At 50.9% G+C, this 57,671-nt stretch carries 54 protein-coding genes and 6 tRNA genes (1 of these 60 running past the window's edge); 54 read left to right on the top strand and 6 right to left on the bottom strand.

All coding sequences use genetic code 11. The features are described 5' to 3' along the window. The 11 genes from metG to spoVG form a co-directional block, all read left to right on the top strand. Positions 1-554, top strand: the 3' end of a protein-coding gene (gene metG / locus M2298_RS24950) for a methionine--tRNA ligase (protein ID WP_122966033.1). Its footprint begins 1,471 nt before the window's first position; the window shows 554 of its 2,025 coding nt (coding positions 1,472-2,025); its start codon lies beyond the left edge, outside the window; it ends in the stop codon at positions 552-554. 27 nt (positions 555-581) lie between these two features. Then, entirely contained in the window at positions 582-1,352 is a 771-nt protein-coding gene (locus M2298_RS24945; protein WP_063230315.1) for a TatD family hydrolase, read from the top strand. A gap of 367 nt (positions 1,353-1,719) precedes the next feature. Further along, the gene (locus M2298_RS24940; RefSeq protein ID WP_122966032.1) at positions 1,720-2,814 is read left to right on the top strand and encodes a 3D domain-containing protein; all 1,095 of its coding nucleotides are present in this window, start codon (positions 1,720-1,722) and stop codon (positions 2,812-2,814) included. 176 nt (positions 2,815-2,990) lie between these two features. Further along, entirely contained in the window at positions 2,991-3,539 is a 549-nt protein-coding gene (gene rnmV / locus M2298_RS24935) for a ribonuclease M5 (protein ID WP_063230317.1), read from the top strand. A gap of 3 nt (positions 3,540-3,542) precedes the next feature. Beyond that, a complete protein-coding gene (gene rsmA / locus M2298_RS24930; RefSeq protein WP_063230318.1) occupies positions 3,543-4,439 on the top strand; it encodes a 16S rRNA (adenine(1518)-N(6)/adenine(1519)-N(6))-dimethyltransferase RsmA in 897 nt (298 codons plus the stop codon). Between the two features lie 290 nt (positions 4,440-4,729). Continuing rightward, a complete protein-coding gene (gene veg / locus M2298_RS24925) occupies positions 4,730-5,002 on the top strand; it encodes a biofilm formation stimulator Veg (protein WP_122966031.1) in 273 nt (90 codons plus the stop codon). 119 nt (positions 5,003-5,121) lie between these two features. Beyond that, positions 5,122-5,301 (top strand): small, acid-soluble spore protein, alpha/beta type, encoded by a 180-nt coding sequence (locus tag M2298_RS24920; RefSeq protein WP_063230319.1) that lies wholly within the window; start codon positions 5,122-5,124, stop codon positions 5,299-5,301. A 233-nt stretch (positions 5,302-5,534) separates the two neighbouring features. Continuing rightward, positions 5,535-6,413, top strand: a complete 879-nt coding sequence (gene ispE / locus M2298_RS24915; RefSeq protein ID WP_063230320.1) for a 4-(cytidine 5'-diphospho)-2-C-methyl-D-erythritol kinase — start codon at positions 5,535-5,537, stop codon at positions 6,411-6,413. Between the two features lie 55 nt (positions 6,414-6,468). Further along, the gene (gene purR / locus M2298_RS24910) at positions 6,469-7,302 is read left to right on the top strand and encodes a pur operon repressor (protein ID WP_063230321.1); all 834 of its coding nucleotides are present in this window, start codon (positions 6,469-6,471) and stop codon (positions 7,300-7,302) included. 6 nt (positions 7,303-7,308) lie between these two features. Continuing rightward, complete coding sequence (locus M2298_RS24905) at positions 7,309-7,692, top strand: RidA family protein (RefSeq protein WP_122966030.1); 384 nt, start codon at positions 7,309-7,311, stop codon at positions 7,690-7,692. A gap of 219 nt (positions 7,693-7,911) precedes the next feature. Beyond that, entirely contained in the window at positions 7,912-8,199 is a 288-nt protein-coding gene (gene spoVG / locus M2298_RS24900) for a septation regulator SpoVG (protein ID WP_005828662.1), read from the top strand. Positions 8,200-8,256: 57 nt separating this feature from the next. Here the strand turns inward: spoVG and M2298_RS24895 are convergent, their stop codons facing one another. Continuing rightward, complete coding sequence (locus M2298_RS24895; protein WP_280649214.1) at positions 8,257-9,267, bottom strand: CobW family GTP-binding protein; 1,011 nt, start codon at positions 9,265-9,267, stop codon at positions 8,257-8,259. Positions 9,268-9,462: 195 nt separating this feature from the next. Between M2298_RS24895 and glmU the strand changes: the two genes are divergently transcribed. The 12 genes from glmU (at position 9,463) to M2298_RS24835 (ending at position 25,009) form a co-directional block, all read left to right on the top strand. Beyond that, complete coding sequence (gene glmU / locus M2298_RS24890) at positions 9,463-10,848, top strand: bifunctional UDP-N-acetylglucosamine diphosphorylase/glucosamine-1-phosphate N-acetyltransferase GlmU (RefSeq protein ID WP_122966028.1); 1,386 nt, start codon at positions 9,463-9,465, stop codon at positions 10,846-10,848. Between the two features lie 22 nt (positions 10,849-10,870). Beyond that, entirely contained in the window at positions 10,871-11,821 is a 951-nt protein-coding gene (locus M2298_RS24885) for a ribose-phosphate diphosphokinase (protein ID WP_063230325.1), read from the top strand. Positions 11,822-11,914: 93 nt separating this feature from the next. After that, positions 11,915-12,517 (top strand): 50S ribosomal protein L25, encoded by a 603-nt coding sequence (locus tag M2298_RS24880; RefSeq protein ID WP_063230326.1) that lies wholly within the window; start codon positions 11,915-11,917, stop codon positions 12,515-12,517. Between the two features lie 111 nt (positions 12,518-12,628). Next, the gene (gene pth, locus M2298_RS24875) at positions 12,629-13,198 is read left to right on the top strand and encodes an aminoacyl-tRNA hydrolase (protein ID WP_063230327.1); all 570 of its coding nucleotides are present in this window, start codon (positions 12,629-12,631) and stop codon (positions 13,196-13,198) included. A gap of 94 nt (positions 13,199-13,292) precedes the next feature. Further along, the gene (locus tag M2298_RS24870; RefSeq protein WP_007726431.1) at positions 13,293-13,523 is read left to right on the top strand and encodes an anti-sigma-F factor Fin; all 231 of its coding nucleotides are present in this window, start codon (positions 13,293-13,295) and stop codon (positions 13,521-13,523) included. 151 nt (positions 13,524-13,674) lie between these two features. Next, entirely contained in the window at positions 13,675-17,223 is a 3,549-nt protein-coding gene (gene mfd / locus M2298_RS24865) for a transcription-repair coupling factor (RefSeq protein WP_122966027.1), read from the top strand. Positions 17,224-17,256: 33 nt separating this feature from the next. Next, the gene (locus tag M2298_RS24860; RefSeq protein WP_122966026.1) at positions 17,257-18,333 is read left to right on the top strand and encodes a peptidylprolyl isomerase; all 1,077 of its coding nucleotides are present in this window, start codon (positions 17,257-17,259) and stop codon (positions 18,331-18,333) included. A gap of 237 nt (positions 18,334-18,570) precedes the next feature. Continuing rightward, positions 18,571-19,113, top strand: a complete 543-nt coding sequence (gene spoVT / locus M2298_RS24855) for a stage V sporulation protein T (protein ID WP_092274966.1) — start codon at positions 18,571-18,573, stop codon at positions 19,111-19,113. A gap of 157 nt (positions 19,114-19,270) precedes the next feature. After that, positions 19,271-20,905: a putative polysaccharide biosynthesis protein gene (locus M2298_RS24850; RefSeq protein WP_122966025.1), complete on the top strand. Its 1,635-nt coding sequence runs from the start codon at positions 19,271-19,273 to the stop codon at positions 20,903-20,905. Positions 20,906-20,938: 33 nt separating this feature from the next. Continuing rightward, positions 20,939-22,426: a bifunctional methyltransferase/pyrophosphohydrolase YabN gene (gene yabN / locus M2298_RS24845; RefSeq protein ID WP_122966024.1), complete on the top strand. Its 1,488-nt coding sequence runs from the start codon at positions 20,939-20,941 to the stop codon at positions 22,424-22,426. 2 nt (positions 22,427-22,428) lie between these two features. Further along, entirely contained in the window at positions 22,429-22,722 is a 294-nt protein-coding gene (locus tag M2298_RS24840; RefSeq protein WP_063230333.1) for an RNA-binding S4 domain-containing protein, read from the top strand. 106 nt (positions 22,723-22,828) lie between these two features. Then, positions 22,829-25,009 (top strand): GDYXXLXY domain-containing protein, encoded by a 2,181-nt coding sequence (locus M2298_RS24835; protein ID WP_229049786.1) that lies wholly within the window; start codon positions 22,829-22,831, stop codon positions 25,007-25,009. 44 nt (positions 25,010-25,053) lie between these two features. On the opposite strand, the gene M2298_RS24830 is transcribed toward M2298_RS24835, so the two are convergent. Beyond that, on the bottom strand, positions 25,054-26,343 hold the full coding sequence (locus M2298_RS24830) for an MDR family MFS transporter (protein WP_280649213.1): 1,290 nt from the start codon (positions 26,341-26,343) through the stop codon (positions 25,054-25,056). Between the two features lie 103 nt (positions 26,344-26,446). Here M2298_RS24830 and M2298_RS24825 point away from each other — a divergent pair, with 103 nt between their 5' ends. The 18 genes from M2298_RS24825 (at position 26,447) to nadA (ending at position 46,809) form a co-directional block, all read left to right on the top strand. Further along, on the top strand, positions 26,447-28,252 hold the full coding sequence (locus M2298_RS24825; RefSeq protein ID WP_280649212.1) for an SgrR family transcriptional regulator: 1,806 nt from the start codon (positions 26,447-26,449) through the stop codon (positions 28,250-28,252). A gap of 158 nt (positions 28,253-28,410) precedes the next feature. Then, on the top strand, positions 28,411-30,438 hold the full coding sequence (locus M2298_RS24820) for a copper amine oxidase N-terminal domain-containing protein (RefSeq protein WP_280649211.1): 2,028 nt from the start codon (positions 28,411-28,413) through the stop codon (positions 30,436-30,438). A 102-nt stretch (positions 30,439-30,540) separates the two neighbouring features. Beyond that, positions 30,541-30,825, top strand: a complete 285-nt coding sequence (gene yabP / locus M2298_RS24815) for a sporulation protein YabP (RefSeq protein WP_063230335.1) — start codon at positions 30,541-30,543, stop codon at positions 30,823-30,825. Then, a complete protein-coding gene (gene yabQ, locus M2298_RS24810; RefSeq protein WP_173598016.1) occupies positions 30,822-31,394 on the top strand; it encodes a spore cortex biosynthesis protein YabQ in 573 nt (190 codons plus the stop codon). Before yabP ends, yabQ begins: the two co-directional genes overlap by 4 nt. Before the next feature lie 17 nt (positions 31,395-31,411). Next, positions 31,412-31,720, top strand: a complete 309-nt coding sequence (locus tag M2298_RS24805) for an FtsB family cell division protein (protein ID WP_122966020.1) — start codon at positions 31,412-31,414, stop codon at positions 31,718-31,720. Positions 31,721-31,763: 43 nt separating this feature from the next. Then, complete coding sequence (locus M2298_RS24800; protein WP_063230338.1) at positions 31,764-32,129, top strand: S1 RNA-binding domain-containing protein; 366 nt, start codon at positions 31,764-31,766, stop codon at positions 32,127-32,129. Between the two features lie 292 nt (positions 32,130-32,421). Beyond that, on the top strand, positions 32,422-34,896 hold the full coding sequence (gene spoIIE, locus M2298_RS24795; RefSeq protein ID WP_122966019.1) for a stage II sporulation protein E: 2,475 nt from the start codon (positions 32,422-32,424) through the stop codon (positions 34,894-34,896). Between the two features lie 64 nt (positions 34,897-34,960). Then, positions 34,961-35,722, top strand: a complete 762-nt coding sequence (locus tag M2298_RS24790; protein ID WP_280649210.1) for a vWA domain-containing protein — start codon at positions 34,961-34,963, stop codon at positions 35,720-35,722. Then, positions 35,712-36,638 carry a serine/threonine protein kinase gene (locus tag M2298_RS24785; RefSeq protein WP_122966017.1) on the top strand — a complete coding sequence of 309 codons (927 nt, stop codon included), beginning with the start codon at positions 35,712-35,714 and terminating at the stop codon, positions 36,636-36,638. Before M2298_RS24790 ends, M2298_RS24785 begins: the two co-directional genes overlap by 11 nt. 15 nt (positions 36,639-36,653) lie before the next feature. Then, positions 36,654-37,400 (top strand): threonine/serine exporter family protein, encoded by a 747-nt coding sequence (locus tag M2298_RS24780; protein WP_122966016.1) that lies wholly within the window; start codon positions 36,654-36,656, stop codon positions 37,398-37,400. A gap of 6 nt (positions 37,401-37,406) precedes the next feature. Continuing rightward, positions 37,407-37,859: a threonine/serine exporter family protein gene (locus M2298_RS24775; protein ID WP_063230343.1), complete on the top strand. Its 453-nt coding sequence runs from the start codon at positions 37,407-37,409 to the stop codon at positions 37,857-37,859. Next, positions 37,831-39,258: a tRNA lysidine(34) synthetase TilS gene (gene tilS, locus M2298_RS24770; protein ID WP_280649209.1), complete on the top strand. Its 1,428-nt coding sequence runs from the start codon at positions 37,831-37,833 to the stop codon at positions 39,256-39,258. Before M2298_RS24775 ends, tilS begins: the two co-directional genes overlap by 29 nt. Beyond that, complete coding sequence (gene hpt / locus M2298_RS24765; RefSeq protein ID WP_063230345.1) at positions 39,255-39,794, top strand: hypoxanthine phosphoribosyltransferase; 540 nt, start codon at positions 39,255-39,257, stop codon at positions 39,792-39,794. The genes tilS and hpt overlap by 4 nt, the downstream gene beginning before the upstream one ends. 69 nt (positions 39,795-39,863) lie before the next feature. Continuing rightward, entirely contained in the window at positions 39,864-41,789 is a 1,926-nt protein-coding gene (ftsH, locus tag M2298_RS24760; RefSeq protein ID WP_122966014.1) for an ATP-dependent zinc metalloprotease FtsH, read from the top strand. Positions 41,790-41,889: 100 nt separating this feature from the next. Continuing rightward, complete coding sequence (locus tag M2298_RS24755; protein ID WP_217023321.1) at positions 41,890-42,762, top strand: HAD family hydrolase; 873 nt, start codon at positions 41,890-41,892, stop codon at positions 42,760-42,762. Between the two features lie 126 nt (positions 42,763-42,888). Continuing rightward, positions 42,889-44,892 carry an AraC family transcriptional regulator gene (locus M2298_RS24750; RefSeq protein WP_217023323.1) on the top strand — a complete coding sequence of 668 codons (2,004 nt, stop codon included), beginning with the start codon at positions 42,889-42,891 and terminating at the stop codon, positions 44,890-44,892. Positions 44,893-44,933: 41 nt separating this feature from the next. Beyond that, positions 44,934-45,689, top strand: coding sequence for an alpha/beta hydrolase (locus M2298_RS24745; protein ID WP_217023325.1), 756 nt, complete (start codon positions 44,934-44,936; stop codon positions 45,687-45,689). A 175-nt stretch (positions 45,690-45,864) separates the two neighbouring features. Next, positions 45,865-46,809 carry a quinolinate synthase NadA gene (nadA, locus tag M2298_RS24740; RefSeq protein ID WP_063230349.1) on the top strand — a complete coding sequence of 315 codons (945 nt, stop codon included), beginning with the start codon at positions 45,865-45,867 and terminating at the stop codon, positions 46,807-46,809. A gap of 84 nt (positions 46,810-46,893) precedes the next feature. Here the strand turns inward: nadA and M2298_RS24735 are convergent, their stop codons facing one another. The 3 genes from M2298_RS24735 to M2298_RS24725 form a co-directional block, all read right to left on the bottom strand. Beyond that, complete coding sequence (locus M2298_RS24735; RefSeq protein ID WP_280649208.1) at positions 46,894-48,183, bottom strand: FtsW/RodA/SpoVE family cell cycle protein; 1,290 nt, start codon at positions 48,181-48,183, stop codon at positions 46,894-46,896. Further along, positions 48,180-48,515 (bottom strand): PadR family transcriptional regulator, encoded by a 336-nt coding sequence (locus tag M2298_RS24730; RefSeq protein ID WP_122966009.1) that lies wholly within the window; start codon positions 48,513-48,515, stop codon positions 48,180-48,182. Before M2298_RS24730 ends, M2298_RS24735 begins: the two co-directional genes overlap by 4 nt. A 134-nt stretch (positions 48,516-48,649) precedes the next feature. Next, a complete protein-coding gene (locus tag M2298_RS24725) occupies positions 48,650-49,141 on the bottom strand; it encodes a PCYCGC domain-containing protein (RefSeq protein ID WP_063230353.1) in 492 nt (163 codons plus the stop codon). Positions 49,142-49,334: 193 nt separating this feature from the next. Here M2298_RS24725 and M2298_RS24720 point away from each other — a divergent pair, with 193 nt between their 5' ends. From M2298_RS24720 to M2298_RS24690, 7 genes are all read left to right on the top strand, one after another. Continuing rightward, positions 49,335-50,315, top strand: coding sequence for a metal ABC transporter substrate-binding protein (locus M2298_RS24720; protein WP_122966007.1), 981 nt, complete (start codon positions 49,335-49,337; stop codon positions 50,313-50,315). Positions 50,316-50,470: 155 nt separating this feature from the next. Then, positions 50,471-51,241, top strand: coding sequence for a metal ABC transporter ATP-binding protein (locus M2298_RS24715; protein ID WP_122966006.1), 771 nt, complete (start codon positions 50,471-50,473; stop codon positions 51,239-51,241). A 37-nt stretch (positions 51,242-51,278) separates the two neighbouring features. After that, entirely contained in the window at positions 51,279-52,118 is an 840-nt protein-coding gene (locus tag M2298_RS24710) for a metal ABC transporter permease (RefSeq protein WP_122966005.1), read from the top strand. 38 nt (positions 52,119-52,156) lie between these two features. After that, the gene (locus M2298_RS24705; protein WP_063230357.1) at positions 52,157-52,582 is read left to right on the top strand and encodes a Fur family transcriptional regulator; all 426 of its coding nucleotides are present in this window, start codon (positions 52,157-52,159) and stop codon (positions 52,580-52,582) included. Between the two features lie 142 nt (positions 52,583-52,724). Continuing rightward, positions 52,725-54,347 (top strand): L-aspartate oxidase, encoded by a 1,623-nt coding sequence (gene nadB / locus M2298_RS24700; RefSeq protein WP_122966004.1) that lies wholly within the window; start codon positions 52,725-52,727, stop codon positions 54,345-54,347. Continuing rightward, positions 54,337-55,182, top strand: a complete 846-nt coding sequence (nadC, locus tag M2298_RS24695; protein ID WP_173598024.1) for a carboxylating nicotinate-nucleotide diphosphorylase — start codon at positions 54,337-54,339, stop codon at positions 55,180-55,182. Before nadB ends, nadC begins: the two co-directional genes overlap by 11 nt. A gap of 12 nt (positions 55,183-55,194) precedes the next feature. Further along, the gene (locus M2298_RS24690; RefSeq protein ID WP_122966002.1) at positions 55,195-55,959 is read left to right on the top strand and encodes a type III pantothenate kinase; all 765 of its coding nucleotides are present in this window, start codon (positions 55,195-55,197) and stop codon (positions 55,957-55,959) included. Between the two features lie 38 nt (positions 55,960-55,997). On the opposite strand, the gene M2298_RS24685 is transcribed toward M2298_RS24690, so the two are convergent. Then, positions 55,998-56,417, bottom strand: a complete 420-nt coding sequence (locus M2298_RS24685; RefSeq protein WP_122966001.1) for a GNAT family N-acetyltransferase — start codon at positions 56,415-56,417, stop codon at positions 55,998-56,000. 493 nt (positions 56,418-56,910) lie between these two features. Here M2298_RS24685 and M2298_RS24680 point away from each other — a divergent pair. The 6 genes from M2298_RS24680 to M2298_RS24655 all read left to right on the top strand — a co-directional run bounded on the left by M2298_RS24680 (position 56,911) and on the right by M2298_RS24655 (position 57,655). Further along, positions 56,911-57,003: transfer RNA gene (locus tag M2298_RS24680), tRNA-Ser, on the top strand. An 8-nt stretch (positions 57,004-57,011) separates the two neighbouring features. After that, a tRNA-Glu gene (locus M2298_RS24675) sits at positions 57,012-57,085 on the top strand. 82 nt (positions 57,086-57,167) lie between these two features. Continuing rightward, positions 57,168-57,243: transfer RNA gene (locus M2298_RS24670), tRNA-Val, on the top strand. 73 nt (positions 57,244-57,316) lie between these two features. Next, a tRNA-Met gene (locus M2298_RS24665) sits at positions 57,317-57,393 on the top strand. 63 nt (positions 57,394-57,456) lie between these two features. Further along, positions 57,457-57,533 (top strand) — tRNA-Asp (locus M2298_RS24660). Between the two features lie 46 nt (positions 57,534-57,579). Further along, positions 57,580-57,655, top strand: a tRNA-Lys gene (locus M2298_RS24655). The last annotated feature ends 16 nt before the right edge of the window (positions 57,656-57,671 follow it).

Below are 57,671 nucleotides of genomic sequence, written 5' to 3'. Positions count from 1 at the left end.
CTGGCGTATGGGGCGGATTGCCTGCCGGCAGCATCGTGAGCCGCAAAGAGCTTTTGTTCCCGCGTCTGGACGTGCAGGCTGAGCTGGCTTTCATTGACGATTCGACAGCAGAAGCACGCCGCCAAGCAGAGGAAAACAAGAAAAAACAAGACGCTTTGAAAGGGGAAGCACCTGTGAACGAAACAACGGCAAACCAGGCGGAAGCGACAGAAAAACCAGCGGATGCCAAAGAAGAAATCGGTATCGACGATTTTGGCAAAGTAGAACTGCGTGTTGCGCAAGTAGTGGAATGTGCGAAGCACCCGAACGCCGACAAACTGCTGATTTTGCAACTGGATCTCGGCTATGAAAAGCGCCAAGTCGTTTCCGGTATCGCGAAATACTACACGCCGGAAGACATGGTCGGCAAAAAAGTAATCCTCGTAGCCAATCTGAAGCCTGTGAAACTGCGCGGAGAGCTGTCGCAGGGCATGATTTTGGCAGCGTCCGCAGGCGATCAGCTGACGCTTGCGACAGTAGATCCGAGCATGCCGAACGGAGCGATTGTGAAGTAACGAGGGGCAGGAAAGGAAGAACCTATTTTGCTATTTGAGACACATGCGCACCTGAATGCAAAAGAATTTGATGAGGATCGCGAGGAAGTCATCGCCCGCGCGCGGGAAAACGGCGTCAGCACGATCGTGAACATCGGATTCAACGCAGAAACCATCCCGACTTGCATGGATCTGGCGAAAAACCACGATTTCATATACGCAGTCATCGGCTGGCATCCCCAGGACGCCAAAGACATGACCGACGAGCATTTGGAGTGGATCGAGGAGTTGAGCCGCGATCCGAAGGTAGTGGGGCTGGGCGAAATGGGCCTGGACTATTACTGGGATACGTCGCCAAAAGACGTGCAGGCAGAAGTATTCCGCAAGCAAATTCGTTTGGCGCGGAAGCTCGACATGCCGATCATCATCCACAATCGCGACGCGCACCAGGATGTTTTGACGATCCTGAAAGAAGAAAAGGCAGCAGAGGTCGGAGGGATCATGCACTGCTTCTCCGGCAGCTGGGAGACGGCGAAGCTGGCGCTGGACATGAACTTTTACATTTCATTCGGCGGCCCGCTGACCTTTAAAAATGCGAAGCAGCCAAAAGAAGTAGCAGCCCAAGTACCGCTCGACAAGCTGTTGATAGAAACAGACTGCCCGTACCTGACCCCTCATCCGTTCCGCGGGAAGCGAAATGAGAGTGGATACGTGCGTTACGTCTGCGAGGAAATGGCGAACATTCGCGGCTTGTCTTACGAAGAAATGGCCCAAATCACCACAGAAAATGCAAGACGACTGTTTCGCCTCCAGCCGTAAAAAACAGCAAGCCAAAACGGGAGATCACGCCATATCACGTGATTTCCCGTTTTTTTGTGCTGCGATCTGTTGTTCTACTCGTTTTTTGCGGCGCATACCTTGAACAATGTGTCGAACGATTATTGTCCATCCGACAAAGCTTCTCGACAGAAATCTGCTACCATTCGCCATCTGATTTTTGCTAGTCTGTTAGCATTATCGCTTCGGCCAGGGGAGGGTAAATTTGACAAAGGGAAAAAAGTAACTTACAATCAAAGCCGACCTTGTTAAGTACAGACCACTTCCAGAATATTGGTGCAATTACATCGACCCTTACCTGGCTAGACAGGAGAAGCCTCGTGCTTTTCTAGGAAAAGGAGTGTGGGAAATGGAGTTACGCGCGATATGGGAAAAGTATAAGCATTCGGGGCTTGTCGTTTTCGGCATCCTTGCTCTTGTGCTCGTTCCCATGGTTGGCTATTTCTCTGCCCAGGCTACCCAGCCAAAACAGGTCACTTTTTCGTTGGACGGAGAAAGCCAGACGGTAGCTACCAAAGCTAGTACCGTACAGCAGTTCTTGACCGAGCGAAACATTACGGTAACGGAAAAGGATTCCCTTCAACCAACACCTGAGACGAAGCTATCAGACGGAGCATTGATCACTTTACATACAGCCTGGTCCATTCCGGTCCAGGTTGACGGGCAGACTAAAACGATACAGACACTTAGTCGGGATGTTGCTGGCGTGTTGAAGGACAGCGGCATTGCGCTGGGTGAAAAGGACCGGGTAGAGCCGGCCCTGACCGCCTCGCTGACGAAGGACGCTTCGATTACAATTAAGCGCGTAGTCGAGCAGACAGTCAAAGTCGAGGAACGGGTTGCTTTTCAGGAAATACGCAAGAACGATCCGGCATTAACCAAGGGTAAGTCCCGTGTACTGCAAAACGGGCAAGAGGGTAAGGCAATTGCACACTACAAGCTGGTCATGGAAGACGGAAAGGAGGTCTCCCGTGAACTGGTGGCAAGAGATGTGCTTGTGCCAAAGAAGGACCAAGTGGTGGCCGTCGGAACAGCAGCTCCTTCGCTGCAAAACAACGATCCATCGCAAAGGGTCTTGGTCGCTTCAGCGGGAATGATCTCGCGTGGTGGGAAAGTATTCAGGCCGAAAAAAGTGCTGAACGGGGTTACTTTGACTGCCTATTCTCCTTCAGGGGGAGGCAAGCATCCTAGCTCGCCAGGCTATGGACGTACGGCGACAGGCGTCAAAGCAAAGGCAGGCCACACGATCGCAGTAGACCCAAAAGTCATTCCATATGGCTGGTGGGTGTATATTGAGGGCGTAGGGTATCGCCGGGCAGAAGACACAGGCGGCGCCATGCGCGGCGGAAAAATTGACGTGTTTGTGAGCACAGAGCCAGAAGCCGTTCAATTTGGTCGCAAGCGCAACAAAACCGTCTATATAATCGGGCCGCAGAAACCATAGGACAGGAGCAGACCGCTCCTGTCTTTGTCTTTGGCGTTTTGCGAATAGACATGATAAGCTGTTTGATAGTTAGACGGTTTCAGGCGAAGATTCGTTTCGGCATTTCCAGGCTTTTTGCCTGATTTTTTTGGAACACTACTAGCAAAAGCGACATTGTACGAAAGTAGGAGTACGTCATGAAAATAAAAGAGGTCATCGTCGTGGAGGGGAGAGACGACACCGCTGCCATCAAGCGTGCAGTGAACGCTGACACGATTGAAACGGGTGGTTCCGCCATCCATGCCAGAACGATAGAAAAAATCCGGCTGGCGCAGCAGAAGCGCGGCGTCATTATTTTTACAGACCCCGATTACCAGGGGGAGCGCATTCGCAAGATCATCAGTCGTTCCGTACCGGGCTGCAAGCACGCCTTCATTACGCAGGAGGACGGTATGAAAAAAGGCGACATCGGGGTGGAGAACGCCACGCCGGAAGTGATTGTTCGCGCGCTGTCGGAAGTCCGGACAGAGATGGCGGAAACAGCCGGAGAGATTACCTCCGATGATTTGCTGGAAAATGGACTCACGTCGGGAAGCGATGCCAAGGAGCGGAGAATCAAGCTTGGGGAAGCTTTGGGGATCGGTTACGCCAACGCCAAGCAAATGCTGCAACGGCTGAATGCTTTTCAAATCACTCGCGCGGAATTTAAAGCGGCTGTAGAAGCCATCGATAAAGAGAGGGAGTAAGCAATGACGCAAGCAGCAGGCAAGGATATTGCCACACCTACGCGAACAAAAGAAATCCTGGAGAAGTACGGCTTCTCCTTCAAGAAGAGTTTGGGCCAAAATTTCCTCGTAGACACCAACATTTTGCACAATATCGTGGACGAAGCTGATCTGACGAAGGAAAAAGGCGCGATTGAAATCGGCCCGGGGATTGGCGCTTTGACCGAACAATTGGGACGAGCAGCAGGGAAGGTCATGGCGATTGAAATCGACCAGCGGCTTTTGCCCATTTTGCAGGACACGCTGTCGCCCTACGACAATATCGAGGTCGTGCATGGCGACGTGCTGGAGCTTGATTTGCGTTCCCTCATTACAGAGAAGCTGGCTGGGGTCGAGAAGCTGAGCGTCGTAGCCAATCTGCCTTACTATGTGACGACGCCGATTTTGATGAAGCTGCTGGAAGAGAGACTGCCTCTGGAGAACATCGTGGTCATGATTCAAAAAGAAGTGGCTGAGAGAATTGCTGCCAAGCCAGGCACGAAAGACTACGGCTCTCTTTCTGTCGCGGCGCAGTTTTATGCGGAAACAGAAGTCGCGATGATCGTTCCAGCCAGCGTGTTTATTCCTCGTCCTAACGTCGATTCTGCCGTCATCAGGCTCAAAGTCAGGGATCGTCCGCCAGTTGAAGTGGACGACCAGGATGTGTTTTTCCGGGTGGTGCGCTGCTCGTTCGCCCAACGGCGCAAAACTTTGTTGAACAACCTGATGAACGGTCTGTTTCTAAAAACACAGAAGGATGAAGTAATACAGATGCTTTCTGACATCGGGATTGAACCGACCCGCCGCGGCGAAACCCTCAGTATCGAGGAGTTCGCCCGCCTAGCCAACGAAGGCTTGCGGCGCGGCCTTATTGGGCAATAAGACAAACTTTTACCCTCGTTTTTGGACGGAAAAAGCCAAAGACGGGGGTTTTTTGTCGATGAATGCAAGAAAAATGCGGAAAAAAAGGCCGGGCTATTATCGGCAAGCCTTGCTGCAGCAAGGTTTTTGCGCATTGTGGACATACTGTTGGAGAGCAGGTGACAAATATCTGCTAATTTGCTGAAAAAAACCCCGTTGACAAAATATCTACAGGGTTGCTATAATTTTTTATTTCTTTGACAAAATATAATTGAGCTGTTATAATAGATGTAAGCGAGGTGGATGGAACAATGGCAAGAAACGCGTTACTTGACATTAAACGCAGTTTAGACGGGCACATTGGTGAACGCATCCTTCTGAAGGCCAATGGAGGTCGCCGTAAAACCGTCGAACGAAGTGGCATCCTCGAAGAAACATACCCATCTGTGTTTGTGGTAAAGCTTGACGACGATCAACTCTTTGAGCGGGTCTCCTACAGCTATGCCGACATCTTGACGGAAACAGTAGAGTTGACGGTGTGCCGCGATAACGAGCACATCCGCATCACATTTGTACAACAGTAGAGCCCTTTTGGGTTCTACTGTTTTATTTTTGCTATCAAAAGGTTGTAAATATTTGGGCGCGAAGATGAAAAAGCTGGACTTGGAGCACACTATACCTGTCAACGGGAAGGGAGGATGCTATGGGTCGCAGACGAGGAATGATGTCAGAGCAGTTCAAGATGGAACTCGCCAAGGAGCTTGGCTTTTACGATACGGTAAAGGCGGAGGGCTGGGGAGGCATCACGACGCGTGACGCGGGAAACATGGTGAAGCGAGCTGTACAGCTTGCCGAGGAAGCACTGGCTGCCAGACGGTCATAAGCGCTGGCAGGACGCGAGCGGACACATCCCATCTCAGGAATACAATCATACAAACTCGTTGACAAGGCCGGGACCTCCCGGCTTTTCTCATGCCGAAAAACACTGCTGAATTTTCGAAATAACCGCAATGATCTCGATCCTATTCTTTTTGGGGTATCAACTGGCAGGGGAGAGATTGGCTATGCTACAATAAGAGACTAGGAAATTTAGTATAGTAGGCAGAGGTGAACAACGTGCGTATCTCGGTCAAAGCTCCGGCCAAAATCAATCTGACTCTCGATGTGCTTGCCAAACGGCCGGACGGTTATCACGAAGTGGAAATGGTGATGACTACCGTCGACTTGGCAGATCGTGTAGACTTGACTCTGCGCGAAGATGGTGAGATTACGCTGGACTGCTCTGCCAGCTTCGTACCGGATGATATCCGCAATCATGCTTATAAAGCGGCAGTGCTCTTAAAAGAACGCTATCAGGTGCGCCAGGGCGTACGGTTGTATATAGACAAACAAATCCCGGTTGCGGCCGGACTTGCTGGCGGCAGCAGTGATGCCGCGGCGACGTTGCGCGGTTTGAACCAGCTGTGGAATCTCGGATTGAGCTTGGATGAACTGGCGGAGATTGGCGCAGAAATCGGTTCTGACGTCCCTTTTTGCGTCTATGGCGGAACTGCGCTGGCAAAAGGGCGCGGGGAGCAAATCACGCATTTGGGAACGCCGGCCCCTTGCTGGGTGATTTTGGCCAAGCCGCCGATCGGTGTGTCCACTCCTGATGTGTACGGGAACTTGCGTGTCGACAAAATCGACAATCATCCTGACACCAGGCAGATGCTTCAAGCTATCTCAGAGCAAGACTTTTCATTAATGTGCCAGTCGCTCGGAAATGTGTTGGAAAACGTCACGCTCTCCCTTTATCCGCAAGTGCGGCAAATCAAGGAGCTGATGATCGCGTCCGGAGCGGACGGTGTCTTGATGTCCGGCAGCGGTCCTACGGTGTTTGCCCTCGTGCAAAAGGAAGCGAAAGTACATAGGATTTACAATGCACTCAGAGGTTTTGTCAAAGATGTGTTTGTTGTCCGAATGTTAGGCTCCCAAGATGGGGAAATACTTGCATGAACACGTATAAAAATGATACATTAGCAGCATAATATTCGGTTTTGGAGGAAGAGCCATGAAGAAATTGCGCAGAAGTGCGCGTCTGGTTGACATGACGCAGCACTTGCTTGCCCATCCCCATACGCTGACTCCTCTCACTCTGTTTGCGGAACAATACGGCGCAGCGAAATCATCCATCAGTGAAGACTTGTCGATCATCAAGGAAGCGTTTGAGGTCCAGGGTGTAGGGCAGCTCAAGACGGTGGCGGGTGCGGCAGGCGGAGTGAAGTATATTCCCCAGGTAAAAACGGAAGAGGCCCTTCACTTCATGCGCGAACTGATCGAGCAATTGGCCAATCCGGAAAGACTTTTGCCAGGTGGATACCTGTACATGTCCGACATTCTCGGCAACCCGGCGACTATGGCGAAGATCGGCAAGCTTTTTGCCACTGCTTACGCTGACAAAAACGTCGATGTGGTCATGACAGTGGAGACAAAAGGAATCCCTCTCGCATACGCGACAGCCATGTTTTTGAATGTGCCTGTCGTCATTGTGCGTCGCGACAACAAGGTGACGGAAGGTTCTGTGGTAAGCATCAATTACGTATCCGGTTCCAGTAAGCGGATTCAGACGATGTCTCTCGCTCGCCGCGGCTTGGCCGAGCAGTCCCGCGTCCTGATCGTGGACGACTTCATGAAGGCTGGCGGCACGCTGCGCGGCATGATCGATCTGCTTCAAGAGTTCCGCGCGACTGTTGTTGGTTGCGGCGTGCTGGTCGAAACGACAGCAGATGTGTCCGAGCGATTGGTTGATGAGTATGTGTCTCTTGCCAAACTGCAAGATGTCGACTTCAAGGGCAAGCAGATTGAAATTGAGCTAGGCAGTTTTTTTGAAAATAGAGGGGAGTAGATCAAAATGGCAATCTCTTTTGTTTCAACTGACAAGGCTCCAGCAGCTATCGGCCCGTACAGCCAGGCTGCAAAAGTAGGTCCGTTTCTGTTTGCATCCGGCCAAATCGCGCTGCGTGCGGACGGCACGCTGGTAGAAGGCGACGTTGTGGAGCAAACCCATCAGGTGTTCTCCAACATCAAAGCTGTTCTGGCAGAAGCAGGAGGAAACCTCTCGCATGTAGTGAAGGCGACCGTATTCATCAAGGACATGAATGACTTTGCGCAATTGAACGAAGTGTATGGCCAATATTTTGGCGATCACAAGCCTGCTCGCTCTACCGTTGAAGTGGCACGCCTGCCGCGCGATGTAAAAGTAGAGATCGAGATCGTTGCCTATATCGAAGCGTAAGAATAGAATAATTGGAAATTCGACACAGCCTGATGCTCGGTGCGTTAGGCTGTTTTTGCGTTGTTTATAACATGGATAGTAAAAATGTGCCGTGTAAAGAGTTGATGTTATGAACATATTTATATATTTTTTTAAAAATTGCATAACATCAGCAGGAATATTTACCCAGAGGGTGGAAATACTCCTAAACGCGTTTCATAGATAAAGGGAGTGAACTAGATGGAAGTTACAGACGTAAGACTGCGCCGAGTGAATACGGATGGTAGGATGAAAGCGATTGCATCCATTACAATTGACCATGAATTTGTGGTTCATGATATCCGTGTCATTGACGGAAACAACGGCATGTTCGTTGCAATGCCGAGCAAGCGCACACCAGACGGAGAATTTCGCGATATCGCCCATCCGATTTCTTCGACTACCCGTGAAAAGATCCAAGCTGCTGTTTTGACCGAGTATGAACGCGTAGGTCAAGAAGAAGAAAGCACGATCGAAGCGGGTGCGTAAAATAGCACCCAATACAAAAGCACCCTGTCATTTCTGGCAGGGTGCTTCGGCGTCTGATTACCCGTAACATTTGGATAATTTTCTTGTAATTTCCTGTTGATCCATTCCTTCCCCGATAAAAACAGCGACCAGTTTCGGTCCGAAGTTCTCGAATGGAAAGAACAGCACTTGATTGTCCGTGTGCTGGAACGAAATCAGTTCTTTTTTTCCATGAAAGAGCACATACCCCTTTGCCCGATACACGTTTTTGGGCAGATCATACAAAAAATCCTCGAATTTTTTCTCGTCTACCGGCCCAGTAAAAGTGTAGGAAAACGTATCGATGCTGTTGTAAAGCGAAGGTGTGCTCGTTTTCAGGCCGAGCGATTGTTTCAGCCTGTCCATTGTGGACATGCGGCCGATCGTTGTTTGGACGGGAGCAGGGGAGGCAGAATCGGGTTCTCTCACATGCTCGACTCGTTTCACAGTCTGAAGCCGGGAGAGATCGATGTTCGCCTGCACCGCTTGGTGAATCGACGCTTTCGGGTTTAGCTCCGCGAGCTTCTGCTTGACGCGCTCCACCAGTTCTGCGCTCGCCATATCTGTTTTGTTGAGCAGGATGAGATCGGCGTATTTGACCTGATTGCGGATGGTCTTCACGAGAGCCGCTGTGGAGGCAAAGCGCGAATTGAGATCCAAAAAGCGGGAAGCATCCACGACGCTGATCGTCCCTTTCAGCTCGATGCGATCGTAAAGCTCGGGATGGGTAAGCGTATCGATGACATCGATCGGGTCGGCGACTCCTGTTGTTTCTATCAAAATGCGATCGGGTTGCAGGGAGTTCAAAATATCCCGCAAGCCTTCTGTCAGTTCCCCTTTGATCGAGCAGCAAATGCAACCGTCCAGCAGCTTTTTTACGGGGAAGCCAAAGCCTTGCAGCTGTTCGCCGTCAATATCTTCCTCGCCCATTTCATTCATCAGGACGACTACGTTTTCGTTCTGGACGCGTAGATGAGTCAGCCATTTTTGCAATAAGGTCGTTTTTCCGCTGCCCAAGTATCCGGTCAGCAAGTAGACATTCGCTGGCATTCCTTCCTGCCTCCTTTATATAACCTCTTTCGCCCATCAATATATCACTTTTTGTCAGATTATTAAATGTTGTCTGTTAGATGAACAACTTTCAGGCAATGTCAGGGAAACGGCGATAATCCTGCATCGATTGTCTTGAAATCCACATATGATTAAGATATAGTCATTGTGGAACTTCTACGATGGAGGGTTGACATGTCTAAGATCCATGCCGTGGTTCTGGCCGCTGGTCAGGGTACGCGGATGAAATCGAAGCTGTACAAGGTTCTGCATCCTGTATGTGGGAAACCAATGGTTCAGCATGTTGTGGATACGATGGTTTCTATGCAGGTTGAGGACATCGTTGTCGTCGTAGGTCATGGTGCTGACGTGGTCCGCGCCAAACTAGGCGAGGGCGTTACTTACGCACTGCAAGAAGAACAATTGGGAACGGCGCATGCCGTTTCGCAGGCAGCGCCGTTTTTACAGGATAAAGAAGGCACTACGTTTCTTTTGTACGGAGACGTTCCCCTCTTGTCTGAACAGACGTTGTCCGCCTTGCTGACCTATCACGAAGAGCAGCAAGCGGCTGCAACTGTATTGACCGCCGTGCTCCCCGATCCGACAGGCTACGGGCGCATCGTGCGCAACGAGGCGGGCGAAGTATTGCGAATCGTGGAACATAAGGACGCCACAGAAGCGGAACGGGCGGTCCAGGAAATTAACACGGGCATATACTGTTATGACAATCGCAAATTATGGAAAGCCTTGGCGGAAGTGAAAAATGACAACGCGCAAGGCGAATACTATGTAACAGACGTTGTCGGCATTTTGCGGGAAGCGGGCGAAAAGGTAGTGGCGTACGAAGCGGTTGACCCTGAGGAAACGATGGGCGTCAATGATCGTGTGCAGCTGTCTGAAGCGGAAGCGTATATGCGGAAGCGGATTGCCAACGGTCATATGCGCAATGGTGTTACCATCATTGATCCGGCTTCTACGTATATCGAGGCAGATGTCGTCATCGGGGCCGATACGGTTATCCAACCGGGTACATTTTTGCGCGGACGGACAACCATTGGCACGGATTGCGTCATTGGGCCACAGGCTGACTTGACAGATGTGCAGGTTGGTTCCGGCGTCACCATTTCCTATTCGGTCATGGTAGAGTCAAGCGTGGAAGCAGAGTCGGCAGTCGGGCCATTCGCCTACATTCGTCCAGGCTCGCAAATTGGCCGCAAAGCGAAGATCGGTGATTTCGTCGAATTGAAAAATACAAAGATCGGCGACGGAAGCAAAGTACCTCACCTCAGCTATGTAGGTGACGCGGAAATTGGCGATGGCGTGAACATCGGCTGTGGTACGATAACCGTCAATTACGACGGGGCAGTCAAGCATAAGACAATCGTCCAGGACGGAGCGTTCATCGGTTGCAACAGCAATCTGGTGGCTCCCGTTACCGTTGGACAAAATGCGTATGTAGCAGCAGGATCGACCATCACTCAGGATGTGCCTGACAATGCGCTTGCGATCGCACGTGAGCGTCAAGTGAATAAACCAGATTACGCTAACAAAATGCCTCGCAAGGGCAAAAAGCAATCATAACGGGAGGTTCTAAGAGAAGATCATGGCTAATTACCGCGACCCCAAACTGAAGGTATTTACGTGCAACGCAAACCCTGAATTGGCAAAAGAAATCGCTGAACACATTGGTGTACCGCTCGGAAATGCACAAGCTGTGCGCTTTAGTGACGGCGAATGCCAAATTAAATTGAATGAAAGCGTTCGCGGTTGTGACGTATTTGTTATTCAGCCAACGTCTGCTCCCGTTAATGAGCATTTGATGGAGCTTTTGGTAATGGTCGATGCACTGAAACGCGCATCTGCAAAAAGCATCAACGTTGTTATTCCTTACTACGGATATGCCAGACAAGATCGCAAGGCGCGCGCACGTGATCCGATCACAGCAAAACTGGTTGCCAACCTGATTGAAACCGCAGGAGCGCAACGTGTAATTACCATGGATCTGCACGCAACACAAATCCAGGGATTCTTCGACATTCCTGTGGACCATCTGCTCGGTGTGCCGATTTTGGGCAAACACTTCTCCGAAAAAGGCTTGAAGGACATCGTAGTCGTATCGCCTGACCATGGCGGCGTAACTCGTGCCCGCAAGCTGGCTGAGCGTCTGGAAGCGCCAATCGCCATTATCGACAAGCGCCGCCCAGAGCCAAACGTAGCGGAAGTCATGAACATCGTCGGTAATATCGAAGGCAAGACTGCCATCATTATTGACGATATCATTGATACAGCGGGAACAATCACCCTGGCTGCCAATGCATTGGTAGAAGCTGGTGCCCGCGAAGTTTACGCATGCTGCACACACCCTGTTCTGTCCGGTCCAGCAATCGAGCGTATCGCCAACTCGAAGATCAAAGAGTTGATCGTAACCAATTCGATCCCGCTGACCCAAGAGCAAATTATCGACAAAATCACCGTTCTGTCCGTAGCGCCGATCATTGGCGAAGCGATCATTCGCGTACACGAAGAACTGTCTGTCAGCAAGCTGTTCGATTAAGGCAAGCATCCCCTTTTAGGGGATTGAAATAAACCTCCTTTGGACAAGCTAGTGAGGAAACTTTTACTAGCTAGGGTCCGAGGAGGTTTTTTTGTGGAAGCGATAAAGGCTCAAGTGCGCAACCAAACAACAGGCAATTCCGTAAAGGTGCTGCGGCGTGAAGGCTGGGTGCCTGGTGTCGTGTACGGAAGCGATGTAAGCAGTCAGTCGATTCAAATCAATGGACGGGAGCTGGATGCGGCCTTGCGTCACCAGACGACAAACAAGCCGTTCCGGTTGGATGTGGATGGAACTACCCATGATGTGATGGTAAACGAATTGCAACGCCATCCTTTGCAGGGCAACATTTTGCATGCCGATTTCAAGAAAATCAATATGAACGAAAAAATGCAGACGTCGGTACCTGTCCTCATGACGGGAGATCCTGAATTGGGAGTAGCGACGCTTGTGCGCCATAACGTAGAGGTCAACTGCTTGCCAAGCAATATTCCGGGATCGTTCCTGGTGAACGTGGACGGCTTCCAGATTGGAGACGTTGTTTTGGCAGCCGACCTGGAAGTTCCGGCGGGAGTAGAGCTGCTGGTTGACCCTACAGAAGTGCTGATCAGTGTCCTGCCAGTGAAGGCCAAGTCGGAAGAGTCGATCGAAGCGGAGCAAGAGGCGGAAGCCGTAGCAGAGAAGGCTGCGGCTGAATAAGAAAAAAGTCGAATGATGGAAAGAAGGGGCCGAGTTGATGACTGCGGGCCCTTTTTCTTTTGTTACCGATGTCATTCTAGTACAATGGGGAGAGAGTAGGAGGGAATGAACGTGAAAGTAATCATTGGATTGGGCAATCCAGGTAAAAAATATGAAGACACCAGACATAATGCCGGATTCATGGCCATAGATAAGATTAGCGACAAATGGGGCATTCCCGTTACGCAAAACAAGTTTCGCGCTCTTGTCGGCGAAGGCCGGGTGGAAGGCGAAAAGGTGCTGCTTGTCAAACCGCAGACGTACATGAATCTGTCCGGTGAGTCAGTCGCAGAAATCTTGAAATTTTACAAGCTGATTCCGGATGATCTGGTTGTCATTTTTGACGATCTCGACTTGCCGACCGGACAGCTTCGTCTGCGTGAAAAAGGCAGTGCTGGTGGCCACAACGGCATCAAGTCGATGATTCAACATTTGGGAACCCAGGAATTTAAACGCATCAAGGTCGGGATCAGCCGTCCAGAGCCAGGGCGCAGTGTGAGCGACTACGTGTTGCAATCGTTCCCTGCTGCGGAGAGAACGCTGATTCAGGAAGCTGTGGAGCATGCTGCTGATGCAGCGGCGATGTGGACGAGAGAGCCTTTTATTAAAGTGATGAACCAGTTTAACAGCCTGCAAAAATAAGCGGCAGTACACAGGAGTCAGGCTTGCCGCTAGTATGATTTTCCACCCAACCGACCATACTAAGCGATATGAAAGGTATGGGGGTGGCATATGCATGAGCATTCGCTATACGTGTCGTTGCTGCGGCATGAAAATCGCGGAATTTGACGAATCGCAAGTGACAGAAGCGCAGCTCGGGTTTGATTCCTTGACCCCGGAGGAGCGTGCTCTTATAATATCGAGAGAACAAAGTGGAGATACGGTCGTCAGCATCACGTGCGACTACTGCCGTGAAGCGCTGATTCAGCATCCAGAGCTTTCGCTAGTTGGAAACCCACTTCAATAAATAAGTGGATACTCGTTAGGAAGGCTTGCACTGACAAGGCCTTAGCTTGGGGAGCTAAGGCTTCTTTTCGCATGGTCGACCCGCGGGCAAATCGCTTGACCAGTCATGCTCTGGCTGTAGATGACAGAAGAATTAGAGAGGGGATTAGTGAATGCAAGTCATCATTAACCCGATGAAACAAGACTCGAACGTCGGGACAATTGTGGCTGGTTTGGAGAAAGGTCTGCATGAGCAGCTTGTCTCCGGTCTAGCAGGCTCAGCCCGACAGACACTGATGGCGGCACTGAAACAGATGACCGGGCGCCCGGTTTGTGTCGTCACGCATAACATGTACCAAGCACAAAAAGTATACGAGGATCTTATTGAGCTGGTTCCTTCTGATCAAGTGCTGCTTTATCCGGGAAACGAGCTGATTGGCTCTGAGCTTGCCATCGCCAGTCCCGAGATGCTGGCGCAGCGCATTCATGTATTCAACCGTCTGGCCCAAGGCTTTACGGGTTTTTTGGTTGCGCCATTCGCCGGATTGCGCCGCCTGGTTGTGCCTCCCGAAGTGTGGAAAGAGGCGCAGATTACGCTGTCTGTCGGTGACGAGCTGGATATCGAATCGTTTTTGTCCCGCTGTATCGAGCTTGGTTACGAGCGCGTCGATATGGTCGAGCGAAAAGGCGAACTGAGCGTTCGCGGCGGAATTATCGACCTGTACCCGATTGATTCCGAGTGGCCTGTGCGCATCGAGCTGTTCGATGTGGAGATTGACTCGATCCGTACGTTCGACATGCTTTCCCAGCGCTCGCTTGAATCGGTGCAAACCTACATTTTGGGCCCGGCAAAAGAAATGATCGCCTCTACGCCTTTGCTGATGGAAGCGGCTGTTCGCTTAGAGCAGAAGCTCGGTGAAACCGTTGCCAAGCTGAAAGATGGCGCCGCCAAGGAAAAAGTGGTCGAGCGGATTGGTTCGGATGTCGAGCGTATGAAACAAGGGCAGCGTTTTGCTCAGCTGTACTCGTACGTTTCCGTCATTTATCCGTCACAGGACACGCTGATCTCCTACATGCCGTCTGAAACCCTCTTGATCATGGATGAGCCTTCCCGCGTTTTGGATACGGCAGCACAGCTGCAAAAAGAAGAAGCAGAGTGGCTGACCGGACGAATCATTCAGGGCGAGTACATGGCTAACCTGAGCCTGTCCCGCACTTATGAAGACATCGTTTCCCACAAGAAGCGGCAGATTGTCCACCTGTCTTTGTTCCTCCGACAATCTCCCAAGACCCAGCCGCAAAACATCGTCAACCTGACCTGTCGCACTATGCAGAACTTCCACGGACAGATGAATGTGCTGAAAACAGAGCTGGCCCGCTGGAAAAAGTCTCAGGACCAGATCGTTTTTGTCGCGGCCGATCTGGAGCGTGCCAAACGTCTGGAGCGCGTCCTGCACGATTATGAGATGGAAGCAGATGTGTTGACCGAAGCGGTTGAGGTGGTGCCACCAGGGCGTCCTACGATCATCTTGGGGAACCTCCAGACAGGCTTCGAGCTGCCCCTGAACAAGCTGGTCGTTATTACGGAGGGCGAAGTATTTACCGCCAAGCAGCGTAAAGCGCGCAAAGTTCAGCAGACGATGAACAATGCGGAGCGGATCAAAAATTACTTGGAGCTAAAGCCCGGCGATTTTGTGGTGCACATCAATCACGGGATTGGGAAGTACCTTGGAATTGAAACCAAGGAAATACTCGGAATTCATAAAGATTACCTTCACATTCAATACGCAGCAGGCGACAGCCTGTTTGTGCCGATCGATCAAATCGACCATGTGCAAAAGTACGTGGCGAGCGAAGAAGCCCAGCCGAAAATCTACAGCTTGGGCGGAAGCGAATGGAAGCGGGTCAAAAACAAAGTTCAGTCTTCCGTCAAAGACATTGCCGAGGATTTGATCAAGCTGTACGCTGCGCGCGAAGCAGCGGTCGGTCACGCCTTTTCCTCAGATACAACCGAGCAGCGTGACTTTGAATCGATGTTTCCGTATCAGGAGACTCCCGACCAGTTGCGGGCAATCGCTGAGGTCAAAAGCGATATGGAGCGCAGACGCCCGATGGATCGCCTCGTCTGCGGAGACGTGGGTTACGGAAAAACAGAAGTGGCGATTCGCGCAGCGTTCAAGGCTGTCATGGACGGCAAACAGGTGGCTGTTCTCGTTCCGACGACGATTTTGGCGCAGCAGCATTACGAGACGTTTCGTGAGCGTTTTGCCGACTACCCGATCCGGGTTGAGGTGTTGAGCCGTTTTCGCTCGCGCAAGGAACAAAACGCTACGTTAAAAGGACTGAAGGAAGGCACTGTCGATGTCGTCATCGGAACGCATCGTTTGCTGTCCAAAGACTTGACGTTTCGCGAACTCGGACTGCTCATCGTCGACGAGGAGCAGCGTTTCGGTGTGAGTCACAAAGAAAAGCTGAAGCAAATCAAGACAAATGTCGATGTTATCACGTTGACCGCGACGCCAATCCCGCGGACGCTGCACATGTCGATGCTGGGTGTGCGTGACTTGTCTGTCATCGAGACACCGCCAGAAAACCGTTTCCCTGTGCAGACGTACGTAATGGAATACAGTCCTGCGCTGGTGAGAGAAGCGATTGAGCGCGAGATGGCGCGCGACGGCCAAGTATTTTTCCTCTACAATCAGGTGCAAGGCATTGAGCAGATGGCTGAACAAATATCCATGCTCGTGCCTGATGCACGGATCGCGGTAGCGCACGGCCAGATGAATGAGAGCGAGCTGGAAGGCGTCATCCTCGACTTTTTGGAAGGGAATTTTGACGTGTTGGTCAGCACGACGATCATTGAGACCGGGGTGGACATCCCGAACGTGAACACGCTGATCATCCACAATGCCGACAAAATGGGCCTGTCCCAGCTGTATCAGCTTCGCGGACGGGTTGGACGTTCGAACCGGATTGCTTATGCTTACTTCACATACCAACGGGACAAGGTGCTGACAGAAGTCGCAGAAAAACGGCTTCAGGCGATCAAGGAATTTACGGAACTCGGCTCCGGCTTCAAGATCGCCATGCGCGACTTGTCGATCCGGGGGGCTGGTAATTTGCTCGGTGCCGAGCAGCACGGGTTTATCAATACAGTCGGTTTCGACCTGTACAGCCAGATGCTCAAGGAAGCGATTGACGAGTTGAAGGGAGAGGTCAAGCAGGAAGCGGTTACGCCTGTGGAAATCAATCTCCAGCTCGATGCTTACATCCCGTCTATGTACATTACCGACAGCCGGCAAAAGATCGAGATGTACAAAAAGTTTGTGGCGGTATCCACGCTGGAGGATGTCGACGATCTGGCAGAGGAATTGTTGGACCGTTTCGGCCCTGTTCCGCAGCCGGTTGACAATCTCCTGACCATTTCCCGTTTGCGTGTCTATGCGCTGCAACACCACATCACCGAGATCAGTCAAAAAAATCCGGATGAAATCAAGCTCGTTCTCCATCCTAGCCAAAACAACAACATTGATGGCGGTGCTCTGTTTGCGCTTGCCAGCAACTGGAGCCGGAGGTTGGGGCTCTCAGGTGGACAACAGATCACGATTACTGTTAAAGTAAAGGGGTTAAGGGAAGACGAAGGTGTACAGCTGATCGAGAAGCTGCTTCGTCAATTTCACCAGGTGCGTAAAGACACCGGTACGGAGAGTCCTGTGTCCTAATGGGCAGAGGACTTGCCAGGAAGGGAGATTTCTATGAAACGTTCTGTAGCGATCTTGTCTTCTGCTGTTTTGGTCGTGGCGCTCATGACGGGCTGCGGCAAGGCAGAAGAAAATGCTCAGCAAAACCAAAATCCATCCAGTCAGACAGACGGTAATAAACAAGGAAACCAAGCGACTGATGCCAACGATCCTTTGACACAATTTCCTAAGCTGACTCTGCCATATACAGCAGATGCGAAGGCTGTGGTTGTTGAGTATCAGGGTGGAACGATTACAGGTCAGGAGTTCGAAGAGTTCCTGCGCGTAATCAACTTCATGAACCCGCAACAAGGCACGATGATCGAGGCTGCCGACAATCAAGCGCTGAAAGCTTTTGCACGCGAGTACACGGCAACGAAAATTTTGGCCAGTCGCTCAGACGATGCCATGAAAAAAGAAGCCAAGGACTTGGCGGATAAAACCTTTGAAAAAATCAAAGGTCAGTACATGGGCTTCCTGGGCAAGGATGAAGCCAAGTTCACAAAGCTGATGGAAGGCCAAGGGGTCACCAAAGAAATGGTAACCAACCAAATGGCGCTCATCAACGAATCGATTACCGTTCTGAAAAAGAACATCAGCGACAATACGCTGAAGCAAGAATTTGACAAAATGGATAAGGCATCGCGCACCGTTGCATCCGTACGCCACATCCTGATTTCGACAGAACAGCGCAAGCCTGAGGAAGCATTGAAAATCGCCAACGACCTCGAAGCGCGTCTGAAAAAAGGTGAGGACTTCGCCAAGCTGGCGAAGGAGTTTACCGATGACCCTGGAAGCAAGGAAAACGGCGGTCTGTACGCAGATGCTGACGTAAGCCAATGGGTGCCTGAGTTCAAGGACGCAGCGATTACACAAAAAGTGGGCGAAGTAGGCCCGCCAGTGAAAACAAGCTTTGGCTACCACATCATTAAAGTGGAAAACCGCAAAGAAAAAACCTTCGACGAAATGAAGGAGCAGCTTCGCGCAGGTGCGCTGGAGTCTGGCTATGACGCTTTTGGCAAAAACGAGCTGGACAAGCTGATCACGAAATACAACGTGCCTGCATCCAAAAACGAGGCCGCTCCAAAATAATAAGTCGTCTGATCAAAAACAGGGAATCCGTTTCCCTGTTTTTTCGTTTTCTCGCATATTCTTGAAGCGTGGGCAAATACTATTATCACTCGCTACCACCCGGGGGAGAGTAACAAAGCAATTGGTAAAAATTGATGCAAGCACCCATAGTTAAAATTAGAATTTGAGGAAAAAATACAAGTAACCAACCACCATTTATTCACTACCCACTTCTCAGGGAAAGCGAGGCAACATGACATGAAAGCAACTGGTATCGTTCGTCGAATTGACGACCTCGGTCGGGTCGTGATTCCTAAGGAGATTCGTCGTACACTGCGCATTCGTGAAGGCGACCCGCTTGAGATTTTTGTGGATCGTGACGGAGAAGTCATTCTCAAAAAGTATTCACCGATTGGAGAACTGGGTGATTTTGCAAAAGAATACGCTGACTCCCTGTACGAAAGCATGAATCATACGGTATTAATCTCAGACCGTGACAGTGTGATCGCTGTCGCTGGCGCATCGAAAAAAGAATATCTGGAAAAAGCGATTGGCAGCATTGTGGAGAAGTGTTTGGAGGAACGCAAGACACGACTGGAGAAAAACGCCGGTTCTTATGAAATTTGCCGCGACATGAGTGAAACGTACGGTTCCTTTGTCGTCGCTCCGATTGTAGCGGGAGGGGACCCGATCGGTTCTGTCATCCTGCTCAACAAAAATGAATCGACGAAGATGAGTGATTTGGAGATGAAGATGTCGGAAACAGCGGCCGGTTTCCTGGCAAAGCAAATGGAACAATAGCAAGAACAAAAACAGCCTCGGACAAAAGAGGCTGTTTTTTTGTCGTAAAAAAATCAGCTGATCCTGTTGCGTTCAGGGCTTGGCAGATTTTTTCTCGCCGATTTGCTTGTGGTATAATGGACGAAGTTTCTGGTTGGAGAGGAGAAATTTCACGCACATGGCTCAAGAAAAGGCATCTGTTCAATTTGTGAAAGGCGCCGCAATATTAGGGGTTGCCGGTCTTGTCTCCAAGCTGCTTGGCGCAGTATACCGCATTCCATACCAAAACATTGCCGGAGATATCGGCTTGTACGTATATATGCAAGTATACCCGCTGTATACCACGTTGTTGATCCTGGCGACGGCAGGCTTTCCTATCGCCATCTCCAAGATCGTCTCGGAGCGCGTCGCAATCGGCGATACGCTGGGAGCGCGAAGAGCGTTCCGTGTTGCCAGTATTGCGCTGGTCGTGCTCGGCTTGTTTTTCTTTATGCTGTTGTACACAGGAGCACCAGTCATTGCCCGGTTCATGGGGGATGAGCATTTGACGACTCCGCTGCGTGCTGTTGCCTGGTCCCTGCCGCTCGTGCCGATGGCAGCGATCTTGCGCGGGTATTTTCAAGGACATCAAAACATGATGCCAACAGGAGTATCACAAGTTATTGAGCAGTTGATTCGCGTTATTTTCATTTTGGTCGCCGCTTTCTGGGCGATGAACGTTTACCAGGATGCTTATCTTGCTGGTACCGGAGCGGTGTTTGCCGCATTTCCCGGCGGTATTGCCGCCATCCTCGTCTTGCTTTGGTACTGGAGAAGAGACAAGCAGGGCGCCCAACTGATTCCGGAAAGGACTCAGCAAGCAGGAGTGAGCGCCTGGACCAACCGTCAGGTGCTGCGCAGCCTGTTGATGTATGCGGTTCCGATTTGCATGGGGGCGCTTGTTTTGCCGCTCGTCCCGCTTGTTGATTCTGTTACCGTCGTGAACATGCTGCAAATCAGCGGGACCCCGGAAGATTTGGCCAAACTGGCAAAAGGGGCATTTGACCGCGGGCAACCGCTCATTCAGTTCGGTACATTTTTTGCCACCTCGCTGTCTTTGGCGCTTGTGCCTGCGATCAGCGAAGCAGTCGCCCAGCGTCAGCATCAAATGATTGCGAACCGTTCCGAAATCGCCATTCGCCTGACATTCTTGCTGGGACTCCCGGCATCGTTTGGGTTGGCCCTGCTTGCCGAGCCGATCAACGTCATGCTGTACGGCGATAAAAACGGAACCGAAGCGCTTGCGGTTCAATCCTTCACGATTATTTTTGCCACATTGAGCATTGCCAGCGCGGGCATTTTGCAAGGATTGGGGCGCGTCATGCGGCCTGCGCGCAACTTGTTTATCGGTGTGCTCGTCAAACTCATATTAAACCTTGCGCTCGTCCCTCTTTGGGGGATTTCCGGCGCGGCACTGTCTACGGTCATTGCCTATCTCGTAGCGATGGGGTTGAACGTGCTCGCTGTGAAAAAATATACAGGGGCGCAGATTGGATTGCGCCAAACAGTCAAAAAGCCGTTTTTGTCTGTCATCGTCATGTCAGTGGTTGTCCTGATTGTGGAATGGGGAGCAACGGCCTTGCTCGGGAAGGCAGGCATGTCTGAACGACTGTTCCAGACGCTGGTTGGACTGCTTGCCGTTGGTGCAGGGGCAGTAGTGTATGTGCTGGCGCTTTTGAAAACAGGCGGGCTTACGCGAAACGACATTCATTTCCTGCCAAAAGGAAAACGAATTGCTGCGCTGTTGACACGGTTCCAGCTTCTCCCCAAATAAAAGGCATGAGGTAGTCGAGTGGAGGCGAAACGATTGGATAAGAACAAAAATACGATTACGGTAGTGGGGCTGGGCGCAGGTGACCTCGATCAGCTTCCGTACGGGATTTATCGGACACTCAAACAGGCTGACCAGCTGTACTTAAGAACGAAAGAGCATCCGGTTGTCGCGCAGTTGGCAAGCGAAGGCGTCGCCCTGACCTCTTTTGACGAAGTGTACGAGCAGCACGACGGCTTCGCCGAGGTGTACGCGGACATCGTCGAACGGCTGTTGGGCAAAGTGCAGGAAGCAGGTCATATCGTGTACGCCGTTCCTGGTCATCCTTTGGTGGCGGAACGCACGGTTCAGTTGTTGCTTGAAGAAGGGCCGAATCGCGGCGTGCAGATTGAGATCGGCGGCGGGCAAAGCTTTATCGACCCCCTTTTCGCAAGACTGCACATCGACCCGATCGAGGGCTTTTCCTTGCTCGACGGGACGGCTCTCTCGGCGCATCAAGTGTCGCCAGGGCTGCACACGATTATCGCGCAAGTATACGATGCTTTCGTCGCATCGGATGTGAAGCTGACTTTGATGGAAGTGTTGCCGGATGATTACGTGGTAACGGTGGCTACAGCTGTCGGCGTAGCGGGCCAAGAGCGGATCGAGAGCGTTCCGCTGTACGAGCTGGACCGGGTCGAGCATTTCGGCAATTTGTCTTTGGTGTACGTGCCGCCAACTACAGACGACACCGTATCATACCGTCAGTTTTCTTATTTAAAAGAGATCGTCGCCATTTTGCGCAGTCCGGATGGCTGCCCGTGGGATCGCGAGCAGACGCATCAAAGCATTCGCAAAAATTTGATCGAAGAAACGTACGAGGTACTGGAAACGATTGATGACGAAGACCCGGATGCGATGTGCGAGGAGCTGGGTGATTTGTTGATGCAGATCATGCTGCATTCGCAAATCGCAGCGGAAGATGGATATTTTACCGTCGACGATGTGGTTGCGACTTTGAATGAGAAGCTGGTGCGCCGTCATCCGCACGTATTCGGAGAAAAGAGTGCCAATGATTCAGAGGAAGCGCTCGCGAACTGGCAAGAAATCAAGGCACAGGAAAAAGCGGCAAAAGGAATCGACGTGGCCGCCGCGTCCAAACTTTCCGGTATTCCGCGCGATCTGCCAGCACTGATGTACGCTTACAAGCTTCAGAAAAAAGCAGCGGAAGTCGGCTTCGACTGGGACGATATTGCAGATGTGTACAAAAAGGTAGAAGAGGAATACAACGAGCTGCGGGAAGCGTCCGCAGAAGAGCGCGCTGGCGAATTGGGCGATTTGCTCTTTGCCGTGGTCAATCTGGCTCGTTTCCTCAAAATTGATCCGGAAGAAGCGCTGGCACTGACAAACAACAAGTTCAAAAAGCGTTTTTCCTATATCGAAGGGAAGCTGCACGAAGCTGGCCGCACCTTTGAACAAACCGATTTGCAGGAAATGGACAAATGGTGGGAGGAAGCCAAACACCAGACAAAAGGGAGAGAGTAAGGATGAGACTGGATAAGTATTTGAAAGTATCCCGCCTGATCAAGCGCCGTACGCTGGCAAAAGAAGTGTGCGACAAAGCTCGGGTAGAAATCAACGATCGTCCGGCCAAAGCATCCAGCAACGTGAAAATTGGCGACAAGCTGGCGATCCGTTTCGGACAAAAGATCGTTTCCGTAAAAGTAGAAGACATCAAGGAAAATCCGCGCAAAGAAGAAGCAGCGTCGCTCTATACGGTCATTGGTGAAGTTCCCGTGCCACGTGACGAAAAAGAAGAGGACGCTTACTTGAAAGGGTAACGTGCCCAGGATTGCAACTTGGACTGCCATTACGGCAGTCTTTTTTTTGACAAGGCTGCTGGTGGCACAAAACCGCAGGACGTTTTTTCTGCAAAAGAAGGATATAATGGAAATACATGAAAGCAAATCAGAAGGGATGGTGGTGCAGATGGAACAAAGGGGAGTTCAGACGGGGTACTTCTTGGCCATTTCACTTTTGCTTTCAGCCCTGTTTTACTTTTTCGCCTCCAACTGGCCGATGCTGGACAGATGGGAGAAAATAGGTGTCAGTGTCACTGTATTGGTTCTTTTTTATCTCTCATCCTATGTCACGTCCGTGTTGTTGAAACGTCATGCTTTCCTCAGCAATTGGCTGCTGGTTGCCGGAGGTCTGGCATTTGGACTTTGTGTCGCTCTTTTAGGGCAGATTTACAACTCTCACGCCGATAGCTACATGCTGTTTGTCGTCTGGCTGATTCCTAACCTGCTCTTCGCGATTTTTACGCGCTACCAGCCTTTTTACGTGATCAGCTATGTTTTGGCGCATCTGGCCCTGATCTTTTTCCTCGAACCGACAGTCGTTCACGTATCGCGCGAGAGCGAATGGTGGTACATGATTTTCTGGCTGGTCGCACTTGGCAATATGGTGCTTTTTTGGCTGACGTCGACGCGAAAGCTGCCGTCTCAACCGATCTATTATTTGTCCTTTCTCGTCTTTTCCGTCAGCTTGTTCATCTCATCGTTTGTCGAAGTGTACGATGCATTGCCTGAAATTCTGTATCTTTTGGTCGGAGCCGTCCTGTTCGTAACCTTTTTGAAATGGCTGCCCAACCGCGGACTGCTGATTGCGACAGCTTCCATGCTGTCTTTGTTCCTGCTCGCGAAGTTTTTCTGGTATATGCTTGAGTATTACTCTGAGGGCTTTTTCCTCGTGGCGCTGTTGGCGGCTGCGGGTCTTGTCTGGGGGGCGGTCGTGGGCATCAACTGGCTGCGCAAGGAATCGGCGCACCAAAAAAGCAAGTGGGTGCAATTTTTCCAGGAAGCATTTACGGTGCTGGTAACGACGATTGCCGCATTCATTGGAGCCATCTCGCTGACCGGGCTGCTCGTTCTTGTATTCGATGACGAATCGGTGTTGTATTTTATCTTTTTCCTGTCGCTGCTCGGGTTTCTTGCCCCGGCTTTGTTGCTTCCGAAAATGAATGCAACGGTTCGTTATACATTGCTTACGATAGGCTATTTGCTCGGAATCGGCTCCTCGCTGTTTCTGGAAGGCTATTATTGGGTGGTCTTCCTCGCCGTTTTGCTCTACGTGTGGAAGGCGGCAGCTGGCATTCCCGCGCGGCTCTTGACCCAACTCGCCTTTCTGCTCGTGCTCTATTTCAAGCTTACGAACAACATGTTCATGCAGGATACGACGGTGCTTTTGATCCTGTTTGTGTTCCAAATGGGGATGTATTACGTCCGAAGCCTGCCCACCGTCTTGCGAAACAGCTCCCTCGTCTACGGCTTGCTGTCCTTGCTTGCGTTGACCGAGCTTCATTTTGAATCATTTGCCGTGAATTTGCTGATTCAAGCCGGGTTCTTTGTCTTCACGACTTATTTGCTTTATCAGACCTTGCACAGGAAGAGCAAAAGCGCTTTCGGCATCGTTCTCGCCTTCTGGTTTGCCTTTTTGCTGATGAAGTATTACGACCTGTTGTGGAGCTTGCTGCATAAATCGTTGAGTCTGCTGCTTTTGAGCATCGTCTTTTTCCTCGTCAGCTATTGGCTGGAGCGGCGCGTACAGTCAGACACGCCGATAATGTCGCCAGTCTTTGCGAAGCGGCCGCTAATTTTGCTGATGATTATGCTGCTTCAACTTGTTTTGGCAGGCTACCAGGTGTACAGCAGCGAGACGATTTTGTCCCAAGGAACCTCCGTCAAGCTGAAGCTGGCGCCAGTCGACCCACGCTCGCTGTTGCAAGGCGATTATGTGAGATTGAACTACGACATATCGACACTTGCAGACGAGGAGCTTCCTTCCGGGGAAAAAGTCCGTGTCGTATTACGGAAGCAAGAACAGAATGTGTACGGCTACAGCGGCTACTATGAAAAAGCAGGCGTCTGGAACAAGCCTTATACGGCTGATCCGTCCGATGTCGTCATCAATGGGAAAACAGTCGGATGGGGCCAGGTTGAGTACGGAATCGAGAGCTATTTTGTCCCTGAAGGAACAGGATTGGAAGTACAGGAAAATGCAAAGTTTGCGACGATCAGAGTCGGAGCCAAGGGCGATGCCTTGCTGGAGAGCCTGTCGTCGGAATAAAGATGAAGCATCTTGAAAAGAAACAGCAAGAAGCTGTCCGAGCATTATCGGGCAGCTTCTTTTGCATGGGTCATCGGGACATGAGTCTGCTCCAGTTGCGATACGACATGGCGGACGATCAACATGCCCGTAACCCCGAGCAGGAAAAACAGCAGCGCCATCAGATAGGAAGGGAAAATAGCCCCCAGCGTAATTCCAGCCGTTCCGATGATTCTGGCGCCCTGAAACACAAGGCCGTTCACTGCCATGTAGGAACTGCGGGCGTCATCGCGGACAATCCGGGCGAGAAAGGTTTGCCTGGTCGGAATGTGAATCAGCTCGCCCCAAGTGGCGATTAGCATAGCCGCCATCAGCAGGAAAAGGGAATTGCTGTACAGGATTACCGTATAGCCGACGATGTACAACAGCCCGCCAACGTACATGGCAGAAGCTTCTCGCGCATGGCGGATCAGCCTCGTGATAAAGAGGGAGAGCAAGACCACCAGGAGCGTATTTTCCAACTGAATGAGACTGAACATTTTCAGACCAGTCAGTTCAACGGCAAACCAATCGAAAAGCGAGATGCTTTGGGACGGGAACTCGTGGGATAGCCTTACAGCGACGTAGTTCGCAGTCTGGAACTCCAGGGAAAAGATAAACAGACCTCCCAGCGAGTACAGCAAAAAGCGACGATCCGTTATTACCTGCTTGTAGCTTTTTATGACATCCACGAGAACGTTTGCGCCTGCAAAAGGAGTTCGTTGCGCCCTGTCCTTTTGCGGAAAATACGATTCCTGCATGCGCACAGACATCATGTAGAGCGTGAACAAACTGACCAAGGTTAGGGCAATAAACAGCTCGAAGCGGTGCGTGGCAAACAGCAGTCCGCCGAGAACGGAGCCGATTGCAATCGACAAGTTGGAAGCCCAGTAATTGATGCTGTACATGAAGGTGCGATTTTCCGCGGTGCTCACATCAATCAGCATCGCATCGGCTGCTGGACTAATCAGCCCATTGCTCGCGCTTTGCAAGAGCATCATGGCAAAAGTGAGCCAAGCGGAATCGAGCCACGGTGAATTGGCAAGCGTCATGATCAGGAAAGCGGCACATTGGACCGATTGACCGTATACCATTACTTTTTTTCTGCCCCAGCGATCAGCCAGATAGCCCCCGTAAAAACCGAGCAAAATCTGAGTGAGCAACGTCAGACTTAACAAAAACCCTGTCAAAGCCAACCCCATTTTGGCAGAAAAGTAGATGGCCATGAACGGGAAAATCATATTTCCAACCAGTTTCGTCAGAAAGGAAGTCACGATGCGAATGCGGATATTCGGGTGTAGTTCAAACAAACTCATGTGCAGACCACCTCTCCTTTTTCTTGACTAAATTGTAGCTGTTAAAAGGAGAAGAAAAAGAGTAAGATCGCAGTAATGATTTCACCTTTTAGGATGGATGAACATGAAAAGTCATGAACACTTTACGCAAATGTTGCTCGGTTTTTCCGCTTGGGAGCCGGGGGCAGAGCTGACGGTCGGAATTACGGAATTAGCGGAGCTGCTTTGTTGCACACCGCGCAATGTGAAACTGATTTTACGCAAATGGGAGAGGGAAGGGCTGCTGAGATGGCAGCCGGGCGTGGGCAGAGGCAACCATTCTAGGCTGACGATTCTTTGCGATGTCAGCCAGTTTTTGACCGATTCTTTCCACGAGCTGCTTTCACAAGGAAACGTTCGGGAGGCGGTGGAGCTTTTACAGCATAAAAGCTTGCCCGTAAATGTCCGGCGCTGCTTGCAGGAAGTGTGGGACGCTCAATTTGGCTTTGTCGCAGAGGAAGGCGAGAGCAGACGCCAGGATGTTCTGCGCATTCCGCGGGAGCGCGTGCTTTCAACTCTTGATCCGGCATTTGTTGCTGTATCGGCGGAGAGTCACTTTATTCAACAAATTTGCCATACACTCATTATTTTCAATCCTGCTTCCCAGTCCTTTCAGCCTCAACTAGCCTACGCCTGGGAAAGCGATCAGGAGAAGCGGACCTGGACGTTTTATTTGCGCAAAGGCGTGCGGTTTCACCATGGGCGCGTGCTTACGGGAAAAGATGTCGCCTATACGATTCAGCGCCTCGTCGACCTCGACTCGCCTTATCGCTGGCAGGTCGAGGACATCGTGAGCATCGAGCACCCTGACGATTGCACGGTCATCTTTCATTTGCGGGAGCCGAACGGATTTTTCCTGCATTATGCCGCGTCTATCGCACTGTCGGTTTTGCCGCATGATGTGCCGTTTTCCGAGCGTGCGATAGTAGGAACGGGGCCGTTTCGCATGCTGGAATTTACCGAGGACAAGCTGGTGCTTGGCGCTTTCGAAGACTATTACCGGGAGAGAGCGATATTGGATCGGGTAGAAATTTGGCGGGTATCGGGCGCGGAACAGACGAAGATGCGGTACCAGTTGCCGGAGCAGGCAGAGCAGACAGTGTCGTCCTCAACAGTTTTGCAAGGCGATGGCGATGGCGGCAACAACATCGAGTTTCAAGAGATCGGTTGTTATTACTTGAGCTTCAACTTTAACAAACCAGGCATTCAGCATGACTTCTATTTTCGGCAGGCAATCAAGCATCTGCTCGATCCCGTTCAGATGATCGAAAAGCTGAGAACACAAAACCGATCTCCCGCAGGCAGCTTCCTCCCATCCCGAAGCCAGCAAATGACTTTTCAATCATCAACGATAGAAGAGGCGGCAGCTTGTTTGCAAAAAAGCGCCTACCAGGGAGAGGCGGTTGTTCTTTTGTACGGGGAAGGAAAACAATATGGCGAGGAGGCGGAATGGCTGCGGCAAAGATGTGAGCAAATCGGTATCCGGCTTGAAGCGAGGAGCGCGACGAAAGCCGAGACGTTGTCCGACTTTGCTGAAAAACACGCGGATATGTGCATGATGGGAGAAGTGCTGCAACGCGATATTGAGCTGGGCTTGATTGAAATCTACAAAAATAAATGCACGATGGTGTACCGTTTCCTCGATGACAAAAAGCGGGAGATTGTGAACAGGCAATTGGCTGGGGTGTTCGGTTTGGAACAGCAGGAGGAGCGCCTGGAAGCTTTGGCACGCATCGAGGACATGCTGAGAGATGAGTTGTGGATTTTATTTATTCACCATGCAAGGCGCATTGACCGCTATCATCCGGCTCTGCAAGGGATCACGCTGGATTCTTTTGGCTGGATTGATTTTTCAAAACTGTGGGTTAAGTCATTCGTTACCAGTCTGTAACCCTTTCTTGCCTTACTTTTCCTATCATAGAAGGAATTGCAGCGCAGGGTTTGATTTTGTGCTGCAGGCCGCTTGCGGTCACATCCATATTGGAAAAACGGCGAGCGAATCGCCACCCCGTTCGGGGAAGTTTTTCAGAGGAGAAGGAGGCGTTACCGTTGAACAAAAGCGCGAAGAAAGGGATCTCTGTCCTGCTGGCGACTACGGTGCTAACAAGTCCGTTTGTGATGGAGCCAAAAGCTGCTCAAGCTCTTTCCATCGAAGAGGTTTCAGCAGATGATACAGGTGCGGAAGAAGAAACGGAATATACGATTGAGTTTGAAATCGACAAGGAACTGAAATCAGGCGACACGATCTACGTTCGGTTCCCTTCTGACTATTCCGTAGACAAAAAGCTGAAAAAATCCGACGTTTCGGTTAAGGATGACGGCGACAAGGTTACGATTGACAGCGTATCTGTAAGTAAAAACGTGGTGGAAATCGAAATCGGGGATCGCATTAAAAAAGGCTCCGTAGTGACTGTGGAAATCGATAACATCACCAACCCCGATGATAAGGGCAGCTATTCCATAGAGGTCAAAACAAGCAGCGAAAGTACCTATAAAAGCAAAAAAATCTCGATTGGCAAGTCCTCTTCCAGCAGCAGTAGCAGCAAAGGGGATTTCGAAGCTTCTCACAGCAACAAAAATGCAGAAGAAAGCATTTCGCTGACGCTCGGCAAATTCACTCTGGCTTCCAAAAGCAAGCTCAAAGAGGGCAAATACATTTATGTAGACTTCCCAACGAGAGACATGCTGCCGAAAAGCATCAGCAAGTCCGATGTAAAGGTCAACGGTTACAAGGCTGATTACGTGACGATAATCGACAGCGATACCGTGCGAATCGAAGTGCCGAGCGGTGCTGACGGAGACAACTATATCAAACTGGAGTTCAGCTCATCGGCAGGCATTGTGAATCCGTCCGATCCTGGCAAGTCCTACTATTACACATTGGAGTACGACAGTAAAAAGTACAAATCCAAGGACGTGGAAATCTCAGGCGCCAGCAGCACGCCTTTCTCTGTTTCCTTGTCTGATAGCTCCGTGGGAGCGAGAAGCAGCTATACGCTTGATTTCGATTTGTCCAGCAAGCTGTACAGCAATTCAGATATTCAGGTCGAGTTCCCTGAGTGGGGAATGGTGCCGCCTGTTCTCTCCAGCTCCAATGTGACCGTCAACGGCGATCAGGTGACGGGACTTAGCGTGAACGGGAACAAGGTGTCATTTCGCACGCCCAGCGGCTTTTCCAGCTCGAATCGCCTGAGTGTCAAATTCGCGTACGACGGCTATCTGGTCAACCCGAAATCCGCAGGGAGCTACACGATTACGGCAAAAGTCGATAACAAAACATACAAGTCCAAAGATTTTCAAATTAGCGGCGTAGTTGCCCCTGTTCCTGTAGACAACACGCAGGCTACGATCGGGCTTACCAGAGCTACCGCATCGACTCCGGTCGGATTGCAGATTGGCATCAAAGCACTGGGCGCTCCGATTGTCCGCAGCCAGGGCTTTATTGAAGTGGTTCTTCCTGTCGGCTTCAAGGTGCCAGCTTATGTGCCAACAAATACAGTAACCGTGAACGGCGTGGCAGCCAATTACGTAGGCGCGCGCGGACAAAATCTGATCATCGTGCCTTCCACAGACATCCCGGCGCGTGCTGCGGTGCAAGTCAACGTGGCTGAAACGGCGGGGATTGTAAATCCGGGTACGCCGGGCGTCTACAGCATCGGCGTCTATACCTCTGAAGAGAAGGGCTTGCTGTTCGCCCGTCCTGCCAATGTAGTGGCTCTGAACGGTGTGAGCTTCAAGGCGAACGTCGCGACCTTCACGAAAGCAGGCAAAACGACAAAACTGGCCGTTGCTCCGTATACAGTAAACGGCAACACGCTCATGCCGACTACATTTTTCCGCGATGCTCTCGGCTTCTCGGTCAGCTACACGAAAACGACAGCAAAAGTCGTCAGCGGCAACACGGTGATGCAGTTCAAGGTCGGCTCCAACATCGTGAACGTCAACGGACAAAACGTTACCTTGCCGGCAGCGGTTCAGTTGAAAAACAACATTCCTACCTTGCCGCTCAAGACGATTGCCGATCGTACCGGCTACAAAATCATTTATGTGAACGGCAACTATACCGTGTACAAATAAGAGTGGCAAAGCAACCCCGCAGGTCAGCGGGGTTTTTTTGTTCTAAAAGGACATCCCCCTCCATACGATGGTACAAGAAGGGTACGTTAGGGGGGAGTAATCATGAACGACCACACGAAGCGGCCGCGCCACGAAATCGTGATGATCAATCGACGCAGTTTGGCGATTTCGGGAGTAAAAAACGTCGAAAGCTTTGACAGTGAAGAATTCCTCTTGGAAACGGACGGCGGCTTTTTAACCATACGAGGCCAAAACCTGCATATGAAAAATTTGAGTCTGGAAACCGGAGAAGTGGCGATCGAGGGCCTGGTTCACGAAATGGCGTATCTGGAACAAGGTCAGGCCGGAGATCGGTCGAGAGGATTCTTCGGCAAGTTGTTCAAGTGAACATCATCCTTCAGTTGCAGACGGTTTTGGCCATGTCGACGTGCGGGGCTCTTATGGGAATGGGATTTGATACGTATCATGTGTTCAAAGGGAAGAGCAGGATGCCGCTCTGGCTGGTCTTCTTCTTTGATGTCCTGTTTTGGGTTGGCAGTATGGGAGCCGTTTTCTGGATTTTAGTAAAAGTAAACGACGGGATAATTCGTTTTCCCATCTTTTTTGGAATGATTTTCGGTGCGTGGCTGTATTTTTTATTAGGAAGTAAGAAGTATATCCTTTTTTTAAACCGCATGATAAAATTTTGTCAGTGGTTATACCGAACGGTCATACAAATTATTGATACCCTGGTTGTACGTCCCGTGCTCTTTATTTACCGAGTGATCCTGATGGTGCTGGCATTTTTTTATTCCATGTTGCTCATGATCCTCGGCTTTTTGTGGAAAGTGACACGTTTTGTCATCTCTCCTTTTGCCAAATGGGGTCAACATTTGGGGAAAAAAATGTTCGGAAAAACAACAGGAATCTGGACCAATTGGAAGAATTGGTTTCACTCAAAGAGAAAGCGGGAGTAATCCGAGGTGGCGAAATGATGAAACAGGCAACGACCTCTCCAACCAATCGAAAAGGACAAAGACGAAGAATGCGGCTCTTTTTCTTTTTTATCCTGTGCTTTTTCGTCTGGACTGGCTATACACTCTACTTGCAGAGCGGAGTGTTGGCTGAAAAGAGCAGCGAACTGGAAGCACTCAAGCAGGAATCGGTTGTCTTGAAGCAAAAGGAAGAGGAACTGACGTATGAGGCAAGCCGCTTGAACGACCAGGAATATTTGGCCGAGCTGGCGCGCAAACGAATTTACTACACCAAGCAGGGCGAGAGCATTTACGTGATTCCGGAATAAGCTCACAGTGTGATCTTCTAGGAGAGGGAGGCTTTCCACGTACATGGGAGTCGAGATCGGGAGCAAACTGGAAGGAAAAGTCACTGGCATCACGAAATTTGGCGCGTTTGTAGAGTTGCCTGGAAATGTGACCGGACTGGTGCATATCAGTGAAGTTGCCGACGTATATGTGAAAGATATTCACCAGTTTTTGAAAATCGGCGATATCGTAACGGTAAAAGTCCTCAGTGTGAAGGAAGGCAAGATCGGGCTGTCTATCAAAAAGGCGCAGGAAAAAGAGCGCCAGCCCCGCCAACAGCGGGAACGCACAGAAGGCTTTGAAGATAAGCTCAATCGCTTCCTCAAAGAAAGCGAAGACCGCCAGTCCTCTCTGAAAAAGAGCGGAGATAAAAAGGGACGTGGTCGGTGAATATTGATCGGAAAATTATGACTTTTCTTTCTTTGTTAAAAGCACAGTTTGACAGAAAAAAGAGGAAGGTCATTTTGAAGTAGTGACGAATAAGGTATCGTAAGCCCGTTTCGCAAAGCGCGAATCACCTGTCAGCCGACGTTATCCGCCATAACGTCGGTTTTTTTTGTCCAAATTCGCAGGTTTATTTGTCGCACGATTCTGTGAATATTCGCTGGTTTTTTGACAAATTTTACAATACCACCTCCGTATAATGGAGAAACACATTGAACAAGAACGGGGTGGAGCTAAAATGATCGCAAACAAAAATGTGACCCAAGCTGGGCAAGCATGGGCGCGCCAAGTGTCAGAACGAATGGATACGACCGCACGAACATGGGGAGACAAAGTCGCTGATGCCGTACGCAGATGGAATGTGCTTCCACTTTTGATGGGGTTTTTGCTCGGGCGGGCCTTGATCTTGGAAGAGCTGACGCCTTTTGCTATACCGTATTTTATCGTCATGTTCTATATTCGCAGAGACTGCCTGCTCGTTACCGGATTGGCGCTGATTCTCGGGGCTTTTACCCAATCGGTGCCGATCGGGCTACAGACGATCCTCAGCATCGTCCTCGCTCTGTTTACATGCAAAATGATGGAGCGGCTGCGGCGCAAAGATTTTTCGCGCACTCCGCTGCTCGTGGTCGTCACGATCTTTGTCAGTCGGCTCTTGTACGCGGTGCTTACCAATCAGGTAAATACGTACGAGCTGATCATGGTGGCTGTAGAAGCTGTACTCGGCTTCGTGCTAACGCTCATCTTCATCCAGTCGCTTTCGATCATTCATTTGGCCAAGCCCTATGAGCCGCTGAAAAACGAGGAAATCGTGTCGCTCGTCATCCTGCTCGCCTCTGTGATGACAGGTACAGTGGACTGGATGGTCGAAGGCATCTCGATGGAACACGTACTCTCTCGCTATTTGCTGCTCGTCTTCGCCTTCGTCGGCGGTGGAACCGTTGGTGCAGCGGTTGGCGTCGTAACTGGTCTTATCCTCAGTTTGGCAAATGTAAGTGCCCTTCTGCAAATCAATTTGCTGGCCTTTTCAGGTCTTTTGGCAGGACTGCTGAAAGAAGGCGGAAAAGTAGGCGTTTCCGCAGGTCTGCTGATCGGAACAGCGATCCTGGCTATTTACGGCGGGGCGGAAGAGACGCTTTACTACTCCTTGATTGAAACTTCCCTGGCGATTGTCTGCTTCATTCTCACCCCTGCTGTACTTTGGAAAAAAGTAGCCAGATTTATTCCGGGTACCCCCGAAAATTTGCAATCTCATCAGGAATATATGCGCAGAGTCCGCGATGTGACGGCGGGCAAAATTCAACAGTTCTCCGATTTGTTTACCCAATTGTCCCGCAGCTTTGCCCAAACCGCAGATCAGGAGGAGATCGAGGAACAAGCCGATGCCTTTCTCAGCCGGGTGTCCGAATTTACGTGCCAAAAGTGCTGGAAAAAAGAACAATGCTGGGAAAAGGACACGCAAGCTACGTATCAAGGCATGCGCTACCTGATGGAAAAAGTGTACGAAAATGGCACGCTCGCGGGTGTCACTCCGCCACGCGACTGGGAGCGAAAGTGCGTCAAGACAGAAAAGGTGATGACGGTCATGGAACAAGAGTACGACCGTCAGCAAGCTTTTGACCAGTTGAAAAAACAGGTGAAGGAGAGCCGCAAGTTGGTAGCTGACCAACTGTCGGGAGTTTCCCGGGTCATGAGCGATTTTGCCCGCGAAATTCAGCGGGAAGGCATGGAGCTGTCTTTTCAGGAAAAGCAAGTTTCCAAAGCGCTGGAAGGATTGGGGCTATCGGTTCGCCGGGTCGAAATTCACAGCCTGGAAGAAGGCAAGGTCGATATCGAAATCAGTCAGCCGACTTGCTTTGGACATGATGAATGCGGGAAAATCGTCGCTCCGATGCTGACGGAAATTTTGGGCGAGAACATCGTGGTTCGCGAGCGTCAATGCGAAGCGCAAAAAGACGGCTCTTGCACGATGTGCCTTGCCTCCGCCAAAACGTTTGAAATCGAAATCGGCGTCGCTGGCGCAGCGAAAGATGGCAAGCTCTTGTCTGGAGACAGCTTCCGCACGATGGATTTGGGCAATGGCAAAATGGCGCTGGCGATCAGCGACGGCATGGGCAATGGGGAACGGGCTTTTCTGGAAAGCCAGTCTGCCCTCGACATGCTCCAGCAGCTGCTTCGCTCCGGCATGGACGAAAAAATTTCGATCAAGACCGTCAATTCTATCCTGGCCTTGCGCTCTACAGATGAAATGTTCGCCACCGTTGATCTGGCGTTGATTGACTTGCAGACGGCGCATACCCGGTTTATCAAAATCGGTTCGACACCGAGCTTCGTCAAACGAAAAAACGACGTCATCACGATTACAGCCAACAACTTGCCCGTGGGCATTTTGGAAGAAATCGAGGTCGATGTCGTGTCGAGAATGCTCAAGCCAGGCGATCTTTTGGTCATGATGTCCGATGGCATCTACGAGGCTCCCCGCCATATCGAAAACAGGCAGGCGTGGATGAAGCGGATCATCAGCGAGCTGGAAACAGATGATCCGCAAGAAGTAGCCGACCTGCTCCTGGAAAAAGTCATTCGTCAGCATTCCGGGAAAATCGTGGATGACATGACGGTACTCGTGGCGCGGATTGATCGGTTCGTTCCGCAATGGTCAGCGATCCAGGTACACGGGATGGAGAAGCTGGAACGGCCGCGGATTGTAAGCTAGGAGTATGTTTTCCCATCAGCGCGGCGATACTGTTGCTAAAACAGGCTGAATGGGGAGATTATTTGTGAAAGAAGCGACACTTCGTCAAATTCTCGTAGTAACAGACGGCTGCTCCAATTCGGGAATAAGCCCGGTTGCCGCAGCAGCACTGGCGCGTGAGCAAGGAATCACGGTCAACGTGATCGGAGTCATTGACAAAAGCGAGCTTGGCGAAAAAGGGGAGCGGGAAATCCGCGATATCGCCGAGGCGGGAGGAGGGCTTTGCGATATCGTCTATCCGCAGCAATTGGCGCAAACAGTCCAAATGTTGACGCGCAAGGCGATGACAAGAACCATCCATCAAGTGGTCAATAAAGAATTGAAAGAGATTTTGGGCGATTCCGGAATAGATGAACTGGCCCCGGACAAACGCGTTCAAGTAGCAGGCATGGTCGACGATCTGGGCGAAAAAAGCAGTCTGAATGTCGTGATGCTTGTCGATACATCCGGCAGTATGAAGCCAAAACTGTCTGCCGTTCAGCAAGCGATCCACGATTTTAGCATTAGCTTGCACTCCCGAAGTGGACAAAGCAGAATGGCTGTCGGCTCATTTCCTGGGAAACAAAAGCATTTGGATATACGCATTCCTTGGACAGAAAAAGTACAGCAGGCTCATCAGTTGACCAGTGATCTGGCAATGAGCGGCATTACGCCGACCGGGCCTGCGATCGTTGAAGCGATTGCTTTGTTTGAGCAGGATAAACTCCCAAGCACGCTGAAAGGTCGCTATACAGACGAAGAAGAAAACGACGACATGAACGGAAGTCTGCGCGACCATGTCTTCTAAGGCAGCTACTCCAGATCTGCCCAAGTATTTTCAGGGCAAGTGGAATCGGAAGTCGTACCACGTTCTGCGGGAGTTGGGGCGTGGTGCGAACGGAACCGTTTACCTCGTCTCCCAGGACGGTGTGCGCCGTGCTGTCAAGGTAGGCGTGGAAGGTATGGACATTTTAATGGAAGTGAACGTGTTGAAAAGCGTACAACAGGGGCGGGATTCCAAAGTGGGACCGCTCCTCTGTGATGTCGACGACCTGGTCGTCAACGGAAAAGCGTGTACGTTTTACGCCATGGAGTATCTGGAAGGCGAACAGTTGGATCGCTATATCCAGCAGGCAGGGACGGAATGGGTGCCTGTCCTGATCGTGCAGCTGTTAGCCCGGCTCGATGTGCTGCACAAGCACGGCTACACGTTCGGTGATTTGAAACCGGAGAACATCATGGTGAGCCAGACGGACAAAACCGTCCGGTTGATTGATTTTGGCGGTGTTACCAAGCAAGGAAGTGCCGTTCGCCAATTCACGGAAGAGTACGATCGCGCCTTTTGGCATGCCGGCGATCGAAAGGCCGACACAGGCTACGACCTGTTCTGCGCAGCTGTGATCATGGTGCGTTTGACCGTTGGAAAAGAGTTGTGGAAAAGCAGCCTTAGTGAACCGCGTCATACGGGTTTGCTCTGTGATATAATACGGAAAAGTGACAGCCTGTACCCTTACCGAGTGCCTTTGTTAAAGGCTTTTCACGGGAAGTTTGCCTCGGCGGGCGAGATGAGAGCGGAGCTTTTGACAGTCCTGCGGGAGCGCACTGTCGCGCAGCCGCGAAAAAAGGCGCCGAAGCCAGGCAAAGTCGGGGGAGGCATAAGCGGCTTGTTTGTCGCCTCTTTGCTGCTATTGGCTGGAACTTTGTATTATGCATGGTTCATGTGAAGGATGTGACGGTTTGTGTCCTCGGATTTGGTGATGGATACTTGCTTGTTGGCAGGCTCAATCATATTGAAAAATGGTGGTGAAACATACAGGACGGAAGAGACGATGGCTTTGATTGCCGTGGCTGCGGGGATGGATGACGTCAACAGCTCGGCTACACCTACGAGCATCATTTTGTCTTTTCGGTGTAGCGGGCTGGATCATACCCGCATGGTCCGAACGCCAAAGCGAACCACCAATTTGAATAAAATCACACTTGTAAACGACGTATCCCGGCGCTTTGTCAGCGGGAAGATCACCTTGGAGCAAGCGTATCGAAGGCTGCGTGAAATCGACCAGGAAAAGCCGATTTATCCGAAGTGGATGCAGCATATGGCAGCAGCCATCGCCAGCGGCTCCTTTGCCATGCTTGCCGGAGGTACATGGTTTGATCTCGTCCCGTCGGCGCTGGCTGGACTGATCGTCAATCTGAGCCTCGAATATTTGGAACAGTTTGTTCGAATGAAGTTTTTTACCGAATTTACGGCTGCTTTGCTGGGCGGGCTGTTTGCCTTGCTGGCTGTAGCCCTTTTCCCACAGCTGCACATTAGCATCATCATTATCGGTGCCATGCTTCCATTGTTCCCAGGGATTGCGATCACCAACTCGCTGCGGGATTTGTTGGCAGGTGATCTGGTTGCGGGTGTTTCCCGGGGAGTCGAGGCCATGTTGACGGCCGTCTCCGTAGCGGTAGCCACAGCGATTATTCTCTGGTTGAGGTGAGTAAGTATGTTTGTTCAAGGTTTGGCGCTGAGCTTCTTCTCATCAATGGCGTGGTGCGTGCTGTTTAACGTCCCGGTTCGCACGATTTTGGCCGGTGGCTTGGCCGGGATGGTCGGGTTTTGCGTGTTTTCGCTTTTGCCGATCTGGGGGGCGGAAGTGCTGCTGTCGACATTTGTTTCCGCAGCGATCGTCTCGTTGCTCAGCCAGTTTTTATCGATTTTGCTCCGTGTTCCCTCGACCAACTTTAGCGTCGCGGGCATTATTCCGCTCGTTCCCGGTTCGCTGGCCTACAAATCCATGCTGGCTTTCGTGAACAACAACTACGTGGAGGGAATCACGCTGGCTACCAAGACGTTGATGGTGGCTGGGGCGATTGCATCCGGACTTATTTTTGGTATTTCCGTCGTGACGATTTGGAAAGGAGCCCGTTATGCTGGAAAGCGTACGCAACGAGATTGAGGCTCTAAGGCTCCTTCTCCCCGGAGAAACGGTTATCGTCGGAATCTCCGGCGGCAATGATTCTACAGCTCTTTTGCATATATTGGCTTCTCTAAATCAACACTATCAATACGGCTGGAAGCTGCATGCCGTTCATTTGAATCACGGCTTCCGCGGAGAGGAGGCCAGGCTGGATGCACAGTACGCAGAAGCGTTGTGCAGCGAGCTTGGCGTGTCTTTTCACCTGTTTGAGTACGATGTCCCTTCCTATATGAAAAAGACGGGGAAGGGGGGCCAGGAGGCAAGCCGCGAGCTTCGCTACCGCTTTTATCGCGAAGTAGGCATTGCTCATCAGGCAACCAAGCTGGCATTGGCGCATCATGCCGATGACCAGGTGGAGACGATTTTGTTCCGTCTCGTGCGCGGCAGCAGGTTGCAAGGACTGGCTGGCATGCCGCAGCGTCGCATGCTGGAAGATACCGGGATTGAATTGGTGCGTCCGCTGTTGCATAAAACGCGTCAGGAACTGGAAGCCTATTGCCAGGAAAATGGTCTTGCTCCACGAGAGGACAGCAGCAATCGTTCGCGCAAGTACAAGCGCAATTTGCTGCGTCTGGATGTGATGCCGCTCTTGGCTCAGGTAAACGAGAAGTACCGCGAGCATATTCTTGATTTGGCAGGCGCGGTTTCGCAGGATGAGGCGTTTTTGACCAGGCTGGCTCGCGAGCGTCTGGACGAGGCTGTGATCGAAAAGAAACAGGAAGCATTTGTCATTGACAAAGACAAGTTTCAAACTTGTGACGTTGCTTTACAAAGGAGAATGATTACTCTAATATTAAGTTATCTCTCAAAACATACCGAATGGTCTTCGCAGCATGTGGAGACCGTTTTGCACATGCTAGGGGGAAGTCGCCCTTCTGCGGAAGTTCATTTGCCCGACAAACTGGTCGTAAGCCGGATGTACGGACGAATCCTTTTTAGTCGTAGAAAGCGGCAAGACAGCATACATACCTATAGTTACGAACTCGCAGTTCCAGGGGTGACCCGGATCGACGAGAGCAATGCCACGGTACATATTTCATACCTTGAAAGTCCCATGGATTGGGGACGACTCCCTGAGAACGAGGCGGTTTTCGACGCCGATCAGCTCCCGGGAGCGCTTTATTTGCGCAACCGGAGATCAGGAGATCGTCTCACCCTGTTTGGCTCTGCAACTGGAAAGAAGCTGAAGGATCTACTAATTGATGCCAAATTTCCGCGAGCATGGCGGGACAAACTTCCGCTTTTGACGGCGGGCGATGAGGTGATTTTGGTACCAGGTGTGCGCCGTTCCGCCGTAGCGCCTGTAAATGGACAGACCAGGCGTTTTCTACACGTGCGGGTTGAGTTTGGAGAAGATTGGCGGGAGGTTTTTTCATGAATCAAGACATCGAGAAGATTTTGCTATCAGAAGAAGATATTGCAGGAAAGGTAAAGGAGCTGGGCGAAACACTGGCTGCCGAATATCAGGGCAAAAATCCGTTGGTGATTTGCGTACTGAAAGGCGCGGTTGTTTTCATGGCTGACCTGATCCGTCACATGAACATTCCATGCGAAATGGACTTCATGGCGGTTTCCAGCTATGGCAGCGGAACAGAGTCATCCGGCATGGTGAAAATCCTCAAGGACCTCGATACTTCCGTGCAAAACAGACACGTGCTGGTAGTAGAAGACATCATGGATAGCGGACTGACATTGAGCCGACTGGTAGAGCTGCTTCGCCATCGCGAAGCTGCCTCTGTGAAAGTGGTCACACTTCTCAACAAGCCAGAGCGTCGCAAGGTGGATATTTCACCGGATTACAGCGGTTACGATATTCCTGACGAATTTGTTGTTGGATACGGCTTGGACTATGCCGAGCACTATCGTAATTTGCCGTATATCGGGGTGTTGAAACCTGAAGTCTACACGAAGTAGCTTTGTTGTGGAGACCCTGCAAAATATGATAAAATGTGAAAAGTGTCTGTTCGTGAGAGGAGGTAAGGAATGAATCGCTTTTTTCGTAATACCGGGTTCTACCTACTGATTTTTCTTGTCACGGTCGGGATCGTGAATTTCATCCTCTCCGGTACTGATAAGGTTGGGAAACTTACATATCAGGATTTCCGGGTACAGCTGAAGGCTGACAATGTTACAGAGCTATCCATGCGCCCTGAAAATGGCACATACAGGGTAGAGGGTACACTGGCTAAAGCTATTCCGGGACAGGAAAGCAACAAATTTTTTACCAACGTTCCTTTGTACGACTCCGATGTTGTAAAACTTGTGGAGACGAAAATTGATGATCAAAAACTGAAAAAGGTAGAGTTCAATCCAGCGGAGGGCAACAGCATTTGGCTCACGTTCCTGACCTCGATCATTCCTTTTGTCATCATTTTCATCCTGTTTTTCTTCCTTCTGAACAACGCTCAGGGTGGCGGAAGCCGAGTCATGAACTTCGGAAAAAGCCGCGCGAAGCTGTACAACGAAGAGAAGAAGCGCGTTACGTTTGACGATGTAGCGGGTGCAGATGAAGAAAAAGCGGAGCTGGAGGAAGTCGTTGAGTTCCTGAAAGACCCGCGCAAATTTAACGCTGTTGGCGCTCGTATTCCGAAAGGGGTTCTGCTTGTAGGCCCTCCAGGTACGGGTAAAACATTGCTCGCCCGCGCTGTCGCTGGTGAAGCAGGCGTTCCGTTCTTCAGCATTTCCGGTTCTGACTTCGTGGAAATGTTCGTCGGGGTCGGTGCATCCCGCGTGCGTGACCTGTTTGAAAACGCGAAGAAAAATGCTCCGTGCATTATCTTTATCGATGAGATTGACGCCGTAGGTCGCCAGCGTGGTGCTGGACTCGGCGGTGGTCATGACGAGCGCGAGCAAACTCTCAACCAGTTGCTCGTAGAGATGGACGGGTTCGGCGGCAACGAAGGTATCATCATGGTAGCTGCGACCAACCGACCTGACATTCTCGACCCGGCGCTTTTGCGTCCAGGACGTTTTGACCGTCAAATCACAGTGGATCGTCCTGACATCAAAGGCCGTGAAGCGGTGCTCAAGGTTCATGCCCGCAACAAGCCGCTTGGCGAAGACGTGAAGCTCGATGTGATTGCCCGTGGTACTTCGGGCTTCACTGGTGCAGATTTGGAGAACTTGCTGAACGAAGCAGCTCTTCTCACTGCCCGCAAAAACAAAAAGCAAATCAGCATGAAGGAAGTAGACGAAGCCATCGACCGCGTTATTGCTGGTCCGGCGAAAAAGTCTCGCGTAGTCAGCGAAGACGAAAGACGCCTGGTTGCGTTCCACGAAGCTGGTCACACGATTATCGGCTATCATTTGAGAAATGCAGAAATGGTACATAAGGTAACAATCATTCCGCGCGGCCAGGCTGGCGGATACACAGTGATGCTGCCAAAAGAAGACCGTTTCTTTGCAACCAAAAGCGATTTGCTCGACAAAATCGTCGGCCTGCTGGGTGGACGAGTGGCTGAGGAATTGGTGCTCGGGGATATCAGTACCGGGGCGCACAATGACTTCCAACGCGCGACAGCAATTGCTCGCAGCATGATTACCGAATACGGAATGAGCAAGCTCGGCCCGATGCAATTCGGTAAAAGCCAAGGACAGGTGTTCCTGGGCCGCGATTATGGCAACGAGCGCAACTACTCGGACAAAATCGCGTACGAGATCGATCTTGAAATGCAAAACATCATCAACGAATGCTACGCCAAGTGTACAGAACTGCTGACCAAGCACCGCGATCAGCTGGATCTGATTGCTAACACATTGCTGCGCGTAGAGACGCTTGATGCTGAGCAGATCAAGCAATTGATCGAAACGGGAAAAATGGACAATGATCCGGCTAATCAGGAAAACAATGATGTGGTCGTGAACATTCAACCTAAACAAGAAGAAACAAACGAAGAACCGAAACAATAAGAGGCGCCTCAGGTGCCTCTTTTCTTCATAAAGAGACAAGGGGCATTTGTCTAGCCCAACATATAGCATAGTCAACCGAATCAGTGGAGGAGGAGAAATGATGCTACTTACACCGGGGATGGCAGCATTTGATATGGATGGTACATTGTTGAATGAGGCATCACAAATGAGCGAGGGAAACAGGGAAGCACTGTTCAAGCTGCAGGAAAAAGGCTGCAAGCTGGTGCTGTCGACAGGAAGGATGTTTGGCTCCGCACAAATCCCGATTGATTCGTTTCCGTTCGATGGTTACGTGTGTAGCAACGGGGCGGCCCTTTACGAAAAAGACGGCACACTGGTCCGCCGCTACTCCTTGGCAAAAGAACTGGTGATCGGTGCGATTCATGGGCTGAGACAAGAGCCGGTTTACTACGAAATGCACGATACAAACAGCAATCGCTGGATGGTGCAGGAGGATCGGGATCGTCTGGAGGCGATCATCGAGCAGGATGCATCGCTCGAAGGAGTTTCCATGCGGCAGTTCGCCTTTTACAGGCTTGCGCGCGTGGCGCCGCTTGAGGAAATGTTGGCAAAAATCGAGACTGGCGAAGTGGAGATTGTGAAGTTTTTTGTTTGGGACAACAATCAGGAGCGCCTGAAGTGGAGTGCCGATCAGTTTGCCCCATGGCAAGAGCAGATTTCGATTACTTCATCCGGGCAGCACAACATTGAAGTCAATTCGCACGGTGTTTCCAAATGGGCAGGGCTGCTGTATTTTTGCGAAGCATGGGGGATAGCACCGGAGAAAGTGATGGCTTTTGGCGATGCGGAAAATGATCGGGAGGCATTGACCGAGGCTGGCTATTCGGTAGCGATGGATAATGCCTCGTCCAAGATCAAGGAGATCGCCAAATACACCGCACCACATCACAATGAAGATGGTGTCGCCCAATTTATTTGGCAGCACGTCCTCGGTGAGACGCCTTCACGATAATGGACAAATCGAGCCAAAGGCTTTTACACGAAGAAACCGTTCGTTAGTGGACGGTTTTTTTGTTGTTATTGAGAATTGTTATCAATTATAATGAGCGTAGTGATCTGGCAGGGAGAGGTGATTCGCATGAGGCGAAACGAGTTAGTGAATCTATGGAATCATGCTTCCGTAAAAGTCATGGATGTGCGTCATCAAATTGTGCAGCCCACGGATATATTCAGCTATTCCTCTCTTCCTTCCAGTATGTTTGTCTATGCTGTTCGTGGCCAGGCGGAAGTGCTGCTGGATGAACTCGTGTATTCGGTTAACGGATGCCACGTGATTCACGGCGGAAAGGGACAGGCCCTCGAAATCGTTCCCCAGAAAACGGAATTTGAGTTCTACATTCTTTTCTATAAAGCGGTGATTCCTCTGCCGTGCCGTCAGGAAATCAAGAGCCTTTTGGAGACGCGCAACTGGTTTTTGCTGTCGTATGACTTTGTGCCACAGCAGTCGATTGTGTTGCTCGACAAGCTCGAAAAACTCCAGGACATATGGCAACAAGTCACCGATACTGCTGTACAGCCGCTCTACGCCAAAGCTTTGTTCCAGTTGTTTGTAGCCGAATTGCTGGAGCAGATGCATGGGACGGAGGAGGGGGGAGAGAGTGGCGATCTGGTTTGGCAGGCCAAGCAATTCATTCACTCCCATTACAGCGAGCCGATTACGCTGGAAGCCATCGCGCAAAAGCTGCGCTACAGCGTCCCGTATTTGTCCAAGCAATTCAAGCAACAGACAGGCTACAGCCCGATTGATTACTTGATCCGCGTGCGCTTGGACAAGGCAAAAGCTTTGCTGATGCGCACCGAAGCTTCCTTGCAAGCTATTGCCGAAGGAGTCGGGTACAGCGATCTTTCGTACTTTATCCGGGCGTTCAAAAAGCACACGGGAGTAACACCCGGGCAATTCAAGGAGCAAGCGGAAACGGCACTCTGGGAAGCAGGCTCAGAATATCCTGTGAAAAGGCTAAGATCATCTCTTGTTCAAACCTCGCCCCGCTACTACAATCTGTTTAATAATGAAAATCATTATCGAAAAGGTGAGGGAGAGAGAGTGCAGCTATTCAGAAACGGAACAAAAGGCAAAATGCATAAACTTATGCTGGGGCTTGCCCTGCTTTTGAGCGCATGCTCCGGTACCGGCAATGGAGGGGCAGTCAACAGCAGTCCTCCACAGTCGACCCAGCAGTCAACAGAAGTAGCTACCTCCGCGTCCACTACAGCTAGTCCGCAATCGGCCAAGCAGCAATGGCCGAGAACATATGTCGATGCGACAGGGAAAGAAGTGGTGATTGCCAAACAGCCGCAGCGCGTTGTCGTTACTCATTTCGGCATGATGGAATATTTCTTTGCCCTGGAGACTCCGCCGATCGCTTCTACTTTGGCTGAGCGCATGCTGGGTTCGTTTGAGACGTTGAAGCCTTATGCCAAAACGGCTTCTGTCAAAGACATCGGGGAAGTGACCACGCCGAATCTGGAATTGATGACGGAGCTTGAGCCAGATTTGATTGTCGCCTTTTCCGGTACGCATAACGACGTTTACGAAGATTTGAGCCATATTTCGACCGTTGCCATGATTAACAATACCGAGGAACGGACTTGGGCACAGACGCTTCGTGAATACGCCAAGCTGATTGGCAAAGAGCAATTGGCCGAGGAATACATTACAAAGCTGGAAGCGCTGATGGCTGAAGCGAGAGGCAAGATGGCTGCGAAAAAAGACAAGACCGTGACGTTCCTGCGCGCTTCGGGAGACGGCAACACTTTTTACGTGCTGGACGACAATGACGTGTCCTACGCTTTTGATGACAAATCAGGACTGGGACTCAAACCTCCCGGCCAGTACAAGCTGGAGGGCGATGTTGTGTCGCTGGAAGGCGTGACTGTGCTCGATCCCGATTACATTTTCCTCGTCGATTACTTGGACAACGTCGATACTACGCTCGCCGAGTTGAACAAAAGCAAAGTCTGGAACTCGCTGAAAGCAGTCAAAGCCAAGCACGTATATCCGCTGGATGTCTCGATCAGCACAAAAGGTCCGTTGGCGGTTGAGTATACGACGAAGGAGCTGCTCCGGGTTCTTTCGGAATAGCACCGAGAAATCAATCGCACTGACGGAGAGGAGAGACTCAGATGAGTCAGCCTAGCGTGATCCACGATACGTTTAACGATAGACAGTTGCTGGTTTACTTGCCTGACGGCTATGCGGACAGCGATCAGCACTATCCCGTGATTTATTTGCAAGACAGCGGCGATTTGATTGAGCCAAAAGATAGCGACACGCTGCTGAGAGTGCGAGAGCTGACGGCGCAGGGCGAGTTGCCAGGCTTCATTTTCGTCGGAGTGGCTTCTTTTGATCGCAACGACGAATACACGCCGTTTGTTTCACCAAACGTGTTTGAGCCAGGCAAAATGTTTGGAGGCAACGCCTCTGTCTACGCTCAGTTTCTCGCGCACGAGCTGAAGCCGTATATCGACAGCCAATATCGCACTTTGCCGGAAAAAGAACATACGGGAATCATGGGCTTTTCTCTGGGAGGACTGATTTCGGTCTACACCGCCTTATCCTACCCCGATATTTTCGGGCGGATCGGGAGCTTTTCCGGATCGTTCTGGTTCCCGGGCATTATCGAGTGGCTGGAGCAACTGACGATTGAGGGTACTGGCCAGCGCCTGTACATGAACCTGGGCCACGCCGAAGGGGCCACCCGTACGAATGGACAGCAATGGATGGTGCCAAACAGCAAAAAGGTGTACGAACATTTGTTGCAAAACGGTTTTACAGAGAGCACCGTGCGACAGGTGATTTACGAGAGCGAGTTTCACTCGTTTGACCTGGGAGTGCAATATGTTCCAGACGCCCTGCAATGGTTGTTTCGGGCAAAATAAACAAGAGCGACAAGAACGAGGCTCATATCCTTTTCGGGTATGAGCCTTTTGTTTCCGTGTCTTTCGCGAAAAGGCAAGGATCGGCAAATCATGTAACAACGCTTACATTGACAAGACCAAGTAATCAGCTTACAATGACCGTAAATTATGACACCACCGTAGGGGGATTTTTTCCATGGACGCTTTAGCGTTAGAAAAAAAAGCCCAGCGCAACGCTGAGTTACGTGAACGACTGATGCAGTTGAAGAAAGAACGGAACGCCATCATTCTTGCTCATTTTTACCAACGCCCCGAGATTCAGGAAGTAGCGGACTTCATTGGCGACTCTTTTGGTCTGGCGCAAAAAGCGAAAGAAACCGATGCAGATGTGATTTTGTTCTGCGGAGTTCACTTCATGGGAGAAAGTGCAAAAATTCTCAATCCCCAAAAGACGGTAATCATCCCTGATGAACGTGCAGGCTGTCCGATGGCGGACATGGTGAACGTGGAAGGGCTGCGCAAGTTGAAAGCACAGCATCCGAACGCAAAAGTAGTGGCGTATATCAACACATCTGCCGACGTCAAGGCAGAGACTTACATCTGCTGTACGTCGTCCAACGCCAAGCGGGTGATCGAATCGGTGGACAGCGAGGAGATCATTTGGGTGCCGGACAAAAATCTGGGCCACTACGTATCCCAGTTCACAGACAAAAAAATGATCATCTGGGAAGGTTACTGCAACACGCATGACCAGTTGTCTGTAGAAGACATCATGACGTTGAAGCAGCAGCATCCAGAGGCAGTGGTTGTCGTCCATCCAGAATGCCGCCCAGAGGTCGTTTCTTTGGCTGACTACGTAGGTTCGACTACGGGAATCCTCAAATACTGCCGCGAATCGTCCCACAAGGAGTTCATCATCGGGACCGAGGACGGCACGCGCTACATGCTGGAAAAGGACAGCCCGGACAAAACGTTTATTTTCGCCTCCAAATACCTCGTTTGCCCGAATATGAAGGTAAACAACCTGAAAAAATGCGTCGAAGCGCTGGAAACGATGAAACCGGAAATTTATGTGCCAAAAGATGTTGCCGACGCAGCGCGCGCGTCTTTGGAGCGCATGCTGGAAGTAGCTCCGGCGTAATAAAGAACAATAAAAAGGGAACAGAGCTTGTCATGAGCTTTGTTCCCTTTGTTTTTTCCAAGTGCAATTTAGATGGTGCCAGGCTTAGGACTGTACGAGGGGCTGGATGTCTTTTCGACGGTAAATGTTCAGGGCCATCCCCAGCAAAACCATGTTCAAAATGAGGTGAGCATTCCCGTGACTGATCAGCGGCAAACTGATCGGTGCTGGCGGCAGCAGGCCCGTTGTCATAAACATGCTCCAGAAGTAGGGGAGGAAGATGAGTACGGCAATCCCGGTCAACAACAGAGAGCCGTATGTATCTTTTACCCGATTGATGGCACGTATCCAGCGGCTGACCAATAAAAGGCCGATGGCGAACAGCGCTGCACCTGTCATTAAACCAAAGCTGTAGATCATGTAGGCAAAAACAAAATCAGTTTCAGGAAGCGGCACAGTTTCAAGTTGCGAACCAAAGCCTTGTCCCCATAACCCGGCTGAACGAACGGCATCCATGAGCTGAATGGCGAGATAACCGCTTCCGTTCGGGTCGCTATAAGGGTTAAGATACGCACTCCACCGTTCCAGCATATAACGGCTGCCGAACAGGTAGAAGCAGCTGCCGATGCTTGCTCCTGCCAAGCCGATTACGGTCAAGAACGTAGCCCGTCTGACTGGTGAAACCAACAAAAGAAAGAGCAGAGAAACCACAAACAAGATGACAGCAAAGGTCTGGTGCGAAGATGCCAGAAGCAAGCAGGGGGGAAGGAAATAAGCAAGTACCCGCAAAGTGACGAAGCGTTCCTTCCAGCTCCATTGGGCGAAGATGCCCGCCAGTGCGATCGTGAACAAAAAGACGCTCAGCTCGATGGAATTGACGATAGTTGATCCAATTTCGAGAAAAGGCGTGCCGTTTATCGGTTTGCCAGTGCGCAGCGTGAACAGCAAGAGAATGAACGTAGCAAAATAAAGGTAGCGGCTGTACTTTTTCAGCTTGCTGTAATCGGAAAAAAGCACAAGCAAAAAGAGGGCGCTGCCAATCAGCATGCCGATCCATTTTTGCTCGACCAGTTTTTCGTTGCCCATGGCTGTTTGCAGCGAGAACATGGTGAGCAGCCCGACGCCGAGCAGAACGGCAACCATCGCCACAATGCTCCATTCCATACGCGGTTTGTGGGTTTCGTGCAGCTGGCGTCCGATTGAGACGGGATCACCCATCTCGGCAATAGCTTGGGCGGTGGCAGCTTCTTTGGTGTGTCCAGCGTCGCGGTAATCCGCTATCTTTTCGGCAAAATGACCCTCCAGCTCCAAACGGATTGCGGGATGAACCTCTTTGCTGGCTATTTGCTTGCAGACTTCATCTATGTAACGGGCGATTTTGTCTGGTTGACTCACGTCGGCTCACCGCCCAACACTCCGTCTACTGCGGTGCGAAAAGAGATCCACTCCTGTTTCTTGTCTTTGAGATGCCGCTTGCCTTCGGGCGTGATTTGATAATATTTGCGTTTCCGCTCGCCCTCACCTTCGCTCCAAAACGCCTCGACCTTCCCCTCCGACTCCAGGGTGTGCAGGATCGGATAAAGCGTGCCTTCCTTCAGCGTCAGCACCCCATTCGAGCTTTTTTCCATCGCCTTGATCATTTCGTAGCCATACATCGGCTTTTGTTCGAGCAAGGTGAGAACCAGGATGACCGTGCTGCCTTTCATCAATTCCTTGTTGATCGCCATAGGAATCTCCTTTTGTATCGAATATAGATGCATCGAATATCTAGGTATAATTGTAATCACATTTCCTGTCTTTTACAACAAAAAAAGCTTCCAGTTTTAAGGAAGCTTTGTCAGGAATAGAAAAAGGCTGGATTTCAGGAGGGCATAGGGGTGGGCGTCGGTTTTCCGTAGCCTTCTTTGTAGTTGTTGTCGATGTATTCGCGGATTTCTTTTGTCGATTTGCCAGCCTGTTTCAGCTTGGACGAAATCACGGCAATCTCCATGCAGACACCGCAGCGCGTGCCATGGTCATCCCAGACGATCGAGCCGTCCGACTTTTCCTCTTTGATAAAGCAGTTGCCGTTGTGCATGTGTCCAGCGCTTTCGCCGCAACCGCAATAGCAAGGGATCGATTTGAGCAGCTCGCGGTTTGCCCCTGCGATTTTGTACGATTCGATGATGACGGGGTCCTGATTATCGAGAAACTTCGGCAGCTGATCAACAGAAGCTGTCAGTTCTTGCAGGTCGCCGTTAGGAGCGTGATTTGCGTGATTCGCGTGATCCTGACCAGCTTGATCAGTTGCGCCACAACCAGTGAGCAGGGCTGCGGCAAAAATGCTTATGGCCAACCATGATTGACGTTTCATTTTGGACATACCTCCCGCCTTATATCTTATCATAACGACATGGAGAAATTGTGTAGCTGCGATCGGCGATGCAAACATATGACAATTAAATCGTAATAAATCCTATTTACTTTTTGGGTCACTGTCCGTATAATGAAAAACGATCAAGCAACTAAATCGGAATCATTTTGAATTGGGTAGGAGGAACATAGAGATGAAAAAGAGCCTGTTGGCGATCCTGAGCCTCGTTACGGCTGTCAGTATTGCCGGATGCGGTGCAGCTGAGCAGACGACAAGCACCCCTCAATCCGGGGGCGATGCCAAGCCGAAAGTATATACAACCATATATCCATTGGAATACGTAGCCAAACGCATCGGGGGAGAGCATGTAGAAGTGACCAACATGATCCCCTTGGGCGTAGAACCACACGACTACGAGCCGACTGCCAAAGACATGGTAGCATTGGCGAACGCAGACGTTTTCGCCTACAACGGCAGCGGTTTGGAGCTGTGGGTGGATAAAGCCGTCAGCAACCTCGACAAAAACAAGACAGTGATCGTCAACGCCTCGGAAGGACTCGATTTGCTGAAAGCCTCCGAGGATGAACACGAGCATGAGGGAGAAGCTGCGACCGAAGAGCATGCAAAAGAGGAGCACGACCATGACCACGGGGAATTTGACCCGCACGTATGGCTGGACCCGATGAAGCTGAAGGCGCAGGCGGAAAAAGTGAAAAATACGCTGGCGCAAAAAGATCAGGCGCATGCTGCCGATTTTGAAAAGAACTTTGCGCAACTGGCTGCTGATTTGGATAAGCTGGATCAAGATTTTAACACAATGGTTTCAGCGGCTCCCAAAAAGGAATTTATGACTTCGCATAGCGCCTTTTCCTATTTGGCGAAACGATATGGTCTGGAACAGGTGGCGATTTCCGGATTGAACCCGGCCGACGAACCATCTCCGGGCGAGCTGAAAAGCTTGGTCGAGCATGTGAAGGAGCACAACATTTCCTACGTCATGTTTGAAACGCTTGTCTCTCCAAAAGTGGCGGAAGTGATTGCGAAGGAAGCGGGCGTGAAGACAGCTACGCTCAATCCGCTTGAAGGTTTGACAGAGGACGATGTGAAGGCAGGCCGTGATTATTTGTCCATCATGCGTGACAATATGGAAACATTGAAAGTAGCATTGAACTAACGATCAAGAAAATGTCGCTGAATCTGGCGGCATTTTTCTTTGTATCGGGCCAACCCAAGATTTCTGCTCCATAGGAGGCTTGTAGTTCGGGCAAAATCGTAGTAGGATGAAAGGTAACAAATCAGAACAAATCCGATTTAAAGGATGATCATATCATGGAACCAACAACACAAGGAGTGCCTGTGGTAAAGCTGTCAGGTGTCTCCTTTCAATATGACGACAAAGTGGTTCTGGATGGAGTGGAGTTCTCGCTTGAGCGCGGCGAATTTGTCGGGATTGTCGGGCCGAATGGATCGGGGAAATCAACGCTGATGAAGCTGATCCTCGGTCTTTTGCCCCCGAGCAAAGGGAAGGTCGAGCTGTTCGGACAGCCTTTGTCCAAGTTCCGCGAATGGAACCGGATCGGCTACGTGGCGCAGCAAGTGGCTCACGGTGCGGGCGGGTTTCCCGCGACAGTTCAGGAAGTCGTTGCTTCTGGTCTCGTAGGAAAAGTTGGCCTTTTCCGCAGACTGAATGCCAAGCATCATGAAAGCGTACGGGCTGCTGTTGAGCGGGTAGGTTTGACGGATAAGCTGAACCAGCGGATCGGAAGTTTGTCTGGCGGCCAATTGCAGCGCGTGTTTATTGCGCGGGCGCTTGTCGCTGAGCCGGAGCTGTTGATTCTCGACGAGCCGACTGTCGGCGTCGATCAGGAATCGATCGAGCAGTTTTACAGCTTGTTGCGTTCTCTAAAGGAAGAGAATGGCCTGACGATGATGATCGTGAGCCACGACGTCGGAGTGATGTCGCAATGGGTAACGAAAGTAGCTTGCGTGCAAAAGAAAATCCATTTTCACGGAACCGCTCACGAGTTTGAGCACAATCAGGAAAAAATTATGCAAAGCATGTATGGTGATTCCGTCCGACTCTTGTCCCATCACCATTAAGCCGTTGCAAACGAGATAATGACGAAGGAGTATGAACATGCTGGCTGATTGGTGGCAGTATGATTTTTTGCGGTATACCCTGTTTTCGGGGATTTTGATTGGCCTGATTTGTCCCTTGCTCGGGACGTTTCTCATCGTTCGCCGCTTGTCGATGATGGCCGATGGTCTGTCTCACGTCACACTGTCCGGTGTGGCTGCCGGGATGCTGGTGTCCAAAAAGATTGCGTTTTTCTCCGCTGTGAACCCGTTGTTTTTCGGGATGCTTTTCGCGGTGATCGGTTCTTTGTTCATTGAGCGCTTGCGCAAGGTGTACAAAGCGTATCAAGATTTGGCGATTCCGATCATTTTGTCGACAGGACTTGGGCTGTTTACCGTTTTGATCAGTGTTGCTGACGGATTTAACGCCGACCTGTACTCGTATTTGTTCGGGAAAATCGTCACGGTATCGATTGAAGATTTGTACGCGCTCGTTGGCGTGGCGGTAGTCGTGCTTGGCACGGTTTTTCTGATCTACAAGGAACTGTTCGCTGTGTCTTTCGATGAAGAATTTGCCCGGGTGTCCGGTGTCGCGCGCAGATCGATCAATCTGTGGTTCATGGTTCTCGTCGCGCTTACGATTGCCGCTTCCATGCGCATTGTCGGCGTGCTCCTGATTTCCGCGCTGATTACGCTGCCTGTTGCGGCGAGCTTGCAAATTGCCCGGAGCTTTCGCCAGACGATCTTTTTCTCGATTCTGTTCGCGGAAATATCCGTGCTGAGCGGATTGTATTTTGCCTATCTCTTTGACTGGGCATCTGGTGGTACAATTGTGTTGATGGCTGTTTTGATTATGCTCATTGTTTTGGGTGTGAAAAAGCTGCGTGCGATCATGCGATAAAGTCATCTGGTTAAGACAAAAGGAAGGAGTGTTTGTCGATGAAGGTGGAAGAAGCCCTGCAAATTTTAAAGGAGCACGGGTACAAATATACCGGCAAGCGGGAGGAGATGATCCGCATCTGCGCTGCCGAGAAGCGCTACTTGTCTGCCAAAGATATTATGGAGCGAATTAAGGAGCAGTATCCGACTCTCAGCTTCGATACTGTTTATCGCAATATCTCCACTTTTGTTGAACTGGGGATTTTGGAAGAGACGGAGCTGGAGGGAGAAGGGCGTTTTCGCCTGGCTTGCTCGGCAGACGGTCACCACCATCACCATGTAATCTGTACAGAGTGTGGGAAAACTTCTTCCTTGCCAGGCTGTCCGATGAACGTCATGGCTTCTGTGCCAGAGGATTTTCAGGTAACCGGACACAAGTTTGAGGTGTACGGAACCTGCAAGGAATGCGTCGCCCAATCGAACTAAACGAGTGACTTGCCAAGAGTGTTCGCAAAAAGCGGATGCTCTTTTTTATTGCAATTGGAACTTTTCCAATGTGGTTTTCTTCTGGTAGGTATTTGCTATAATGGGTGGGAAATCATCAGTTACGGAGAGAAGGGACACAGCCATGATTCCCCGTTATATCGCGGATTTTGATTTGCAGGCATTGCCTCGAATGAAAACAGATGTAGCTGTTGTTGGAGCAGGGATAGCCGGGTTGTACACGGCGTTGCAAACGAGTGAGTATGCGGATGTAGTTCTGATCAGCAAAAAAGGGCTGGATGACAGCAATACCCGCTGGGCGCAAGGAGGGATTGCCGCCGTTACGGCCAAATCGGATTCTCCTGCCTTGCATCGTCAAGACACGTTGATCGCCGGAGCGGGACTTTGCTCGTACGATGCGGTGGAAGTGCTTGTGCATGAAGGCCCTGATCGCTTGAAGGAACTGATTGCTTACGGAACGGAATTTGACCGCGATGCAGAAGGGCAGTATGAGCTGACGCAGGAAGGCGCGCATAGCAAGCGACGCATTTTGCATGCGAATGGCGATGCAACAGGGGCCGAGATTGTGCGTGCCTTGTCCAAACGGGTCATGGAGCAAGAGAACATTCATGTGTTGGAGCATCATTTTGCGATTGATGCGCTTACGCAGGATGGCGAGTGCGTCGGGATGATCGTGCAAAAGCCGGACGGGGAGTTGTTTTTCCTCGAGGCAAAAGCGACCGTGCTGGCGACTGGCGGAGCGGGACAACTATATCGCTACACCACCAATCCGGAGATTGCCACTGCGGATGGGATCGGCATCGCGTATCGGGCTGGCGCGCGGATCAAAGACGTGGAGTTTATCCAGTTCCACCCGACCGCGTTGTACTATCCAGGAGCACCCCGTTTCCTCATATCGGAGGCGGTAAGGGGAGAAGGGGCCATTTTGCGCAACACCAATGGCGACCGCTTCATGGACAAGTACCACCCGCAAAAAGAACTCGCGCCGCGTGACATTGTAGCGCGGGCGATTGTGGCCGAGATGGAGCAGACCAAGTCTTCGTTTGTCTATCTCGATATCACCCACGAGTCTGAGGAACTGATCAAGCATCGCTTCCCGACCATCTACAACTTTTGCCTGCAATACGGCTTGAACATGGTGACGGACTGGATTCCGGTCGCCCCTGCGTGCCACTACATCATGGGCGGAGTCCAGACGGATTTGAACGGCGAGACGACCACCAGCCGCCTGTTTGCCTGCGGCGAAGCTTCTTGCACAGGCGTACATGGGGCGAACAGACTGGCGAGCAATTCCTTGTCGGAAGCGGTCGTCTTCGGACATCGGATCGCGCAGCGAATCAAGGAGTTGACTGAGCTGCCAGCGATTCAGCCGATTCGCGTCGTCTCCAAATATCGGCAAACGCGCACGTTCAATACACGTGAACAAAGACTGAAGCTGCAAAAGCTGATGCTGAGACACGTCAGCGTCAAGCGCGACGAGAAAGGTTTGAAAAAGGCGCTGGCCGAACTGGAACGGATGGAACAGTTTTACCAGTATATCGCGCAAGACCGGGAAGCCTTTGAATTTTTAAACTTGCTGAATGCAGCGGTATTGACGACAAGAGCTTCGCTGCTTAGGGAAGAGAGCCGTGGCGGGCACTATCGCACAGATTTTCCGAATAAAGATGACTTGCTGTGGCGCAAGCATCTCATCCAGACGTTCGAGAACGCCATTCAAGAGGAGTGTGGACAAAACGATGTGGAATAAACGGGAGCTTCAACGCAAAATCGAAGAATGGCTGCACGAAGATGTGGGCTTTGGCGACGTGACAACCATGAGCACGATTCCGGATTCCGAGCAAGGGATCGGGATTTTGTACGCGAAGGAAGCGGGAGTGGTAGCAGGCTTGCCGATTGCCGAGCAAGTTTTCGCGACGGTCGATCCTGAGCTTGTTTTCACGGCAAAAGTAGCGGAAGGGCAGCGGGTCGAAGTCGGTCAGGAGCTGGCAGAAGTCAGTGGTTCTGTGCGTTCGATTTTGAGCGGTGAACGGCTTGCGCTCAACTTGATGCAGCGTCTGTCCGGCATCGCGACGAAAACAAGCGAGTATGTAGCGGCAGTAGCGGGCACAAAAGCACGGGTAGTAGATACGCGCAAGACGACTCCGGGGCTGCGTTTCCTGGAAAAGTACGCCGTTCGTGTCGGGGGCGGCCATAACCATCGCTTTGCCCTGTACGATGCCGTGATGATCAAAGACAATCACATCAAAGGAGCGGGCGGAATTGCCCAGGCAGTTGCCTCGGCTCGCGCCGCTATTCCTCATACCATGACCGTAGAGGTGGAGGCCGAGTCGCTTGAGCAGGTGCGCGAGGCGCTCGACGCAGGCGCAGATATTATCATGCTGGACAATATGTCTCTGGAAGCAATGGCTGAAGCGGTAGCTCTGATTGATGGACGAGCGGTGGTAGAGGCTTCTGGCGGGGTAAACCTGGACACGATCGGAAATATTGCCAAAACGGGCGTGGATGTCATTTCTGTTGGAGCGTTGACCCACTCCGTTGCGGCGTTTGATATCAGCCTGGATTTGAATACGCGCAAACGGTAAGGAGCGACCTGTATGCTACTGGTGATCGACATAGGCAACTCCAATATCGTCCTTGGTCTGTATGAGGGCGAGGTGCTGCGCCATCATTGGCGGATCGCGACCGACCGCAACAAGACGGAAGACGAATACGGAATGCTTGTGAAAAGTTTGTTTGGCAGCGCAGGGCTTGTGCTTGAGCAGGTCAGCGGAGTGATTCTCTCCTCGGTTGTCCCGCCTTTGAATACGGCGATTGAACGCATGTGCGGCAAATACTTGCGTCAAAAAGCGCTCATCGTCGGCCCGGGAGTCAAAACCGGGCTGAATATCAAGTACGAGTATCCGCGAGAAGTAGGCTCGGACCGGATTGTCAATGCAGTGGCGGCGATTCATGAATACGGGGCGCCTTTGATCATTGTTGATTTTGGAACGGCTACGACTTTTTGTTACGTGGATGAGCGGGGCCAATATTGGGGCGGAGCGATTGCGCCGGGCATCGGAATTTCCACGGAGGCGTTGTTTAGTCGGGCTGCAAAATTGCCGCGCATAGAGATCGCCAAACCGGGGAGCGTAGTCGGCAGAAATACGATCGCAGCCATGCAAGCAGGCATTTATTACGGCTTTGTGGGGCAGGTCGAGGGAATCGTTCGTCGAATCAAAGCCGAGTACCAGACCGAGCCGACTGTCGTCGCAACAGGTGGGATGGCTTCTTTGGTAGCAGATGAGACATCGTGCATTCAGGTCGTCGATCCTTATTTGACGTTAAAAGGGTTGCGATTGGTTTACGAGCGGAATCAGTAAAAAAACAGCCGTGGCAGTTGATGCTGCGGCTGTTTTTGCTATATTTTTTTGCAGTAAAACACTTCCGGATCAGCAGGATCAAGGTGCTGGATAGTTCCGCTGTAGGCATACCCAAGCTTTTGGCAAAGGCGTTGCATTTTCTTATTGGAAAGGTTAGTGGAAGTGAACAGCTTATCGGTGGGACATAGCTTTTCCAGGTACAGCATTAGCTCTTTTCCGATTCCTTGATGCTGATGCCGAGGATGTACGATGACAAGGTGAATAAAGCTTTGCTGAAAAAAAGATTGATTCATGACGGCAAAGCCTGCGATGTCCATGTCGAGGGAAGCAACATGGCAATGACCGGCTGCAATAGCCGTTTGCAGCTCATGTGCTCGGCTGGTTGAGCCTAGAACGAGGGCGTCTATTCTACATACAGCAGGAAGATCGTGCAGCGTGGCTTGTCGAAGCAATACCACAGGGGTTCACTCCTTTTCTCATTTGGATATCGCTTGCCTGGCTTGTTCTTCGCGCCTTTTCGCGCTTTCAAAGTCAAGCGAGATCATCAGAGGCTTTCTATTTGTAGGTATGTAGCGCCGAGGTAATTCATCGCCAATTTTGATTTAGGGAAAGTATATCATTTTATGAATGGAGGTATCTTTTTATGTTGAAGCTAGGGGTGCAAATCGCAGTGTAGAGCCGCGACTAAAATCTGTGCTGACGGGTAATGATATATGCGTGGTAGGCGAATGCAAACAAAAGCGGGAAAACGAAAAGGGATTTTTATAATTTTATCGTTGACAGGGCATGGCTCACGCGCTACAATGGCTATTGTGCCTAGCAGAAAAGTTATATGAAAGTGAACTTTTTAAGCGGTATTGAAAAAGTTCTTGCCAAGTTGAGAAGCTTGTGATAACATATGAAGTCTGGAAGGCAAACAAGGTGATCAACTCGATCCCTTCATATATACATGGATGGATGTCCGAGCGGCCGAAGGAGCACGATTGGAAATCGTGTAGGCGGGGTTAACTCGTCTCGTGGGTTCAAATCCCACTCCATCCGCCATTACGCATGGCCCGTTGGTGAAGCGGTTTAACACAGCAGCCTTTCACGCTGTCATACAGGGGTTCGAATCCCCTACGGGTCACTTAATCACCTCACAAAGTGAAGCTGTTGCGTTATAGCAACACTGAGCACTTTGCGTGGACCCGACAAAAGTCGGGGAGCATGGAGGCTTAGCTCAGCTGGGAGAGCATCTGCCTTACAAGCAGAGGGTCGGCGGTTCGATCCCGTCAGCCTCCACCATTTATAACATAGCAGGACGGTCAGTTGAAGACGCCGCGTTTTGTGGTGATGCTGACATGTGAGTCCTAATCGTCGCGGGATGGAGCAGCTCGGTAGCTCGTCGGGCTCATAACCCGAAGGTCGCAGGTTCAAATCCTGCTCCCGCAACCAAATTTTCTCTTTGTCCAGGCGATCCAATTTCGCACACCCGATTGGGTTTGGGCATAACAATATGGAGCTGTGGTGAAGTTGGAGTTCACGCCGGTCTGTCACACCGGAGGTCGCGGGTTCGAGTCCCGTCAGCTCCGCCATTTATAATCTAGTTATCTGGTTGTAATGGCAGTGGATTGATATTGAGAGCCATTAGCTCAGTTGGTAGAGCATCTGACTTTTAATCAGAGGGTCGAAGGTTCGAGTCCTTCATGGCTCACCAGTTTTTACAAAGTGAA

The sequence above is a fragment of the Brevibacillus sp. 1238 genome (assembly GCF_029892995.1).
GTDB classification, from domain to species: domain Bacteria; phylum Bacillota; class Bacilli; order Brevibacillales; family Brevibacillaceae; genus Brevibacillus; species Brevibacillus parabrevis.
This window is presented reverse-complemented; position numbering and strand designations above follow the sequence as displayed.

What these genes read in the sequence shown, in the direction of transcription:
- M2298_RS24940 (WP_122966032.1), top strand. Translation starts at nt 1,720, where the DNA reads ATGGAGTTACGCGCGATATGGGAAAAGTATAAGCATTCGGGGCTTGTC.
- rnmV (WP_063230317.1), top strand. Translation starts at nt 2,991, where the DNA reads ATGAAAATAAAAGAGGTCATCGTCGTGGAGGGGAGAGACGACACCGCT.
- rsmA (WP_063230318.1), top strand. Translation starts at nt 3,543, where the DNA reads ATGACGCAAGCAGCAGGCAAGGATATTGCCACACCTACGCGAACAAAA.
- veg (WP_122966031.1), top strand. Translation starts at nt 4,730, where the DNA reads ATGGCAAGAAACGCGTTACTTGACATTAAACGCAGTTTAGACGGGCAC.
- M2298_RS24920 (WP_063230319.1), top strand. Translation starts at nt 5,122, where the DNA reads ATGGGTCGCAGACGAGGAATGATGTCAGAGCAGTTCAAGATGGAACTC.
- purR (WP_063230321.1), top strand. Translation starts at nt 6,469, where the DNA reads ATGAAGAAATTGCGCAGAAGTGCGCGTCTGGTTGACATGACGCAGCAC.
- M2298_RS24905 (WP_122966030.1), top strand. Translation starts at nt 7,309, where the DNA reads ATGGCAATCTCTTTTGTTTCAACTGACAAGGCTCCAGCAGCTATCGGC.
- spoVG (WP_005828662.1), top strand. Translation starts at nt 7,912, where the DNA reads ATGGAAGTTACAGACGTAAGACTGCGCCGAGTGAATACGGATGGTAGG.
- M2298_RS24895 (WP_280649214.1), bottom strand. Translation starts at nt 9,267, where the DNA reads ATGCCAGCGAATGTCTACTTGCTGACCGGATACTTGGGCAGCGGAAAA.
- glmU (WP_122966028.1), top strand. Translation starts at nt 9,463, where the DNA reads ATGTCTAAGATCCATGCCGTGGTTCTGGCCGCTGGTCAGGGTACGCGG.
- M2298_RS24885 (WP_063230325.1), top strand. Translation starts at nt 10,871, where the DNA reads ATGGCTAATTACCGCGACCCCAAACTGAAGGTATTTACGTGCAACGCA.
- M2298_RS24870 (WP_007726431.1), top strand. Translation starts at nt 13,293, where the DNA reads ATGAGCATTCGCTATACGTGTCGTTGCTGCGGCATGAAAATCGCGGAA.
- mfd (WP_122966027.1), top strand. Translation starts at nt 13,675, where the DNA reads ATGCAAGTCATCATTAACCCGATGAAACAAGACTCGAACGTCGGGACA.
- M2298_RS24860 (WP_122966026.1), top strand. Translation starts at nt 17,257, where the DNA reads ATGAAACGTTCTGTAGCGATCTTGTCTTCTGCTGTTTTGGTCGTGGCG.
- spoVT (WP_092274966.1), top strand. Translation starts at nt 18,571, where the DNA reads ATGAAAGCAACTGGTATCGTTCGTCGAATTGACGACCTCGGTCGGGTC.
- M2298_RS24850 (WP_122966025.1), top strand. Translation starts at nt 19,271, where the DNA reads ATGGCTCAAGAAAAGGCATCTGTTCAATTTGTGAAAGGCGCCGCAATA.
- M2298_RS24840 (WP_063230333.1), top strand. Translation starts at nt 22,429, where the DNA reads ATGAGACTGGATAAGTATTTGAAAGTATCCCGCCTGATCAAGCGCCGT.
- M2298_RS24835 (WP_229049786.1), top strand. Translation starts at nt 22,829, where the DNA reads ATGGAAATACATGAAAGCAAATCAGAAGGGATGGTGGTGCAGATGGAA.
- M2298_RS24830 (WP_280649213.1), bottom strand. Translation starts at nt 26,343, where the DNA reads ATGAGTTTGTTTGAACTACACCCGAATATCCGCATTCGCATCGTGACT.
- M2298_RS24825 (WP_280649212.1), top strand. Translation starts at nt 26,447, where the DNA reads ATGAAAAGTCATGAACACTTTACGCAAATGTTGCTCGGTTTTTCCGCT.
- yabP (WP_063230335.1), top strand. Translation starts at nt 30,541, where the DNA reads ATGAACGACCACACGAAGCGGCCGCGCCACGAAATCGTGATGATCAAT.
- M2298_RS24805 (WP_122966020.1), top strand. Translation starts at nt 31,412, where the DNA reads ATGAAACAGGCAACGACCTCTCCAACCAATCGAAAAGGACAAAGACGA.
- M2298_RS24800 (WP_063230338.1), top strand. Translation starts at nt 31,764, where the DNA reads ATGGGAGTCGAGATCGGGAGCAAACTGGAAGGAAAAGTCACTGGCATC.
- spoIIE (WP_122966019.1), top strand. Translation starts at nt 32,422, where the DNA reads ATGATCGCAAACAAAAATGTGACCCAAGCTGGGCAAGCATGGGCGCGC.
- M2298_RS24785 (WP_122966017.1), top strand. Translation starts at nt 35,712, where the DNA reads ATGTCTTCTAAGGCAGCTACTCCAGATCTGCCCAAGTATTTTCAGGGC.
- M2298_RS24775 (WP_063230343.1), top strand. Translation starts at nt 37,407, where the DNA reads ATGTTTGTTCAAGGTTTGGCGCTGAGCTTCTTCTCATCAATGGCGTGG.
- tilS (WP_280649209.1), top strand. Translation starts at nt 37,831, where the DNA reads ATGCTGGAAAGCGTACGCAACGAGATTGAGGCTCTAAGGCTCCTTCTC.
- hpt (WP_063230345.1), top strand. Translation starts at nt 39,255, where the DNA reads ATGAATCAAGACATCGAGAAGATTTTGCTATCAGAAGAAGATATTGCA.
- ftsH (WP_122966014.1), top strand. Translation starts at nt 39,864, where the DNA reads ATGAATCGCTTTTTTCGTAATACCGGGTTCTACCTACTGATTTTTCTT.
- M2298_RS24755 (WP_217023321.1), top strand. Translation starts at nt 41,890, where the DNA reads ATGCTACTTACACCGGGGATGGCAGCATTTGATATGGATGGTACATTG.
- M2298_RS24750 (WP_217023323.1), top strand. Translation starts at nt 42,889, where the DNA reads ATGAGGCGAAACGAGTTAGTGAATCTATGGAATCATGCTTCCGTAAAA.
- M2298_RS24745 (WP_217023325.1), top strand. Translation starts at nt 44,934, where the DNA reads ATGAGTCAGCCTAGCGTGATCCACGATACGTTTAACGATAGACAGTTG.
- nadA (WP_063230349.1), top strand. Translation starts at nt 45,865, where the DNA reads ATGGACGCTTTAGCGTTAGAAAAAAAAGCCCAGCGCAACGCTGAGTTA.
- M2298_RS24730 (WP_122966009.1), bottom strand. Translation starts at nt 48,515, where the DNA reads ATGGCGATCAACAAGGAATTGATGAAAGGCAGCACGGTCATCCTGGTT.
- M2298_RS24725 (WP_063230353.1), bottom strand. Translation starts at nt 49,141, where the DNA reads ATGAAACGTCAATCATGGTTGGCCATAAGCATTTTTGCCGCAGCCCTG.
- M2298_RS24720 (WP_122966007.1), top strand. Translation starts at nt 49,335, where the DNA reads ATGAAAAAGAGCCTGTTGGCGATCCTGAGCCTCGTTACGGCTGTCAGT.
- M2298_RS24715 (WP_122966006.1), top strand. Translation starts at nt 50,471, where the DNA reads ATGGAACCAACAACACAAGGAGTGCCTGTGGTAAAGCTGTCAGGTGTC.
- M2298_RS24710 (WP_122966005.1), top strand. Translation starts at nt 51,279, where the DNA reads ATGCTGGCTGATTGGTGGCAGTATGATTTTTTGCGGTATACCCTGTTT.
- M2298_RS24705 (WP_063230357.1), top strand. Translation starts at nt 52,157, where the DNA reads ATGAAGGTGGAAGAAGCCCTGCAAATTTTAAAGGAGCACGGGTACAAA.
- nadB (WP_122966004.1), top strand. Translation starts at nt 52,725, where the DNA reads ATGATTCCCCGTTATATCGCGGATTTTGATTTGCAGGCATTGCCTCGA.
- nadC (WP_173598024.1), top strand. Translation starts at nt 54,337, where the DNA reads ATGTGGAATAAACGGGAGCTTCAACGCAAAATCGAAGAATGGCTGCAC.
- M2298_RS24690 (WP_122966002.1), top strand. Translation starts at nt 55,195, where the DNA reads ATGCTACTGGTGATCGACATAGGCAACTCCAATATCGTCCTTGGTCTG.